This is a genomic window from Streptomyces sp. NPDC104202, assembly GCF_055584185.1.
Window position 1 is genome coordinate 1 of the sequence record NZ_JBVJMN010000041.1, and the last position, 55534, is coordinate 55534.

A 55534-nucleotide genomic window follows, 5' to 3' on the forward strand; every position below is an offset into this window, starting at 1 on the left:
TGTGGGGCGTCTATCTTTTGTTTTTCTTTTCTCCTCCTTCCTCGTGGCTCGGCCCCTCCCCCCCCCCCCCCCCCCCCCCCCCCCCCCCGCTCCGCATCGTGTCAGCCCGCGAGGGTCCCCGGGGCCGGATTGTCACGCTCGGTCAGTTCGGTCCCTTCGGTCCCTCATGGATCTTCGCGACGGCCCGCACGACCGGGTTCGCGCCGGACACGATCCGGTCGATGGACAGCTTCACCAGGTCGCTGGCGGCGTCCGCCTTCGACGGCATCGCGTGCGTGTGGTGGACGGCGGTCACCAGGCCGGACAGCTCGGCGATCAAAGCACCGGCCAGGAGGTTCCCGACCTGCTGCTGCGTGGCCAGGGCCTCGGCCTTGGTCGGCTCGTCGGACGGCCGGGCGGGCGGCTCCCACATCGCGTACGGCATCGCCTCGATGTGCTCGGCCATCATCCGCAGGAGGCCGGCGGCCGTCTCCTTGCGCTGCACGCCGGGGGACGCCTTGGCCTCGCCGGGCAGCAGGCGCAGCGGCGGCCGCGGTTCGTTCTTCTCGTGCACGGGCTCGGGCTCCTTCTCGGTGGGGGTGTTCATGGCGATGCCCTGGCCACTGACGGGCAGGATGATGTGGTCGGCGAGCCAGACCTGCTGCATCCAGCTGGACGCCTCGGGGACGGTGAAGCCCTCGTGCTCCCACTCGGCGTGCAGGCCGCCGCCCGAGCCCGGGTAGATCTTCTTCCCCGGCCCCGGCGCGTTCGCCTCGGTCCAGATCTTGTTGACCTCTTCGCGGATCGGCGTGCTCAGGTCTCGCTCGCAGCTGATGCCGCCGTACCGCAGCGCCCGGTCGCCATACGGCTTGGCGAAGGTGTCGACCTCGTCGCGGGTGGGGCCGTCGACCCACCTGATGGTGACGCCGCCGTAGTCGGTGCCCGCGTTGACGCTCGTCACCCGGAAGATGACGTTCTGGTACCGGTTGCGCAGCGCGCGGCGTAGCTGACTGGCCCGTTCCTTGGGCTTCTGGTTGTCGTCCATGGTCCTCTCGCTGGGTTGACCGGGGGGGTGTCCTTGTACCTTCATTCTAGTCCACAGACACCCCCCGAGCTAGTTTGGCAGGGTGGATTGGTCAGCCGGTGCAGCGCCCGCAGACACGCTTGAGGAGCCGCCCGTGCACGGCCATGTCGTGCTGCACGTCCCCCCGTTCACCGCACAGCATGCAGGGCACGCCCGGCCACCTGCGCAGCAGCCTCCTCGGGATGACCGGCTCCTCCAGCTTCATCAGCATGGGGATCTCCTCCGGCTCCACGAAGGTGACGAGCACCCACCCGATCACCTTCGCGTACGGCTCGTAGCTCGCGAACTGCAGCGTCAGCCCGTTCGCCCCGGGGACCTCGAACACGTCGCCCTTCATCAGCTCGTCGACCCGCACCATGTCCGGCAGCCCGACGGTGAGCAGCGTCTCGCCCGTCTTCTCGACGGGCACCTCCCGCTGCGTCTCGGTCGTCGTCTCGCTCAACTCCTGTCCCTTCCTTCCCTGTTCGAAGACAAGTTGTCTTCCGTCACTTCTCGATCTTCCCGAGGACCTGGTCGATGGTGTCGGGGTGCACGAGGACGGACTGCCGGCCGCCCGCGCCCCGCGCCCGGTGCCCGCCCTGGCGGGTCAGCTCGTACTGCTCGCCGACGTACACCTCCTGCTCGGCGACCACGTCGTCGTACAGGTCGCGGCCGCGCTTGAGCTCCACCACCCGCCCGTTCGTCACGTCGAACCCCGCCTTGTACAGGTAGCCCGCGGTGACCATCCACTGCAGCAGGATCGTCGTCTCGCCGTCGGTGATGTCGTAGTGGTGGAGCAGGTGGTCACGCGCCGAGAACCACGGGTAGGCGTAGCCGAGGTAGCTGCCGCCGAGGCAGCGGGCGGCGACGTCCGGCGTCGGCAGGCCGGCCGGGGTCGGCTCGCCGGGGACGTCGGCCAGGTCAACGACCATCCCGAGGGCCTTGATCCCGTACTCGCGGGTGATCGAGGTGGCGCGCTCGGCGCCGCCGTCGGTGTTCCACGGGGTGCCCAGGTACGGGAAGCTGTCCGTGCGGTACGCGTCGCGCAGCTGCCGGGCCGCGCTGACCATCGAGTCGACCGACTGCGGGTCGTACTCGAACTTCGTCTCCGCGATGCGCTGCAGGGTGGCGTCGTTCAAGGGGTGTCCTTCCGTCGGGGCCCGTTCGGGCCTCCTACCGCCTCAAGACCCGCCACGTGGGCGGGCCTCGGGGCGGCTGCTACTCGGCCGTCTGCGGGACGCTCTCGAACGCCTCGCGGGCGAGGATCATGGACTTGCGGACGCGGCGCTGCGCCTCGCGCTCCTGGAAGGCGTTGGCGTTCTTGTGCTGGCTCGTCGACGACGTCTCGCCGTACTCCAGGAAGTCTTCTTCGATCCGCTGGATCCGCGAGGAGAGCGCGCCGAGCCACACGTCGCGCTCGGTCATCTCGGGCGTCTTCTTGCGGCGCTGGTCGACCACGATCGCGACCTTCTCCCACTGGCCGTGGAGCTCCTGGAGGAACGCGATGCGCTCCTGCATCTCGGGCTCCAGGCGCCGGCGCTCGACCATCGCCTTGACGATGGCCTCAGCGGCGGCCTCGAACTCGGTGCGGGCCTGCGTGGCCTGGCGCTGGACGAGGCTGATCGCGATCTCGGCGGTCATGGTGCTCATCTCGGTCTCCCTGGTGGGTTGTTGGCGTGTTGTTCTACTTTAAGTCTAACTTTGAACGGCCTTGAAAGCTAGTTTGAAGGGGTGAATGGGCTGTGGAGCAGGTCACACAGACCCGCTCCACAGCCCCAGGTCACGCGCCCATCAGCTCCCGCATCGCCCGCAGGCGCTCGCTCGGGGCGGCGATGCCGACGCCCATCAGCGGCTCGTACGCCTCGCGCGCGAGCGGCAGGTGGAAGACCTGCGTCCCGGTCTCCCACGTCGCCATCCGTACGATGCCGTCCGCGACGGCCGCGAGCACGCGCGCCGCGCCGATGACGGCCTCGCCGTCCGAACCGTCACGCTCGCCCCACGACTTCATGCCGCTCTCGAAGCCGATCAGGTCGCACGGGACTCCCTGCCCGTCGACATAGACGATGACCTCGCGCATCCCGCTCGCACGGTCGATGTACAGGTCGGCCCGCGTCCACGGCCGGGGGCCGGCGACGTCGCCCAGCAGTTCCATCAGCTCCGCGTACGCCTCGATCGGCTCGCGCCGCATCTTCGCTCGCTTCACTGTCCCTCCAAGGGTCGGTGGTGGCTTGTCCTTGCCATTTCAGTCTAGCAGTCATAACCCTTACCGTCTAATTTGAACGGGTGAATCTCTCGAGAACGCTCACGCCCAACGACGAGGGGCCGGGAGACAAGTTGTCTCCCGGCCCCTCACCAACTGCCGCGCCTACGCGTGGACCGCGTCCCAGTGCCGCTCGATGGCCCGCTCCCACGCGGCCACGGTCCGGTCGTACCCGGCCCGCAGCCCCTCGGGCTGCCGTGCCTGCTCGGCCCGGACGCCGGCGAGCCGGTCCCGCATCTGCGCGCACTCCTCGCACCTGCCCGCACTCACCCGGCCGCCCGCTTCGGCAGGACCACCGTGGCCCGCTCGCCGTGCGACAGCCCCATATGCAGAGCCAGCACGTTCTTCCAGGAGTCGACGGACTCCTCGTCCTGCCCCTCGGCCTCGATCTGCTCGGATAAGGCTCCGCAGGTCTCGCACTCGCTCATCGCACCCTCCCCGTGCCCGCGCCCGCTATCCGGCGGCGGGGAACGGCCGCTCGAAGTCGACGTCCGCCGCACGGCCGGAGCCGAGGACGAGGCCGTCGGTGAACGTCTCGACCTCGCCGCCGCGCAGCTCGATCTCCTTGCCGCCGACCTCGATGACGAACTTCGGGCCGTTGATCCCGTCGGACGGCTCCGAGCGCACGAACGTCAGGATGCCCGCCTGGTCGAGCGCGTGCAGCCGGTCGAGCCGGGCCCTCGTCGCGATCTTCCCTTTGGCCTTGGCCACGATTCTCCTCCTCTTTCACACCCGCTTTCCAGCCTAGTTCAAACGGGTACGGCGGGGGAGACCCGGGGCGTGTGTCCCGGGTCTCCCCCCTTCATCCGCAGGTCAGGACCGGCGGTGCGTGACGACCCTGCGCCGCTTGCCCGCGTCCGTCATCGCCGGGAGGCACGCCCGGATCGACGCCATCGCCGACGCCATGTGGTCGTTGCCGTTCGACGCCTCCCCGGGGTCGACGGACTCCATCTCACGCCGGGTCAGCTCGAAGGCAGGCGCGCCCGGGTTGGACTTCTCCCACCACACCGACCTCGGACGGTCCCACGGCGCGTACTCCGGGCCCGGGTCGCTCTCCCCGGTCCAGGACTGGGCCGCCGCGTCGATCTGGGCGCCCACAGGCGGCGTCGCGGGCCGGGCGGGGTCGTCTACCGGCAGGCCGCCGGGAACGTCCGGCACAGCGGCACTCAGGCGCTTCTCGACCACGGCCCACACGTTGCGGGCGCTGTCCAGGCCGGCGGCGAGAAGGGTGTGCAGCCGGTCACCGGACCAGCCGGACTCGATCAGGGCCCACACCTTCGGCGCGAACCAGAACGGGTACTCCAGCTCGCCGAGGAGCCTCAGGCCCGCGTCCACGACGTCCTGGTCCTGCAGCCGCGCGAGCGCGAGGCAGCCGCGGTTGGACACCCACAGCGGACCGGCGTTCGCCGGGCGCTCCCGCTCGGGCAGCGCCGCCAGGCGCTCCAGAGCTTCCATCGAGCCCACGACTGACGCCGGTTGCCGCTTCTTCTTCGCCGGTTCGACCGCAACCGGTTCAACCGGTCCCGCCTCGCCCGCCCGCGCGTCGTAGCCGACGGCGCGGGCAGGCGGGACTACCCCCGGCGTGGCCGCTTCGCGTCCACGCGGGGAACAGGCACCGGTTGCGCGTCGATCTTCAACGTCCCCACTTGTCCGGACATCCTGATCGTTTCCGCAGGTCACAACGGACGTCGATCCTCGACGGCCGTCTCCCTGGCCAGGCAGGCGCCCGTCGATCTCCGACGTCCCGGACTGCCCCGCCTCGTCCTGCTCTGCCCGCTGCGTCCCGGTGTTGACGATCGACGTCCCGGGATGTCCCATCGTGACCGGCTGGTCGGTCTCGTCCGAAATTCCCTCGCGGACACGGCGTGCCGCGTCCATGAGGACGTCCAGCGCCGGTAGCGTTCCTGCCATGTCGGTCACGGCGTAGAGGTGCTGCCAACCTCCTGCGACCGGAGCCGAGTGGTGCAGGAGGTAGCCGCTACCCGCCAGAGAGCGGCGCAGCTTCCTGAACCGGTAGTCGGTCAGCCCAAGACCATCACGGATCGCGTGCGAGCTCGTGGTGCCAGAAGGCATCCGCAGCAGCTCCGCGAATCCAGCCCGCACATCGAGCGGCAGCGCTCGTGCACTGATCGCCGCACTGTCGGGGTTCGCGGTCCGGGCAATCACCAGGAGCACCGTGCCGGGCATCTCGCCGGCCGGGGGGCACCCCACGCCCATCGCACCCTCGGGGGTCCGGCCGTCGTTCCTCAGGCCGTCCGCTTTGCTCATCTTCCGTTCTCTTTCTCCCGGCAGCGGGAGCGGAGGACGCGAATGTCGACAAAGTCACTTACGGGGCAATACGGACATCGCAGCCCGCACTGTCGGAGCAATCCGCTACGCTGTGCGCAGCGCTCAATGGCAAGGGATACGGCCTGCCAGCCACACACCTAACACCACCGAGCAGCCCATAAGTGAAGATTGTCGACAAAGCTCCATCCTCGGCTGCCAAGCCGGTTGTTGTGCGAGGGCCCCGGTGCCAACCGGAACCCTCGCGGGTTGGAAGCCGCTCGCGTCTCTCAGGCGCTCGCGGCATTGCTGTCCGGCTCGCTCCATGAGCTCGCCGGTTTCTCTCAACTCCACAGGTCAAAGCGCGGTGCGACAGGGCAAATTGCCCAAATGCTCCTGCCGCGCCAGCGGTCGTCAGACTGCACGTGGATCGCACGTCTCAGCGGTCCGCAAATCGCGAAGCTCCCAGGGCGCTGCCAACGCCATAACGGGAGCTTCTCGCTTTTCCCCAGGCATGATCCACAGCTTGTGCATGAATTCACGCCGTCATGATCCTAGCGTCAAGTAGCACCTGTGCCGGGCATCTTTCGACCGAACTCACGTACCAGTAACGGCAGTATGATCGTCGTTCCCGGGGACCGGCCCACCCACCCCAACGGCAGACGGCCGGCCCCGGTGACGCACTACTTCACCCGCCGCACATACACGCGACCTGCCTGTTCCTTCTGAGGCGGGACCTCGCCCCGATTGGCGTAGTCCTCTCGGACGGCATTCTGATCGAGGCCGTAACTCGATTTCGCCCGGGAGAACCGCCACTTTCCGTAACGCCCTGGCTTTCGATTACCGCCGGTCGCGACCTGCAGCCAGAACGCTTTCCATTTCTTGTGCCGGGATTCCTCATCCCTATGGGCTACGTACTGCTCCAGAGCGTGTTCAACTTCCCGGACCCGCCGGGCTATCCGGGCCTGCGCGCCGGGCTCGCCCGTCCGCGCGTCCCGGCCCCAGCACCGCCGCAGCCACGGGCAGTCGTCGCACGCGTACGACAGCCCCGGCCCCATCTCGTCCCGAGGGGCGTGGTCCGGCTGCTCGGCGAGCCGCTGGATCTCCCACACCCGCTGCAGGACCTCCGCGCGGAAGCCGGCGTCGAACTCCTCGACGATCCGCCCCGACGCCCCGGTGGCCCGGTCGACGTACAGCCACACCACCCAACGGGCGCCGTGCGCAAGCGCGTACCCGCCGACCTGCATCCGGTCCTCGAACGTCTCGCCCCGGCCGAGAACCCGGTCGAGCTTGTGCTCCCCGACCGTCTTCAAGTCCACGATGACGTCGCGCCACAGCAGGTCCAACGTCCCCGGGATGCCCGACGTCGAGCCGTCCGCCAGGAGCACCGGCACCTCATGGCGGCCGCCGCCGGGCAGCACCCGGGCCAGCGCCGGGAGCAGCACCTTGTGGATCGCGGTGCCGTGGTTCGCCGCCCGGTTCTCGCCCTGGACCAAGTCCGGGTCCGACGGCCGGACACCGGCCGCCCGGTACGCCGACTGCTTGCGGCAGCCGCCGAGCCCGGACATCGACAGCCCGAACAGGTCCGTGCGGGCCGCCTGCGCCTCGGCGGTGATCAGCCGGTAGGCGTCGATCACCCCTTGGTCGATGGCGGCCCCGACCGCGTCCACGTCGTCGTACGTCTCGGCGCTCACGTCAGCCTCCCAGGATGCAGCCGGGCCGGTGCTGGCCCGTGCTGGTGAACGCCTCCAGGCTGCAGCCGCACGGCATGGTGCCGCCCGCCGACACGAGCGGCACCGGCTCCGGCGCAGGCCGCGGTTCGGCCGCCTTCGCCACGATCCGGCGCCCCGTCATCAGCGCGGCCTCCTCCGGCCCCCACATGCCCTCGCCGCCGGTCGGTTCTCCGGCCTCGGGGGCGGCGGCCGCCGCCGGGGCGCCCGGCTGCTTCTCCTCCTGGCCGTGCTTCTCCTCGGACTTCACCACGGCTTCGCCCTTCACGATCCGCGGTGCGTCCTCGACCGCCTTGCGGACCGCGTCGCCGGCGTGCTGCTTGCCCTCCTCCGGCAAGCCCTTCGCGGCCTCGTTGGTGAGCATCTTCATGAGGACCTGCCGGACCGTCTCGCCCTCACCGGCCCACGCGTCCAGGAGCACGAGGTTCGACTCCCACACGTGGCGGATGCCCTCGACGCCGTGGCCCTTCTGCACGGCGAGGCCGGCCTCTTCGAGGACACGCAGCACCTCGGGCCCGATCTCGTTGCCGGTGGTCCAGCCCGAGTCGTCGGCCTCGCCGGACGTCTCGTCCAGGGACATGCCGAGGACCATGTTCGGCGTCCACATCGACGCCATCATCGTCGTCCAGCGGGCCCGCAGCATCGGCTTCGGCTGCTTCTCCCACTCGGCGTTCCGCTCGATCAGGCCGAGGCGCTGGGCGTCCATGATCGTGTACTCGCCGCTGATCTGCTTGCCGTCCCACGGCCGCTTGATCCAGCCGGTGCACTCGGTGTCGGTGGCGTCGAACTCGTAGTCGACGCCCTCCCGCAGCCAGATGCCCCGGATCAGGATGGCCTTCTTCCCGACCTGGCCCTTGAACGTGTAGAGCTCGTGCAGGGCCGTCCACAGCGGGATGTCCAGGGCGCGGGCCGCGAGCATGGTCGCCACCACACCGTCGGGGTTGTGGAAATACTCCCCGGGGATGGCGCCGCCCCGGGAGCGGCCGAGGATGGCCGCGAGCTGGACCATCTCCGTCAGAGCCGTCGGGCCGTCGTACCGGCCGAGCTGCCGGGCCCGGAACTGCCTCTTCTCGTCGCGCGAGGAGGCCATGGCGAGATCGCCTTGTGTCATGCGCTGTACGCTCCTGTAAGCCTCGAACTCCCCGTGAGGGGGGTTCTGGGTGCAAGGGGTCCTGTGGCGTCGGTTACCAGGCCGTTGTGCGCCGCAGGGCCCCGCTTGTGGTTCGCCGGGAGACAAGTTGTCTCCCGGACGTCATGCGGACCGGGTGGCCGCCTCCTGCTGGGCGAACCGGTCCATGCGGAGGGAGTCCCAGCCGTGGACGACGCCACGGCGGCTCTGCGTCGTGGGGACCTCCTTGCCGTCGACGGTCTTCGTCGGCGCCTTGCCGATGACGACGTCGGGCTGAGGGAACTTCCCGGCCACCCGCCGGTCGTGGAAGTACGCGTTGGAGATCGCGAGCTTCTGCATGATCTGCCGCCCGCCCAGGTACCGCTTCGGCACCGACGTCCACTTGGCCATGAACTCGGTCTCCTTGGCCTGCTGCTCTGGGGTCAGCGCCCCGGGCTTGTGGCCGACGACGGGGCGGCCGTTCTCGTCGAGACGTCCGGTCTCCTGGAAGAACTTCACCGCCCGGTCCCGGTCCCATCCGGCGGACACCTTGCCAGCGGAGTCCTCGTCCCCGACGATGACGTCAGGGCTGAGCAGCCGCCCGGCGTTCTCCATCTGCCGGACGGACTTGGAGTCGGCCAGGCCGGCGAGCTCGGCGAGCTGCGTGCGGTCGAGGTAGTACCTCGTGATCGTCGGTGGCATCGGGGGTCTCTCCTCGGTACAGGTCACGGTCCTTACCTCCCATTCTAGCCCGTATCGGGCCAACAAGCTAATTTGAGCGGGTGATTCCCGCCGTGGTGTTGATCACTCACCCCACTCGGCCACCAGGCAGGGGCCGCAGTAGTCCTCGCCGAGCTGGACGTGGTTGCCGCACCCGGTGGCCGCGAGCCCGTCGCACTCCTTGGGTCGCGGGGCCTGGCACGGCGTCCAGCCCTCCTCGCGCTCGTCCTCGACGCGCTCCTCGTCGTCCGCCCAGTGGGCGAAGTCCATGAACTCGGTCTGCAGGTAGCCGCCACCGATGCCGGCGACCGTCACCTGCAGCCGGATCGGACGGGGCAGCTCGACGAGCCCGTACCCGCAGTTCTCGCAGACGGCGTCCGCGTCCTCGGCGTGCACGGGGGTCGCGAGGATGTCCCAGGACTGCCGCGCGATCTCCTCGGGCGTCAGCTTCTTCTCGGTGGTGACGGTCATCTCTCGCTCCTCGCGGGGTGGTTGGCGGGTAACTTTCTGTATCCAGTCTAGCGTTCAACACTCCTCGTGACTAGTTTGAAAGGGTGAATGAACTGTGAGGCGGGCCACACAACGGGCCCGCCTCACAGTCGCTCACCGGATCAGCCGGCCTTCGGGACGAACACCACCGAGGCGAACTCGGCCACCTGCCCCTCCCGCTCCGTCCGACCGGTCAGCGTGATCACCCCCGCGTCGTTGTACCCGGCGCCGTCGTACGGCCCGTACCGGAAGCAGTCCCGGATCTCCGCCCGCACCTGCGCGCCCGGCACCATCCGCACCGCCCGGCCCGTCTCGACCGCCGAGCCCTCCGGCCACTGCGTGACCGTCACCTCGTACTCCACCGCCTCGTCGACCTTGAAGCCGTACCGCTCGACCAGCACCCAGGCCCGCGCCTCATCCCAGTCCGCGGTGGCGTGCAGCGGCTCGAAGAACTCCCGCTCCATCTCCATCCGGGACGCACCCGCGTACCCGTCCGACCGCCGCCTCCACACGTAGTACAACCTCTGGTCGCCGGCCGGGACGCTGCCCGCCACCTGCCCGTTGTCGATGACCGTGCTCACCCTCAACTCCTCTCGGCGGAAGACAGTTTGTCTTCCCACGCCCTCAAGGCCCGGACCCTCACGGGCCGGGCCGGGGCTTTCGCTCAGACGGCGGGCAGCGCAGGCACCGCCGTGTACGTCCAGATGACCGTCAGCCCGTTGTGACCCTCGAAGGCCAGGAAGACCGTCAGCCCCATCTGTGCGGGCTCCATGAACCCGGGCCGCCCCGAGACCCGCGCGAGGCGGTCCCGGATGTCCTGGCCGGTCACGATCGACTCACTGCAGACCACCGTGTCCTGCGGCGTCATCACCGTCACCGTGGCGGCGAACAGCTGGTCGGCGTCGATCTCCAGGACGGGCATGGCGTACGTGCTCAACTCGTGCTCCTCGGCTGGTGGGTGGTGGCTTGTCCTTGTACATCCAGTCTATTCCACATACCCGCTGTGGACTAGTTTGAACGGGTGAATTAGCCGTGGAGCGGATCACACAGACCCGCTCCACGGCCGGGCCTCACTCGGCGGGCGCCGCGTCGATCGCGATGATGTCCGTCCACGGCCCCGCGTGGACGTCGCCCGGACCCTCGATCGTCTCCATCCGGTACGTCTCCGCCTCGCCGTCCACCTCGGCCACCGTGCCGTAGTGCGACTCCTGGCACTCCTCGCACCAGGCCGTCACCCGCTCGCCGACCAGCGGCCGCAGCAGCCGCGCCACGAACGTGATCGTCTCCGGCCCGGCCACCACCCGGATGATGCCGCGGTTGACCTGCTCGACCTCCACGCCCGGCTGGCCGGCCGCGATGCCCTTGAGCTCGGCGAGCACGTGCCGCCCGTGGATCTCCTTCTCGCGGTAGTCCTCCGAGCCCCGTCCGCCCGTGCGCTCGTACTCCATCTTGTAGTCCATCTCGCGGTCGATCATCAGGCTCATCAGGGCGTCCATCGCAGGCTCCTCGCTCGAAGGGGGGTGGTCGAACTTTCTGTATTCAGTCTAGCTTTCAGCCCTACCCCTAGCTAGTTTAACGGGGTGAATGGGCTATGTTGCGCATCACATGGACGACAGCGCCCTCTTGATCATCGGCGCCATCGCCGCCGGCGCCTCCTGCAGCATCCGCGCGAACTGCGCGCTCGCCTGCGCCGCCCAGGGGTCACGCGACAGGCCGACCAGCTCGCGCATGTCACCGCGCACGCGCCTCACCAGGGACGCACGCTCGCGCGGCATCCAGCCCTCCGGGATCTCGCGCGTCGCGCCGGCCACCAGCTCGTACGCCGCGCACTCGCCCAGCTCATCCGTCAGCGCGTCCGCCAGCTCGTACAGCGCCTCCTCCACGCGGCCCGAGTTCTTCACGAGGAAGACGCCCAGCTTCTTGCCGTCGCGCGCGGTGTCGATGTTCAGGCCGATCGTCATCTTCTTGCTCCTTGTGGAGGGGGGTGGTTGAACTTTCTGTATTCAGTCTAGCTTTCAGGCGCACCCCTAGCTAGTTTAACGGGGTGAATAGCCGTGATGTACACCACACGGTGAATGGGCCCGTGGGGCCGCCTGTGACGGCCCGTGAGCCCGCGCGGGGGGTAGGGGAGTCGGACGCGCCGAACGCCCCGGAGGCGGCCGCGTGGCCGCCGGGGCCCGGCCGGTAGCCGGCCGGGCCCGGGGGCCGCCTACTCGGCCGCCTTCGCGAACCGGTCCGCCGCCTTCTCGACCGCCTTCCGGGAGCAGCCGACCTCGGCCGCCGTGAAGATGCCGTCCCCCATCGAGATCGCCAGGCCGTCGAGGTAGCACGCGATGTAGTGCAGCACCTCCGGCCATGCCTGGATCCACGCCGAGCTGCCGCCCTTCCACACCTGCATCTTGGCGCCCTCCAGGGCGACCCGGGCCGCCTTGTCGGCCTCCGCCGGGGACACCATCGCGTCCCGCTCCATCAGGTGGTCGAACAGCCTCCCCGACATGTACGTCTTCGGCATCTCCGCGCCCTCGGCGGGGGCGGCGAGCTCGTCGGTGGCGGGGGTGGCGGTCTCGGCGGTCATCGCAGGCTCCTCGGTGGTGGGTGGCTGAACTTTCTACATTCAGTCTAACTTTCAACCCACCCCCTAGCTAGTTTGAGAGGGTGAATAGACCGTGGGGCGGGTCACACGACCCGCCCCACGGCCACCGGCTCACGCCTGGGCCGTCGCGAAGCGGATCGCCGCCTTCTCGATCACCTTCGCGTTGCCACCGGCGGCGGCCGCGGTGACCACGCCCGTCGAGACCAGCTCGGCCAGCTCGTACAGGTGACGGGCGACCTCCACCAGGACCGCCTTCGGCCCGGACACCCACACCGACCGGCCGCCCGTCCAGACCTGCTCCTCGCCGCCCTGGACCGCCGCGCGGGCCGCCACCTGCAGCTCGCCGTCCCCGGTCGGCAGCCCGTTCTTCACGAAGTAGTCGTGCACCTTGCCGGCCATGTACGCCTTCACCGTCTCCTGCGCCTCGGCCTCGGCGGCCGCCACGGTCACCTTCTCGTCGGCGTCGGCCGCAGCGGCTTCCTCGGCGGTCGCCGGGCCCTCGACGACGACCACGGGGGCCTCGTCCCGCACGCGCGAGCCGTAGTTGCGCACCGACGGGTACGGCCGGGTCGGGTCGCTCGGGAACATGCCGTACGAGATGCTCACGCGGAAGGAGAAGCCCTCGGCCGCGCTGGCCTCCTCGATGGCGTCCGCGTGCTCGACGACGACCGCCTCGGCCTCCCGGCTGAGGAGCAGCACGTACGTGCCGATCCGCTCCTTGTTCTTGCCCTTGCCCCTGTACTCGCCCTCGACCTTGAAGTCCTTGCCGGAGCCCTGCTTGAGGCCGAGCGCCTTGAGCGCGCGGGCGATGGCGATGGTGGGGGTCTTGGCGCTGGCCATGTCGAACTCCTCGGTTCAGGGTGGGTGGTTGGTGCGTGATCTTGTGCTTTCAGTCTAGCCAACATCGCGCTACCCATCTAGTTTGAACGGGTGAATTGACCGTGGAGCGGATCACACAGATCCGCTCCCAGTCGACCCACCCGCTCTACCACTCGGGCTCGTGCGCGGGCGCGGCCGCCACCGGCCGCCGGTCACCGCCCAGGCAGTAGCAGAGCACCACCTCGGTCGTCTCCGCCAGGTTCGCCGCCTCCCGCCGCACCCGCTCCAGCTCCTCCGTCCACGGCTGCAGCGTCACCTTCCAGCCGCCGTCCGGCTGCGCGGCGCCGAGGTCCGCGCACTCCTGCTCCGCGTGGAACTCCCACCAGTCCTTCCGGTCACCGAAGACCTGGCCGTACAACGTCCGCTTCATGCCGCCGCCCTCTTCCCTGCCCGGCCCGTGATGGGCTGGATCTTGAACTCCCTCAGCACGTGGTCCATCGACCCGTTGTCCGGGAACCACCGCCAGTCGTCGTCCTTCTGGGTTCCCGGGTTCGCCGTCCAGACCACCATCCATCCGGGTCCACTCGTCCGGGAGTCCGAGCACAGCCGCATCGCCTCCTCCCGGGTCACCTTCCACAGCACCCGCTTCCACCGGGGCCCGCCCCGCTGGCTGACGAGGTAGCAGTACACCGGCTCGTCCAGCCACGCCCGGTTCACCTGGCGCCAGATCCGCTCCTCTTCCTCCTCAGTGAGGACGAGGGCCGGCCCCGACCAGTCGACGGGTATCTCGCCTACAACCTGCACGCGCACTCCTCTCCGGCCAGGGGCCGGAAGACAAGTTGTCTTCCGGCCCCCGGCCTGCTCCGTCAGATCAGGTTCGAGCTCGGCTGGTACGTGCGGTGCTCGGCCAGGGCCCGGCACAGGAGCGTGTCCCGCAGGAGCGCGGTCACCATCATCGACTTGGCCTCTTCCGCCGAGTCGTGGCACCACAGGTCGAGGAACACCGACGCCATCAGGTCCGCGGTGCCCTCGTCCAGGTGCGGGTACCAGTCGTGCTGGCACAGGTACGCCCCCGCCCTGGCCATCAGCTCCGGCGTGTGGACCCGCTGGTCGGACGCGACCGCGCACTCGGTCTCGGGCCGGCGCATGATCACACCGTCCGTGGTGACGACCGTGACCCGGTCCTCCGAGCGCCAGATCTCCTCGACGGTGTACTTCCTGATGACGCGCGCCAGCTTGCGTTCGCCCTCGTGCATGACGACGACCATGCTGCCGATCGGTTTGACGTTCACGTGCTCGCTCCCTCTGTTCTGCGGTGGGGTGGCTGTCCTTGTGGGGCCGGCGGGCCCCCGGTGGGGCCCGCCGGGTCGATCAGATGTCCTGCAGCGTCATCCGCACGTACCGGACGCCGCCGTCCTCGGTCTCCAGGGCGAACACGCGCTGGATGCCGGCCGCGACGTCCTCGCAGAGCGGGGCCTCGGGGAACTCGGTGCGGTCGGGCTCGGCGAACTGGCCGCCCGGGAAGTGCCCGCCCTCCATCGCGGTGTCCAGGGCGCGCATCACCAGGTGATCGGCGATGACGAACGCGGGGATCTTCTCGGTCATCTCGGGCTCTCTCCTTGGGGGTTGCCGTGTCGTGTTGACTCTTTAACTCTAACTTTCAACACCCTTGAAAGCTAGTTTGAACGGGTGAATGGATCGTGGAGCGGATCACACAACCCGGCGCATCTCGATCAGCCCGCCCACGACCTTCTTCACGTCCGCGCCTCGCATCTCCAGCTTCGACGCCGACCCGTCCTCTTCCACCTGCAGCCAGTCGGCGAACTCCGACCGGTGCGACGCCTCCGCCATGTGCTCGCCCTCCGGCGCGTTCTGCCACTGCGACACCCCGCCCGGCCACGACTCCTGGAACCAGAGCCGGTCGGCCGCCACCTGCAAGAACCGCCCCCACAGCGGGCCCGGCAGGTCGGCCGCCTCGATGTTCACCCGCGTCCCGTCGTCGCACATCCACAGATACCAGCTCCCCAGCGCCCGGCTCTTGAAGCTGAGGCCGCCGAACTCCCCGAGCCGCAGCTCGGGCATCGCCGCCATCAGCCACTCCCGCCCGGCCTGCTGCGCCGCCACCCGGTGCGCCGTGTGCGCCTCGAACGCCGCCACAATCGCCTTGCGCCTCTTCGCCTTCATCCCTGCTGCTCCTTCACGATCATCCGCTCGTTGCTGTCCTTCTCGGCCTTCCGCGACGCCGCCACGGCCGCCACCAGGTCGGCCGCCAGCTCCTCCGCCTGGCCGTGCGCCACCTTCGCGACGTGCGGCCGGCCATCCGCCCCGACGAACGTCACCTCCACGAAGAAGGCGAACTCGCCCGGCTGCTCGGTCACGATCCGCGGGTGCTGCTGGGCGAACAGGGTCCGCCCGCCCGTCAGGTCCCGCAGCCACGCACCCGACCGGCGCACCGCGCCGTGCTCGGGCAGGAACATGGGCCAGGCCCTCTTCCTCCGGTTGATCCTCAACGCCTGCTCCTTCCTCGTTCGTTGGGGCGTCTCAACGCCCGAAGGCCCGCCCCCTTCCGGGACGGGCTCGGGCCCTGCTCCTACAGGCCGGCCTTCTTCGCCAGCCGCGCGTTCGCCTCCGCGAGGACCTTCGCCATCGCCTCGTCCTTGAGCCCGATGGGCGTCCAGGCGTCCTGGCCGACCAGCTCGACCACCTCCGCCTGGGAGATGACCGCCGAGTCCTGGCCCGGGATCCACAGGTCGTCGATCAGCCCGGTCGGCCGGTCCTCGCCGTCGACGATCTCGACGGCCGAGGGAGACCCGACGAACCCGATCTCGAACCGGCCGTTCGGGTTGACCAGCAACGTCGTCGCCGGGTTGAAGTCGTCCAGGAGGGCCTTCACCCAGAACGGGGTGACGCCGCCGTTGCCTTCGGCTCGCACGAATCGCTCCATGTCGCTGCGCTCTCTTCACTTGAGGGGTGGTGCTTGTTGACATCTTCACTCTAGCCAACAAGCCCACCCCTAGCTAGTTTGAACGGGTGAATGAACTGTGGGGCGGATCACACGGCCGCGACCTCGAACAACCCCTGCTGCGCCTCCGCGTTGTCCACGAACGCCGCCACCGCCCGCGCGAACGCCGCCTTCGGCAGGTAGTCACACACCACCGTCCGCCCGTCCCGCGCCGCCCACATCGCCCCGTCCCGCACCACCCGGAACCGCCGGCCCCGGTACGACACCGTCTTGTTGTCCCGCGCCAGCTCCACCCCGCCCCCGATCGGCGCCGGAGCGGCCGCCGCCGCCTTCTTCTTCTCCGCGAGCTCCACTGCCCGCTTCTTGTCCCGCGAGTCCCGCAGGAACGCCATCCACCGCGTCTGCAGATCGACGTGGCTGCGCTGCTCCTGCTTCGCCACCGCCGCCTGCCACGTCCACTCCTCCAGACGCTCCTTCCACGCCAGGTGCGACCCCGGCACCACCTGGTACGCCAGGTGCTCCAGACGCCACGGCAGCAGGTACCCCTTCAAGTGCCCCATGCACAGCGTCTCCGAGAACCGCGACTCCCACCCGGCCACCGACACCCGGGCCTTCTTCTGCTTGTGCTTGCCCCACGCCGACCCCGGCTCGCACAGCGCGCAGTCCGTGTCCTCGGGCATCGTCCCCAGAAGACGAATTGTCTTCCGGCTCAGCATCGCCGCGAACGCGTGACCGCGCTGCAGCCAGTTCGAGTAGTCCCACCCCGAGTTGCAGTGCAGCTGCCCCCACGGCGCCTCGTCCGGCTCGTTGCGCTCCGCGCCCGCCGGGTACTCCAGGCCCTTCATCTGCCGGTCCGGGTTCCAGCGCCGCCACCGACGGCCGAACGCACTCAGCTCCCAGTACCCGGGCTCCAGCTCCCGCACCTCGATCTCCGGCGAGAACGGCACCGGCCCGATCGTCGCCGGGTGCCGCTGCCACGCCTCCGCCGCCTTCCTGCGGCGCAGCGCTTCCTTCCGCGCCAGGACCTTCGCCTTCGCCTTCGTCGCCACGCTCTCGCCGTCGTTGACGTGGTCGGCGCCCCGGCTCACTTCGCGCACGAAGAAGTGGCTGCGCGGCAGCCGGTACGGCGCCCAGTACCCGTCCGTCGCCTTCTCGCCGCCCGCGACGATCCGCGTCGAGTCGAAGCCCTGCACGTCGTACAGGAAGCCCTCGACCTCGTACAGCTCGCCGCGCACCGTCCACGCGGCCGCCTTGTCCGCCTCCGTCCACTCGTTGGGCCCGGCCTGCGTCCAGCACACCTTCCCGAACGTGTTCCACCGCTCCTCGCCGACGTCCTCGGCCGTGAGGGTCCGCGGTTCGCTGCGCTCGCTCATCGTGCTCCTTCTGGTGAGTAAGGGGAGGGCCCCGGCCTGGTGGCCGGGGCCCGGGTGGGTCAGAACTGGAGGTACTCGGGGATCGGCTCGCCGGCCGGTTCGATGTGGAGGAACACGGTGGAGGTCCTGCCCTGCCACCGCTCGCCGCCCAGGGTGATCTTCATGAGGGGGCCGCAGTCCCCGCCCTCGTGCCGGAAGACCTCCTCGATCCCGAGGACCTTGATGCCGAGGCCGCCGTCCTTGGGGAGGCCCCCCAGGAGGAGTTCCGTGAGAACGGAGGAGGGGTTGAGGTAGTTGGTGGGGGTGACGAACTGGAGGTCGATGTCGTTGTTCATGGTTTCAGTCTAACTTTCAGACACCCTGAGAACTAGTTTGGAAGGGTGAATGGACCGTGGAGCGCGTCACACAAACGGCGGACGCGCCCGGCCCGCCACCGGTGATCCACTGGACTGGAGGGGTTCTCACCAGGGAGAACCGGCGGAGCAGGCACAACCAGCCCGGGGGCGCACACCCGGCAGGCCGGCCAGCATCCGCCGCTCCGGGGGTGTCAGCCTCCCGCACTCGGCTCCGGGGCGGGAGGCAGACCCATCTCCATCCGCAGCCGCGCACCCTCGATCTTCCGGAACTCCGCCTTGTCGGACGCGTCCACGCTCCGCAGCGCCATCAGGTACCCGAAGAAGCTGTTCAGCCGGTCGTCACCCTCGGCGCCCAGCACGTCCCGCAGGGCCTCCGCCGTCAGCTCGTCGTGCTCACACCCCGCACCGACGTGCATCCAGTTCTTCGCCATCTCCTGCGCCCCGGCGATCGACACGCTGCCCGTCATCGAGCCGCGCTTGAGCATCACCACGCCGACCTTCCGCGCCGACGAGGCCGCGGGGATGCACCCGATCGTCGTCTCCTTGCCGAGCATCCCGCCCATCACCGGCTGCCTGCCCTTGAACGCCGAGTACAGCATCTGCTCAAGCATCTGCGTCACCATGTGCCCGTCCAGGCCGACCCGCATCAGCTCTTGGATCACGCCGGCGTACGCCGCGCACGTCTGCAGGTCCCCGGCGGTCGTCATCACGTCGTCGCCCGGCGCGTACCACTCCAGGCCGCCCCACGTCAGAAGACAAGTTGTCTTCTCGTCGTCATCGCCCTGCCGCATCCGCGTCGACACGATCCACAGATCCGGATTCCCCTCCGCGACCTCCGTGTCATCAGCCCAAGTCCCAGACTCCGACTTCGGCTTGTGCGGCTTTCCTCGCTTCTCACGTCCCATACCCACGGAGCGTAGCCGCCCCGGACAGCAGAGCGGGCCCGGTCCTGCACGCCCCCGTGCGCTCGGGGGAACGTGCGGACCAGGCCCGCTGCAGCACACGTGCGGTCGGCGGCGGCCTGCCAACCCGGACCGTCCCGCTCGCGTGCCCTCACAAGGTGGACAGGGCATCGACCGATCGTAGGGGGGCGCGCGCTGGCCTGCACGCGCCCCTCAGCCGGCATCGGCCGAACCCTGCCCACCAAGCCGGAGAGGCAGACCGCCAGCGCCGCGCCAACTCATCGCCGCGCGACGACGTCCACCCGAACGGCTAGCCCATGGGTAACCCGCGCCGCTCGGCCGCCCGCTCCCCGCGCAGCCGATGCCGGCTGGCCTCCGCGATCTCCGCCGCCGCGTGCTGCGCCAGCTGCCGCAGATACGGCCCGAGCTCGACGAAGTCACCCTGCTCGACGGACTGCAGCAGCAGCGCGCACGCGACGAGGATCGCCGCCTGCCCGGCCTCGTGGTCCAGGAACGCCGACAGCTCCCGCCGCACGGTGGCCGCGGTGGCCGGCGCCGTCTGCGCGTACGCGTAGAACAGGGCGGCATCCCACCCGTACGGCGCCATGCCCCAGCTCTCCCAGTCCAGGACCGTCCCGCCCGTAGTCACGTTCGCCGGGTGGAAATCGCCGTGCGCGCACGCCCAGTGCGTCACGTGCGGCGCCGGATACCCGGTCACCTCCGGCACGATCCGATCGATCCACGACTTCGGCACCGAGACCCGGTCGGTGTGCTCCTGGCTGATGTAGTACAGGTTCGTCCGCGCCTGCACCCACCACTGCGACGGCAGGTACAGATCCTCGGTGAGCTGCGGCGTCGTCGACAGCACCGGCTCGTCGACGAACGTCGTCAGCTCCGCCCGGTACGCCCACGGCTCGCGCCGGATGTCGTGGATCGCGACCACGCCCGGCCTGCGCACGTTCCGGAAGCGGCGCACGGTCAGCTCCGTGCCGAACCAGTGCCGCGTCGTCCCGGCCCGCTCCGGCGTCTCCTCGATGACGCGCAGCCAGCACGCACCGCGCTCGGGGTGCTCGACCCGCATCGACAGCGTCCGCCCATGCCAGCCCCACCGGCGGGCGCCGGACGGCACCACACCGAGCGCGAGCCCGACCTCCTTGTGCACGTCCACCAGGCGGTCGCGCTTCGATGCGTCAGCGGGGGGCGAGTACATGGAGCGCCTTCCTGATCGAGTCCACGTCGATGGGCGGCAGGTCGAGGTACGCCCGCGCCTCCTGCCAGCGCACCCCGTTCGCGGTGGCCAGCAGCACCCTGGTGATGCCCGGCGTCGAGGCGACCGCCCGCAGGCACGCCTCGGTCACGTTCCCGCCCGGCACGAGCAGGTCCGCGACCTCCGGCCGCATCGTGCGCAGCAGCTCGGCCGGGTACAGCGGCTTCGAGGCGTGCACCTCCCACCCCAGCGCCATCGCCTCGGCGACCGGCCCACGCCCCTCCAGGGCCTCGCTCATCGTGCCGCCGGCCTCCACGCTGACCGGGATCTGCAGTGCCCGAAGGTGGTGCGCCGGGCCTCCGGCCTTCGTTGCGAGCTCGTCGAGGAGCCGCACCGTGAACCGGTTGTCGGTGAAGCCCAGGCGCGTCACGACGCCGTACGCGGCGATCCGCCCGGCCCGTACCTGCTGCTCCAGCACCTTGAACGCGTCGAGCAGCCGCTCCTCCAGGCCCTCGCGGCCGCTGCGGTCCGGCTCGTGCAGGAACAGCATGTCGATCCGTTCGCGGCGCAGGCCCCGGCAGGCCCGCTCGACCTGCCAGCGCAGGAACCGCGGGTTCATCGCGTGCCCGAACGCGGCCTCCTGCTGGTCGATCACCCCGCACGTCAGCGCGGCGCGGCAGGCCCGCTCGGAGAAGAACCCGGCCTTCGTCGCCACCTGCAGGTGCCCGTGGGCGTGCAGCACCGGGGCGATCAGCTGGTGCGCGCGGCCTGCGCAGTGCGCCGGGGCGGTGTCGACCCATGGGTCGGCGGTCTGCGCGGCCCGGTAGGCGGCGGCCGTCACGCGCTGGTTCGAGACGCGGTGCGTGCTCAGCGCCAGGACGCCCGTCACCGCCTGGTCCTCTCGTTGATCCCCATCGGCTGATCTCCCTCAACTCCGGCGTACTCACCGTGATTTCGCCGCTACGCTCACCGCATGAGCGACGGCCCCTTTATCTCCGACTACGACCCGAACCGCCCGGTCTGCGGTATCTGCCCGTCCAAGCGCCTCCCGCGCGACCAGTTCGTCATCTACGACCGGCCTACGCGGGAGGCGCCTTTCAACCAGGAGGACGGCAACCGCTACACGGCGGACGGGACTCCGGCCTGCGTGCACCCGGACAAGATCCGCGAGGAACCTGACCGGATCGCGCCGCCGCCGGAGCCCCTGCAGCTTGAGCCGGAGCCGGCCGCGCCTAGAAGGAGATGGTGGTGGCCATCCCGCGCCTCGTGACGCCGATCGACTCGTACTTGGCGTCGAGGATCTTGCGGCGCCGCTCGGTCTCGTCACCGTCGAACCAGTACCGCTCGTTCACCGGGCCGAACGCGGCCCGGTAGACCTGGTGCGTGAAGTCGCCGTGCCGCCACGGCAGGTTGTTGGTGTTCTCCTGCACGGTCGAGTGGATGAACAGCCGGCCGGTGCGCTTCTGGACCCGCGACAGGGCCGTGAACTGCGCGCACAGCGCGTGCGTGACGACGTCGACGGGCACGGGCACCGGGATCTCGGCCAGGGCCTCGCTGCCGGTCTTCTCGTGCACGGCCGACTTGATCGCCATGACCTTGAGCGCGTCGCCCAGGAGCGGCTTCGCGTCGCGGTCCACGTTGTACTCGGGGATGAGCGGGCCGCCGTAGAAGTCCGTCCAGTCGTCGGAGTACATGCCGCAGCCCTTGAGGACGGCAATCATCTCCGGGTCGGCCATCCACGCGCCGTGGATGTCCAGGACGGTCCCGACGAGGGTCTCGGGCGCGGGCAGAGCTACGTTCATGAGCAAGCTGCCTTCCAGTGGTGGTTTTCCTCTGTGCCCCCCGGCCGGGCGCGGCTGCCGTGCCGCGCAGAGTAGGGGGACCACATCGATCGGATTCGAGTGGAAGCGCGGCTGCTTGACCGCGCCCGGCCGGGAAGTTTGGGGCCCGCCCCCGGGCCGCGCCTCCGTGGAGGGCGGTGGGGTTGCCCCGGCACGGCCGGGGGGCGGGGTGGGGGGAGCTCCCGATACGGCCGCCAGAACCGTGACGAGCGGCGGCCGTACCGGGGCGGGGCCGCGCTCAACGCCCGCGTAGTGCGGGTCTGCGGGCGGTCGCGGCGATCGGAGGGGAAGACAGATTGTCTTCCCGCCCCCGGCCCGGTGCTCCGTCTCGGGCATCGGGCCCAGCACGAGGCCGGGGGCGCGTCATGGGGCCGGCTACGTGACCGGCTCGTCCGGGATGGTCTCGACCGCGTCACGGACGAGCCGCAGCCTAGTGGCCGAGAACGGGTCGTCCACGCCGGAGCCGGCGAAGGCGTCGAAGTCGGACTGCGCCGGAGCACGCTCCGCGATGTCCTTCCAGGTCTTCATCGGTTCGCGGCGGGGCAGGGCGGTCATCGGGGTGTCCTCACGAGTCCGGGGCGGAGTAGAGCAGAAGGGATACGACGGCTATCGCGGTCGAGGCGACGAGGAGGACCTGAGCTGCGATCTGCCGCCATCCGATCCGGCGGTCGGCCAGCCAGGCCGCAGGGCGCCTTCAAGGCGCGGCCTCGGGGATGAGCAGGACGGTGAAGCACTGCCGCTGGCTCACGTACTGCAGTTCGGCGACGTACTCGGTGTCGTCCGCGCTGATGTGGTTCCGGTCGTGGACGATGACGCCGTCCGCGAAGCCCTCGTGGCACAGCTTCCGCACCCGCAGCCACGAGATCGACTGCTGCGGCGCTTGCGGGCCAGCGTCGTCGTAGAGCTCCTGGCCGACCTGCCATCCGCGCCGCGTCGCCTCGGCGCGCAGCCGGACGAACAGCGGCTCGGGGTCCTGCCCCGGCAGGACCCGCACGTACAGGGCCGTTCGGCGCACCGGCCGGATGCGAGACACGTGCTCGAACACCGGCTCGTTCATCGTCGCCCGAAGGCGCTGCAGCCGTAAGTTCGTCGACACCGGGGCCCGTAAGGCGCCGGACGCGCTGAACATGGCCGGCAGCTTCTCGTCGTCCAACCATGTCGGCCGCGTTGAGCTCGTGCCTTGCATCGTCGTCTCCGTCGCACGTCGTGCACGGTGCTCGTCCCGTACTCCGGACGGGACCGGGGACGAGCACCGTGCGCAGTCGGGGCCGGCCACCGACCGTCCTGTTTGTCGGGACGGCCGGCCCCTCCTTCGGGGGCGCAGCACCCTGCCGGTCCTTCAAACGGCAGGAGCACCACGGAAGCGGGCGTGACGGAGCGTTACGGAGCCGCTGTAACTGATGCTCAGTCACTCGCTCGCTTCGAGAACAGCTTGCTCCTTTTGACGGTGAGAGCGCAAGATGAACGCGAGAATTGTCAAAAGGATCGAACACATGCCCCAGGCAAGCGAGTTGACCCCATGCCGGATGCGTCCACGACGTCTGAATCTGCGCCCACGACGTATCGAAACGCGTCTTCGACGTGCCAGACTGCGCCCATGACGCAGACACGATCGAGGAAGGCGCCAGGGCAGCGGAAGGCGCCGACCACCAGGGCCACGCCGACGATCACGCGACGTCGAGTCGGCGGCCAACTCCGACGGTGGCGCGGCGACATGCCGTCCGCCGTCGCCGCCAAGCTGATGGGCTGGGACAGCGTCAAGCTCGGACGCCTGGAGCGCGGTCTCTACAAGATCAGCGCCGACGAGGTCGCCGAGTACGCCGGCCACCTCAGCGTCGATGACCCGATCGGCATCAAGGCTGTCGGGGAAGCCGCGGAGCTTCCGCCTGGCGGCGGGTGGTGGGCTCCGTACTCCCAGCAGCTATCGCAGTCCTACCTCGACTTCATCGAGCTCGAAGCCACGGCGAACGTGATCCGGGTGCATCACCCGGTCCTCATCACCGGCCTCCTGCAGGCTCCCGGTTACGTGCGGAACCTGATGTCCCGCGACCCCTCACCGGGCGCCGCGCAACACGTCGAGGCGCTGGTGTCCGCGCGTCTGGCCCGGCAGCAGCTCCTCACGCGCACCGACGAGCCGGTACGGCTGCACGCGATCGTTCCGGAGTCCGCGCTGCACGCCCAGTTCGACTCGCCGCTCGTCATGCGCGAGCAGATGCGGAAGCTCATCGACGCCGCCAACAGCCCCGGCGTCACGCTGCAGCTCATCCCGCTCACGACCGTGCCCGGGTCCGTCTCCAACGGCCCCTTTACCATCATGGATTACAGGCACCCCTGGGCATCCGTAGTCAGCGTCGACAACATCGCGGGCGGCACTCACTCTGACGAGGCCGATCAACTCGACGTGTTCTCGGCCCTGTTCGACAGGATCGCCCACACCGCACTTCCCGCAGATGAAACGCGGGATCGCCTCACCGAACACCTCGAAAGGATCTCCCAGTGACCCCACACCTCACGGCCGCTGACCTGCCCTCCGGCTGGTTCAAGTCGTCCTACAGTGCCGACGGCAACGGCCAGTGCATCGAGGCCAACGACGTCCGCGCGTCGCACGACGGCATCGCGATCCGCGACTCGAAGGTGCCGGCCGGCCCGGCGCTGCTCCTGCCCGCCGGGGCGTTCTCGGCGTTCGTCGCGGCGGCGGCGTCCGGCGCGCTCTGATCCACAGGACTGAGGCCCGCTTCCCCCACCTCCAGTGAGGGGGACGCGGGCCTCCGTCGTACAGCAGTGCGCACTACGCGGACCAGCGTAGCGACCCGGTCCGACAACGAACACGCTCGTGCACCTCCGACCTGGGAAGACAGATTGTCTTCCCGCACACGGGGCCCTAGACCACTACGTACTCGTACGAGCGCATCTCGGTCGTCAGCGTGTCCGCTGCGGCCGCCTTGGTCTGCGTGACCCAGATGTAGTCGCCGCGTACTGGCGCCGTGTCGGGCGGCGTTGACGTCGCGGACAGGTCCGTCGAGTAGATCTGGCCGCCGATCGTCGTGCTGAAAACGAGGCTGTCCGCCGTGAGGAGCGCTTCGAAGGAGACCCACGTGCCTGCCGCCACCACCGGGACGGTCAGCGCCGTCATCGTCGGCCCGGCGGGCGCTCCCGCGTTCAGCTTCGTGATCTGGATCTGCGGGGTCGTTCCGGACACCTTCCACCGCAGCAGGTAGCCCGAGGTCAGCCCGTTCCCGACCACTGGCCCGACCGTGACCGTCGCCGGTGCCGTATCCGTCGGGGCGGCGACGATCAGCCCGAGCTCGTTGCCCGTCCCGGTCTGCGCGGTGACCCGCCACTCCCAGCTGATGCGGTAGTCGACCTTCTGCAGCAGCGGCGCCGCCCAGCCCAGGAGCATCGCTGACACCGTGTCCGTGGACAGGCCGCGGGGCAGCTGCCAGCCGCAGCCCGTCGCCGTCTTCTGGCCGCGCCCCTCGTCGCCGCTGTACGCGTTGGTCAGGAACCGGAGCGACACCTGGCCGCTCGGGGCGGCGTCGTAACACCACGGGTCCTTCATCAGGCCGCAGCCGGTCCGGCACACGTACCCGGGCGCGGGCGAGATCTGGCCCTTCGCGCCGATCAGCGCCGCCCTCTGGCCCTCCGTGCGGGTGGCCGCGCCCCACAGCAGGGTCTTGAGCCCGGCCTGCGCCGCGTACGCCTGCGCCGTCGCCGTCGCCACGGACTTGTTGACGTACACCCACTTCGCGCCGGAGGCGGCGACCTGCGCCGGGGTGTTCACGGCCGCGTTCGCGTCCGACCCGATGCGGACCGCCGTGGTGTACCCGGCGTCCGACACCTTCTTGAGCTCGGCCCGCAGCGCATCCGCCGTCGCCTGCGTGGACGTGTTGTAGTCGAGGTGCACGATCACCTTGTCCTGCGCGCACTCGCGCTTGAGGTAGGCGATCATCTGCTCGGCCGACCCCGGGTGGTCGACCGTGTTCGGCAGCTCGATCGACAGCACCAGGTGCGGGCGGGCGGCGCGCACCAGGTCGGCCAGGTAGTCCGGGCCGCACTGGTCCTTGCGCCAGCCGTACGACTTCGGCGGCCGCACGGTGAGCCCCTGCAGCTCGCCGGCCGTCCACTCCCGCGCGTAGCCCGTGTATCCGAGGTCCGGGTACCAGACCCGGTTGAGCAGGAACTCGTCCGGCGGGCACACGAACACCCCGTCCAGGGTCCGCGCGACCGACACCGCGAGCAGGTCCATGCCGAGGGCGCCGGCGATCTCCACCGAGCGGACCGTGTTCGGCGGGCTGAGGGCGTCTCCGTCGTTCCAGGCCCCCATGCCGCACACCGGGTCCGGGAGGCTCCCCACGGTCGCCTCACAGGCCCCGGAGCCCGATCCCTGGCAGTCGCCCCACAGGCCGCCGTCCTGGCCCAGCGTGACCCGGTTGTTCTGGTCTCGGGAGATCTTGAGCCCGAGGCACCCGTCGCGGAACTCCAGGCCCCGGCACACCTTCGACGTGGTGCACTGCTGCACGATCGAGCAGAAGTGCGCGTCGCCGATCAGGTCGATCCGGCGCGGGTCCTGCGGCGTCCCCTTCCCGGTGATGGACAGGCCACCGCCTGAGCGCATCACGTCGGACGCTTCGTCTCCCGAGCAGCCACAGCGTGCCATGTCAGGTCCTCTTCCAGTCGCGGTATGCCGTCGCCATGCGCGGCTCGCTGAATCCGGCGCCCCGGCCCTGCTGCTTGTACGCCCAGATGTACGGGCCGCGGTGCAGCGGCGCCGGGTCCGCGGTGCCGCCCGCGCCCAAGATGACCTGGTACTCCAAGGAGCCGTCGGACTTGAGCCGCTGGAACGTGATCGCCGTCGCCGTCACGATCGCCTTGAACCGGATCCACGCGCCCGCGTTCATCGGCAGCCGGGTGCCGGTGGCCTGCGCCGTCGGCCCCGGCGCCGCGCCCTTGGTGAACTTCGCGATCCGCATGGACGTGTTGGCCGGCGTCGCGTTCCCGAGGTCGTGCACCAGGAGGTAGCCGGACGCCGGGCCGACGGACTGCAGCGGCCCGTTCTGGAAGTCCGGCGAGCACGGCAGGTCCTCGTTCGGGCAGCCGATGATCAGGCCGAAGTTGTTGTTCAGCCGGGTCCCGCCGTCGAGCTGGCCCCACCACTGCTGCCACTCGATGGTGTACGCGGCGGGCATCGGCGACGCCCAGCCCAGCAGGCACACGCCCATCTGCGGTGCCGGGATCGAGGTGTCCCCGGGGTCGCCGTCGGGCATCCGCCAGCCGCAGCCCAACGCCGGCGTCGTTGAGCTGATCGACGGCGAGCCCATCTGGCCCCGGAACGCGTCCTGCGTGATCTGGATGCCCTGCACCTGCCCGGTCGGCACCCGCTGGGCGCACCACGGCGCCGTCGCGCGCGCCGGGGTCCGGTCGCACACGTACGACGGGTCATCGGCCATGACGCCGCGCAGCCCGAGGTCGAGGGCGATCTGCCGGTCCGCCTTCGTCACCGCGCGCGCGAGGATGACCTGCAGCCCGGCGTTCTTGTACTCCAGGACCTTCGACTGCGACGCCTGCGCGATCCGGCGGTGCATGTACACCCACTTGATGCCCTCGGCCGCGAGCTTCGCCGCCGTGTGGACGTTCGTCGACTCGATGTGCGTCAGGTACATCCCGGTCTCGATGCCGGCGGCGCGCGCGACCGCCAGGCGCGCCCGGTCGGGGTCGTTCGCCGACCCCGGCATGTGGATGATCACGTTGCGGGTGGCGCACGCCCGGGTCACCGCGTCCACGAGGCGCTGCACGACGCCGGCCGGGCCGTCGGTGAGCTCGCGCTCGGCCTCCAGGGACACCACGTGCCGTCCCCGGCACAGGTCGAGCACTTCGTCGAGGGTCGGGATCCGCTCGCCTTCGGCCGCCAGGCAGGCGCCCCACGCCGGGTCGACGCCGACCTTGATCGTACGGACCTGCCGCGACGTGATCAGCTGCCAGATCGCGAAGGTCTGCGGCGTCAGCGACGCGTCGTTCAGGGAGTCGACCGGCGACACGTAGAACGCGTGGTCGCGGACCATATAGGTCTTGGCCATCGACATCGGCAGGCCCATGGCGATGGCCAGCCGGTACGACGCCACGGTGTTCGCCAGGCCGTTGTTCCACCCGGCGCCCCACGTCCCGGCGCAGAACGTGGCCGCGGGGAGGTTCTGCACCGTCACGCCGCAGTCGACGGTCGTCGCGCACGTCCCGAACAGGCCGTCGCTCTCCACGCCGATGACGTTCCCGGCCTGGCCGGAGATGCCGACGCCGATGCACTCGTTGTCCTGCATGACCAGGCCCCGGCACAGCTGGCCGGCGATGCAGCCCATCGTCACGTCGCACACGTGCTGCGACTTCACGATGTTGATGCGGCGCGGGTTCGCCGCCGTGCCCTCGCCGGTGACCGTGACCCCGGGGCCCGGGACGATGACGCCTCCAGATCCGCCCTTGGAGCATCCACATCGCGACACGTCACGCCTCCGGGTTGTAGTCGCGGACCACGACCGACTGGAACGCGACGTCCATCTGCGACCAGGACGCGGCGCCGTCGAACCGGTTGACCTTGTAGAGGTGGATGTAGCCGCCCCGGAAGGTGGAGTCCTGCACGTCGATCGCCGTGTCCGGGATGATCAGACCCTCGTCGTTGAGCTCGGCGAACAGGATGTTCGTCGGCGTGATCCGCACCATGAACCGGTACCACTTCGTCGTCGACGGCCTGGTGGTGCCCGCGCCGCGCTGTGTCTGCGCGAGCGGCGGCCCGGACTCCGACGGCATCCGCCGCAGCTGCAGGCCCTGCGAGGCGTGCAGCATGAGGCACGAGTAGCCGGTGAGGCCCGGGTCGGTCGCCGTGCCATCACCGAGGGTCGGGCAGCGGTCGTCGAGGGAGGCGACGATCACGCCGGTGCCGCCGGTCGGGCCCGGGGCGCTGGTGAACTTCTGGAACCAGATCACCTCGGCGCCGCGCTCCCACTTGTCGAAGCCGGGGTACGGGCAGAACTGGCCCAGCGTGATCGCCTGCCGGTACTTAGCCCGGTTCGAGGGGACCTTGGAGAACTCCCATCCGCACTTCGTGGAGTACGAGATGCCGGTGGCCGAGTCGTCGTACCGGCCGCCCTGGTAGCCGGCGTAGCCGCCGTTGCGCTCCTCGTCGGTGATCTGCCCGGCCGGCGGCGTGTCGTAGCACCATTCCATGATCGTCGTCCGCCAGTCCGCCGCCTGGCACTGGTAGGTCAGGTCGTCCGGGGAGAACCCCGCCGCGCCGGCCGCCTTCGCCCGGTCGAAGTGGTAGCGGCGCGAGCTGTTCCACAGGACCGTCTTGAGGCCCCGCTCAACGAACGCGGCGATCATCTCGTCGCTCATCGAGTACGCGTTGGCCCACGCCCACTTGCAGCCCGCCGCGACCAGCTGCTCGGCCGATGACGTCGACGAGGCGGCGAACGCTCCCGTGTCGATGCCTGCGGCCTGGTAGGCGGCGAGCCTCGGGAGGTTCGTCGTCCCCGACACGAGGATGATGACCTGCCGCTGCGCGCACCGCTGCTGGATCCGCTTGATCACCTCGGCGTCGTACGTGGCGGTGACCGCGGTGACGTTGAGGACGGCGACGGCCCGGCCCAGGAGCAGGTTGAAGAACTGCTCCAGGCTGTAGTTCAGCGGCCACGCGTCCAGCTGCGGCATCTGCACCGGTGTGTAGTGGCCGCGCACGGACTGGGGCTGCGCGGCGGTGAAGTCCGTCCACGGCCGGGCAATCGACGGGTCGTTCGGGTAGCTCGCCGGCGACTGGTTCACGTTGACGTAGATCGCGCCGTCACACGTCGCCACGGCGTTCATGTAGATGCCGTCGGCGCCCCCGTTCATGCCCTCTGTGAGGTCCCGCCAGTCGCCCCCGTACGGGCTGTTCCGGCCCTGCCCGTTCAGCGGCAGACACGCGAACTCGGGCAGCGTGTCGACGTTCCGGCCGCACTTGCCGTCGACGGGGTTCGTCGGCGGCCCGATCCACAGTCCGCCGTCCGAGCCGAACCTGAGGGCGTTGCCCGCCTTCGTCGACAGCTTCACGCCGAGGCAGCCGTCGTCGTCGTCGTACGACAGCCCGGCCCCGGCGCACAGGCCCTCCCCGGCGCAGTCCTGGATGAGCTCGCACACGCCGACGTCGCCGACGACGGTCACCACCCACGGGTTGGACTGCGTGCCCGCGCCGGACACCGTCGTGCCGAGGCCGTTGACGATGAGGCCCTGGCCGCCTCCGCATCCGCACCCGGCCATCAGTCCTCGCCTCCCGAAGACAATTTGTCTTCCCGCGTCGTCATGTCAGGTCGCTCCTCGGGACGAGTTCCATCCGGACGCGGGCGCCGTCGTCGGCGGCCGAGTCCGCGTACACCTCGACGCACATCGAGCCGCCGCACTCCAGCACCGGCCACGAGAACGCGCCGCCGGCCCGGCCGAAGACGTTCGGCGACGACGTGGCCGACCCGAACATGGACGGGCAGTCCACCCACGCCCGGTTCACCCGCCCGTCGAGCGTGAAAGTCGAGTTCGGCGGCAGGTAGGCGACCACGAGGTGCCCGCACGACTGGCAGTTCGACAGCTGATCGCACGGCACGTCGTTCGGGTTCGGCACGAACCTCACCGACAGGCGGCGCAGCGCCTTCTCGCCGGTCTCCACGAACAGCACCGGCACCAGCTCCAGCCACTCGGTGACCTCCAGCGGCCGGTACGAGAACCGCTTGCGCCACGCGTTGTAGGAGCCGCGGGGGTAGCACGGGTCGACGGGCACCGGCACCGTCGGCAGCGCGGGCAGCGGCGGACACGTCGGGTCCTGCAGACAGTCGGGGATCGTCGGGCAGTCGTCGCGGTCCGGGTCGTACACGATCAGGTCGCCGGTGGTGATGTAGCTCCACTCCTGCCCGGCCTCGCTCGGCACCGGCGTGTGGAAGAACCACGGGCGGCCGGCCGCGAGCGTCACCGACACTTCGGAGACGATCGGGTCGCCGCACGGCACGGTGCCGTCGTCTTCCGTGCAGCCGTCCGACGCGATCGTCCACCGGTCGTTCTCGTCCGGGCCTCCCACGAGGCCGACGTCGAGCAGGTGCCGGATCTCCCGGTCGCCGATGTTCGGGTACGGGCCCGGGTCGGCGCACGGGCAGCACGTGAAGAAGCACAGCTCGTCGCCGGAGCACGCCGACCCGGCGCACGGGGTGCCGCGCAGTACCGCCGCCAGCCACGCCATGCCCCACGTCAGCGCGCACTCGTCGGCCGCGACCATCATGAGCGTCAGGTTGATCTCGCGGTGCGTGCGCCGCAGGTTGCCGATGAACGACCCGTCGCCGACGCGCGGGATGACCGTGCGCTCGACCGGATTGTTCGACAGGCCCTCGAACCGGAGCCCGATGATCCCGAGGAACCGGCCGGACTCCGGGACCGCCGGGTCGTACCAGGGAGCGTCGTCCTCGGCCGGGGTCGTGTACTGCGTCGGCGGATCGGGAGCCCAGATCGCCTCGTCGAGCTCCCCGCACGGCGCGCAGTCGATCGGCAGCCCGTACCGGGAGGCGTACGCCCGCGTCCGGGACGTGTTCACGATCTCCGTGCCGCCGAACGCCAGCCAGTCCGTGGACGCCATCTCACGCCCCCCACGGCTGCTCGCTGGTGGAGTTGTCGTCCGCGTCGAGGACGACCTGCGTGTACGAGCCGTCCGCCTCGACCATCAGCAGCAGGTCGGTGCCGGCGGACACGTCCGTACGCGTCGTCGCCAGCCTCGCCAGGATCGCCGCGAGCTCGTCGGTCGGGCCTCCGGCGGCCGCCGCCCCGGGCACCGCTACAGCCATGTCAGACCTCCGCAATCAGTTCGGTCAGCGGCGTCAGGCTGATCCCGATCGACTCGCCGTTCTGGTTCCACTCGCCGTGCACCCGCGCGAGCTTCATCGCCTGCGTCACCTCGCGGCAGAACCCGATCGCGGCGACGTCGATCCGCTCGCCGCACACCAGGTCCTCGACGCGCAGAGGCGCGTCCGGGGACAGTCGGGCGCCCTGCTGCACGCTGATCGCCACCGGGACCGGCCAGCGGCCGCCCAGGGCCTTCTTGGCGAGCTTCGTCAGCGACTCCACGGTCAGCTGCCGCACCCGCCCGGCGATTACCGCGTTCGAGAACGCGACCTCGGCGTCGTACACCTTCCGCGCGTTCTGGACCGCCTTGTCGCGCGTCGCGTCGCACGCCCGGATCGTCGCGTCCCGCGTCCGCTGCAGCGCCTTGAGCGAGTTGTCCCGCGTCTTGCGGTACCCCTGGATGTCGTCGTCGCGGTCGTCGCGCTCGTCGTCGGACGTGTCGTCCTTGCACTTGCGGTTACACGTCGAGTCCGGCAGCGCCGCGATCCGCTTGAGCTCCGTGTTCGCGGCCGTCCGCCGCGCCTTCTGGTCCTTGTCGAACTTGTCCCGCACGGCGTCGGCCGCGTCGTCGTACTTGTCCCGGGCGGCCTTCGCGCACGTCTCGTACGCCTTCGTCGCCGCGTCCTCCGCCTGTTCCCGCTTCTTCTTGATCGCGTCGAGCCGCGCCTGCTTCTGTGCGTCGGTCTCGACCTCGATCCGCGGGTTGTTCCGCACGAGCATGTCCAGCCGTCCGCACGCCCGGTTCCGCTCCGCGAGCGGCAGCGCCACCGACACGGTGATCCCGGGCTCGCTGTCGGTCTGGCTGGTGGCGAACACCACCGTGGCGGCGTCCTCGCCGTCCTTGATGACGCTGATGCCGCCCGGCAGATGCTCCGGCACCAGTCGGGCGCGCGCCCGGTCCTTCTTCTCGACCTTCTCGGGCCGCATCACCATGCGCCGGCCGACCGTCGTCCACTCGAAGCCCCGGTCGGCGAGGTCCTGCAGGATCGTCATCACCGTGTCGGTCCAGATCGACCCGGCCCGGTTCAGCTTGTACGAGATCCCCGAGTTCACCCGCCACACGTACGGCAGCAGGTTCGGCCAGTCCTTCTTCGGCTGCGCGTACGTCGCCCAGTTCAGGTTGCCCGTGATGACGTCCTGCGCGATCAGCGCCAGGTCCCGCCCGGCCGGATAGTTCGTCGCCTGCGTGTTCACCAGCTTGCTCAGCCACGCCGTGATGTCGCGTGCGTCGATCGTGATGACCGTCTGCTCCTCGGTCACCTTGAGGACCGGGCCCTGCCACACCAGCTCTTCGTCTCGGTAGATCGACAGCTCGTGACACCACGGCTCGATCGTCCCGAGCAGCGCGCAGCACGCCGGGACAAGGTTCTGCTTCGCGAGCTGCACCCGCGCGGTCGACGTCTCGTTCAGGCGCCGCTCCCACTCCACGCCGGTCAGGTTGTCGGCGAGGACAGCCGCGGGGATGTAGACGCTCTCCCCGCCCCGGTAGTGGATCGCCGCCGAGTACGCCGACGCGCAGCCGAGCTGGTTCTCCGGCGCGGCCGGCGTCGGCAGCGGCACAGGCGGGTCGGCGGGGAACAGCGGCAGCGCGTACAGCGCCATCCGGCGGGTTCCCTCGCGGGTCGCGAACCCGAACACCAGCTTCGGCCCGTCCGGGTCCAGGTGGACCGACATCGACTCGGACTCGCGGTAGATCAGGCCCGGCGCGTTGGTGTTGAGCACGCGGTCCAGGACCCGGCCGTTGGACGCCGACACGATCGTGAAGTAGCTGTTGCCCGGGGGCGGGTTGCCCGTGGAGTACGGGCCGCCCTCGAACTGGTAGATGTACTGCCCGAAGGCGACGAAGCTCGACGGCCCGGCCGTCGCCGACGCCGTGCCCAGCTGCGGGAACGTCGCCTTCACCTGGAACTGCCGCTGCCGGAAGTCCTCCAGGTCGTACACCACGTACTGGAACGTGTCGTCCGGCGCCGCCCGCCGGTACAGCACGAACACCCGCTCGGTGATCCAGTCGATCGACGCGCACACGCGGCGCGCCCCCGGCAGCGGGTCGTACACCTCGATCTCCGGGTCCCCGGAGTCGTAGATCGCATCCTTCACCCAGCGGACGCGGCCGACCTTCGTGCCCCAGCCGAACGTGCCGTCGCGGCTCGCGTCCGTCTCCATCCACAGCATCGTCGAGTCGCCGTCCGGCTCGGCCGACAGCGACCAGCCGTGCCCGACACCCCGCACATACATCGAGCCCAGGACGGTGCCGGTCATCGACAGACGGGAGACGCACAGGTCGCCGCGCTGGTCGCGGAGCGTCCCGGACACCGGGGCCGGTTCGTCGGCCAACTGCCGGTTGTCGCTGATGACCTGCGTGACGTAGATCCAGCCGTGCGCCTCGTCGTACGCGACCTGCTGGTGGACCTTGCCCTGAGGCAGGACCGTCTCGGGCAGGAACACCTCCGCCTCGGCCCGCACGTCGAACCGGCGCGCGGTCGGCACCGCCGCCATCGCCATCAGGGAAGACAGATTGTCTTCGACGCTCGTCACCCGGGCCCCCGTCAGAAGCTCGTGCCGAGGCGGCGCACGATGCCGGCGGCGAACCGGTTCGCGACGGCCCCCGGGTCGGACGCGCTGCTGTGCTGGTGGATCGTCATCGGGGCGTTCACGGTGGTCCCTCTCGTGCGGGCGATGATGTCGAGGAGGCCGGACTGCTCGGCGAGCTGCGCCGCCCGGTACGGCCTCGTCAGGGGGATGACGACCTCGCGGCCGGCCTCGCCGATCAGTGCGTTCGTCGGCCGGGAGACCACGCCGCCGTGCGCGAAGGGCAGCGCGCCCTGGAGTGCGTCGGGGAGCCCGGACTTGATCTTCGAGACGATCTGGCTGCCGATGTTCCCGAGCGCGGCCACGATCCGGGAGCCGAGGCCGCTGAACAGGCCCACGATCCGGTCGATCAGCGTGTTCACCGCCGAGACAGCCGACGCGTACGCCCGCGAGAAGACGCCGGCGATCTGGCCAGGCAGCGCCGACAGGGCGGCGCCGATCCGTCCTGGGAGGCCCTGGAAGAACGTCACCGCCCGGCTGATGAACCCCGTGATGTTCTGCGTCGTCGTGTTGAACGCCGACGTGAACCGGGACTGGATCTGCGAGCCGAGGTTCGACAGCGCCGTCCCGATGCGGCCGGGGAGCGCCTGGAAGAACGCCACCGTCTGCTGGAACTGGCCGGACAGCCATGTCGTCAACGACGTCCACGCCCGGGAGAACACGCCTTGGATCGAGCTCCCCAGGTTCGACAGGCCCGTGGCCAGCCGGCCGGGAAGCGCCTGGAAGAAGGAGACCATGTTCGTGAACTGGGTGGACAGCCATGTCGTGACCCCGGTCCACGCCGTCGAGAACGCGTTGGAGATCGAGGTCCCCAGGTTCGACAGGGCCGTGCTGATCCTGTTCGGGAGCTCCTGGAAGAACGTGACGATGTTGACGCCGACGGCGATCAGCGTGAGCACGGTGTTCGCCACGGCCGACGTGAACAGGTCGATGAGCATCCCGGGCAGCGCGCTGAGGAACGCCATGATCCGGCCGGGCAGTTCGGAGAAGAACGTGACGATGTTGTCGATGCCGGTCGACACCGATTCCGACAGCGACGTCCACAGGTCGGAGAAGAACTGCAGCACCGATTCGATGCCGCCCGACACCGTCTCGGTGATCGACGTCCACAGGTCGGAGAAGAACTTGCCGATGTCCTCACCGACCCCGGACAGGAACTCGGGGATCTCCCCGAGCCGGTCGAAGTTCTCGACGATCCACTGAATGCCGGTCGACACGCCGTCGACGACCGTGGTGATGACATCGACGAGGAACCCGAGGACGTCGATGATGCCCTGCAGGATCGGGACGACGACCTCGGCCGACACCCAGCCGAGGAGCGCGGTCCCGAGCTGGATGATCGGCCCGAGGACCGGCAGGACCGTCGCGAGCAGGTTCGCGATCGAGCCGACGAGCTGGCCGAACTGTTCCACCAGCGGCGGCAGCAGCGGAAGCAGCGGCTGGACGACGGCGACGATCAGCTGCAGGAACAGCGGGATCAGCGGCGTCAGCGCCTCCACGATCTGCACGAACGCGGGCACCAGGCCGCTGATGAGCTGCGGCACCAGCTCCAGGATCGGCGGCAGGAGCGTCGAGATGGCCTGCGCGAGGGCCTGGCCCAGCGCCTCGTACAGCGGCCTCGCGGCCTCGGCGATCTGCCGGAAGGCGTCCGCCAGCGGCGGTAGGATCGGCATCAGGGCGTCGCTGATGGCCTGGATGATCGGCCCGAACAGCGCCGCCAGGTTCGACAGGACCGGCGCGAGGATCGTCGCCACGGATGCGGCGAGCTGCCCGATCAGCGGCAGGATCGGCGCGAGCGCGGTGATCACCTCGCCGATCGCGGCGCCGAGCGGTTCGAGGGCGGGGCCGAGGATCGCGAACGCGTCGGCGAGGGCCTGGCCGACGACCTGGAGCGCCGGGGCGATCTGCGCAATCGCGGGGCCGAGGGCGTTGATCAGGCCCGTGATGGCCGGGCCGAGAACCTCGAAGATCGGCGCCAGCGACGGCGCGATGGCGCCGATCTGGACGACGAGGGCCTGCAGGATCGGGCCGAGCTGGGCGGCGATGGCCCGCACCGTCTCGAAGATCTGCCCGATGGCCTCCTGGCCCCGGGTCGAGTTCACGAAGTCGGACCACGCCTTCGTGATGGTCTGCAGCGTCGACAGCAGGCCGCCGCCGGACGCCCCGGCCGCACCGAAGACGCCCGAGATGGCGGAGCCGACGTTGCCCAGGACGTCGCCGAGCTGCGCGAGCGTGTTGAGGGCCTGGTCGACCCAGCGGAACGCGTCGCCGGAGTCGGCGGCGTTCGACAGGAACGTCCCCAGGCGCTCCCCGAGGCCGGCGATCCCGGAGCCCAGCTCGTTGCCGAAGCCCTCGGCGATGGCGGCCGCGATGTCGAGGAGGCCCTGCACCACCGGGCCGGTCGCGGCCGAGACGCCCCGCATCGCCTCCTCGGTGCCGCTGAGGATCGAGGTGACGTTGGCGACGCCGTCCGCGCTGCGGATGTACTCCAGGGCCGAGTTCGCCGCCCGGCCCCACTGCACGGCGATGCCCGTCAGGCCGCGCTTGAGGGGCCCGTCGATCGCGTTGGCGACCGCGGTGATCTCGCCGGCGATCTGCGCGAAGAAGCCGTCCTGGACGCTGTTGCGCAGGTCCTCGAACGCCGGCTTGAGCGCGCGGACCTCGCGGGCGGCGGCCTGCGCCTTCGGCGACAGGTTTTCCAGCGACTTCTCGAACTCCTTCGCGTCGCCGGTCAGGCCCGCGCTGAACGCGTCGGAGACGCCCTGGAGCGCGAGCTTGAGCGCGCCCATGGCGACCTGGACGCCGATGATCGCGGCCGGGTAGGCGGCGATCAGCCCGGCCAGCGGCGCCAGCGCGGCCCCGAGCGCGATGACGCCGGTCGTCGCGGAGGCGGCCGCGATGCCGATCGCGCCGAACAGCAGCAGCCCGCGCAGCGCGCCGGTGATCGAGGACGCGACGCCCCCGAGGCCGGACAGGGCGCCGGTCAGGCGGCGAACGAACCCGTCGCGGTCGATGTCCGCGTTGACCCGGACGTCGACCTCGGGATTGCGGGCCGCGAGCTCGGACTCGAACCGCGTCCAGTCCGGGTTCAGGACGGCGGTGACGTCGACCTGGAACGTCTCCCCGGCGAGGGCCGCGGTGATCGAGCGGCGCAGCGCGCCGCCGTCGACCTCCAGGTCGAGGCCGAGCTGCCCGACGCGGCGGAGCGCGGCCCGCAGCTCGTTGCGCAGCCCGGACGCTTCGACGGTGACCGGGATCTGCACCGGCCGCAGGCCGCGTACGGCGTTGCGGATCTGCCGGTTGAACTGGGTGAGGTCGGCGTCGACCGGGATCGTCGCGTCGAGGCCGGAGGTCGCGTCTGCGATGCCCTGGCGCGTCGACTGCCGAAACCGCGACGTATCGGCGAGAATCTGGATGTCGGTGGAGGCGATCGTCACCGGCTGCGCTCCTGGCTGTGGGCATGGCGCTGTCGCGCCTCGGCCCACCAGCCAGCAGACGAGTCCAGATTATCCCTGCTTGTTCGCCATCAGGCGTGCAACCATGGCTCGTCCGCGCGCCAAACGAGCCTCATGGCCGAGCTTGCCCTCGGGGGCCTCCCACAGTTCGTCGTGGAGCTCCTGGCCCTCTTCGGCGTCGAGGCCGGCCGACAGGAACGCCCAGCAGGCGCCGATGATGCGCGTCGCGTGGACGCCGGACGCCCGCGCGTCGAAGCCCACGGTCACGGTCCACGCCTCGTACTGCCACCAGTTCGCCGCGCACCTGGCGGTGAGCCGGTGCGCGGCCCACCAGGGGATGCCGAAGACCAGGTGCCCGAGCCGGTAGGCGATGGGCTGCATCGCGCGGATCGTGAGCGGGTCGGCCGGGTCACGCATCCTCTCGTGCCAGTACGCCTTCTGATCGTCCGGCAGTGCTCCGGGGAACAGGGCGAGGAAGTCGTCCCGGGCCACCCAGGTGCAGGCGTCGAGTCCGCGGGGCTGCGGCAGCTCGATCCGCAGCGGCTCGCCGTCGAGGTCGATGTCGAGGCCGAGGACGTCGGGCGGGCCGAAGCCGAACAGCTCGGGGTCGAGCAGCGGATCGTCGTCGCTCACTTCGCGGACCGGCGAGCCGGCTGCTTCTTCGCGGCCGTCTTCTTCGCGGCGGCCGTCTTCGCGGCGGGCGCCGCCTTCTTGGCCATGCGGCGGGCGGCGCGGTTCTTGCCCTGGCCGGCCTGCAGGTTCTCGAAGTGCTTCTGGGCCTCGGGGCCCCACTTCTCGACGAGGAAGCCGATGACCCCGCCGAGGCTGGTGAAGCTGACCTCGTGGTTGCCGGCGTCGTCGAGCATCTTGCGGATCTCGGCGCCGTTCTCGGCGCCGAAGATCGCGTCGCTCATGTACATGAGCATGGACTCGTCGCCGTCGATCTCGCCGCTTTCGTTGCGCTTGGCGAGCTCGTTCCAGACGACGTCCTTGGGGCACTTGGCCATCATGGCCATGCCGCCGATCAGGGCGGGGATGTCGGGGGCGATCTTCTGGGCGTAGTCGGCGGTGCTCACCGCTGTGGCAGTCATGCGGGCATGATCCCGCCACGCGCCCTATTTACGCAGCTATGACACGCTATCGCCCATCCTTCACCGGATAGGGAGCCACGCCGATCTGCAGCGCCCTCTTCATGAACGGCTGCGGCCTCATGCCCTTGATCGACGCCGCGAAGAACTCCTGCCCCGCGTCGTTCCAGTGCAGCACCCGCGCCCGCCTCGGGTAGATCCGCTGCCGCCGGGGCCCGTAGATGCCGGTGCCCTCCTCCAGCCACTTCACGACCGGATCGTCCGACCAGACCCGGCCGACGACCATGCCGTCCACGACCTCCACCTCGGACTGGAACGAGCGCGAGGTGCGCCCCGAGCGCTTCGGGCACAGCGCCTCACACGCCTGCTTCGACTGCTCCGTCAGGCGCTCGACGAAGCGGACGACGGGGCCCTCCGTGCCGTAGAGCACGAGCTTGAGCCCCGTCTCGTTCCACGTGAATCCGGCCATGCCACCATCATCCCGTCGCGCCGGGGGGCGTCGGCACCGGCGGCCGCCCCGTGTTCACCTTGCTCGGTCGGTAGTCCACCCACAGGGCCACCACCGACCCCGCGCAGCCGCCCATCGGCCCCACCGGATCCACGCGGATGAACACCGGCCGCCGGTTCACGATCGCCGGGCAGCACTGCGCCGCCTGCATCAGCAGCAGATCGTCCCAGTGCCCGTCTGCGGCCGCGTTCGTCCGCTCCTGGCACGACGGCCCGTTCTCGTCGTCGCCGGTCGGCACGCACCGGTACACGCCCAGCTCGACCGTGATCCGCCAGCGCGGCGCCGGGATCGCACAGTCCGCCCGGAAGCCGGAGATCCGCGGGTTCGTGCCGGTCATGGCCGCGTTCTCCATGTTCAGCATCCGCACCCACGCCACGCCCTGACCCTTGCCGTCCTCGCAGTCGCAGTGGCAGTAGTCCATCGGCGGACGGCCCGAGCCGCGGTACCACATGCAGCAGCACGCCGGCCGTCCCGCGCGCGCCAGCGTCGTGCACAGGCACGTCGCCAGCCCGCCCAGGATCTCTTCCATGACCGGGTCGCCGTTCGGCGCCGGAGCGAGCGCGCCCATGAACGGCGGCTCCTCCGGCGGCAGCAGACCCTCATGCTCGTCCTCGACCTGCCCGGAGACAATCTGTCTCCCGGCCAGCTCCTCGCGCCGCCCTCCGAACGCCATCAGCAGTCCACCCCGCCGCCACCCGCGCCCCAGAACCGGTGCTGCGGCAGGTCCGGCGAATACACGGCCGGCCGCGACATCGAGCCCGTCGGGTTCACCAGCGACAGCCAGTCGTCGACCTCCTCCAGGCCCGTGCCGCGCCGGGGCCAGTCCACCGCCAGGTCGTAGCTGATGCCCTCCCGGTTGATCGACCGGACCCGCCCGGAGATGCGGCACTTCTGCCCGCACATCGACTTGTACAGCTCGCACGTCAGCACGCTCACGGCGCGGATCGCGTCCGGGTCGTCGGCCGGGTCCTTCCCGCGCAGGTACCGCACGGAGAACGTCCCCGGCTGCGAGTCGTCCCGGTCCATCGCCTGGCAGTCCGGCCAGCACGGGCCGCCGTCCACGCGCACGAGCCACCAGTCCGGGCCCTCGGTGAGCCGGTACGCCTCCGGCGGCAGCTTGAGCCCGTCGACCTTCACCGCCAGGATCTCAGCGACCGGTCCGGGGATAGACGTGCGGCACACCGGCCCGCACGAGCAGTCCTCGACGCACGTCCCGCACTTCGAGTTCGCGATCCCGCCCCGCCACGCGTACGGGTCCAGGATCCCGCCGCCGCCGTTGCCGTAGACCCCACGGCCCTCCCACGGCACGTACTGCTCGTACGGGTTGCACGGCGCCTTGCACGGACGGATCAGCTCCTCACACATGCCGTAGCGGCCCACGGTGAGCTTCCGCAGCCGCTCCGACGCGATGGCCAACGCCTTCCCGAACCGGTCCTTCTGGCCCGGCGTCGCGGTAGCCGGATCGAACGCGTCACAACACTCCAGGTCCACCGGCCACGGGCAGCAGCACATGTGGGCCTGCGCCCAGTTGCACGGGTCATCGGTCGCCATGGCTCAATCCTTACTGGCCGGAGGGAGATTCCAGGGCCGCCACACGTGCTTCCAGGGCGGTCAGGCGCGCCGCCAGGGCGTCGTCGGTGGCGGACCGCGCAGGCACGTACAGGCCGGTGGCGTCCGCCCGGAGCGCGTTCGTGGGGCACACCGTCAGCGGCGGGAAGTGCGTGGAGCTCGCCTGGCACAGCTCGTTCACGACCAGGTCGACGGTGACCTGAGTATCCGGCTGGTCCTTCAACCGGGCGAAGGCCGGCTGGGTCTTCGCGCACGGCGCCAGCCAGGCCCCGACGACAACGGTCCCGCCGCCCTGGGGGACGTCGAACCATGCCCCGCCTTCCAGGCGGACTTCGATCGCCTCGTGGGGCTGGGGGATCTCGTCCCAGTTGTCGACGCCGGCGCGGACCTCCGTCCCGCCGCCTCCGCCTCCGGGCGGGCCGGCTTCGACCAGGGCGACGATCTCGTACGTACCGGCGCACGGCGCGACCAGGTCGGAGGCCGGGGGCGCCTGGCCCTTCGACGCGACCAGCTTCCAGTACCGGTCCCAGTCCCGGCCGGTGCCGGGACGGTCGTCGCTCCGCGAGGTGTGCGCGGCGATGCAGACGTACGACGAGCCGTCGGCCTCGACGACGTCCAGCAGCTCGTACTGGTGGTTCACCTCCCAGGGCCCCTGAGGCGTCCACGGGTTCCCGGCATCGCCCTTGTCGCCCTTGTCGCCCTTCGGGCCGACGAGCGGTACCGGGTTCGGCGGCCACTCGCCGGCGACCGGGGTGCCCTTCGGCCCGTACAGCATCGGGTGATCGGCGGGCTCGGTCCGGATGTAGAAGTCGCCGTCCTGGCCGGAGGCCCGTGGCGGCGCGTCCGTGCCGTTGAGGATCGTCAGGCCGTCCTTGCCCGCCGCACCGTCCTGGCCGGGCGCGCCCGGGGCACCGTCCTGGCCCGGGGAACCCGGGGCACCTGGCGCACCGTCCTGGCCCGGCGCACCGGGGGTGCCCGGGGCGCCGTCCTCGCCCTTGGGGCCGACGCCGCCGCGCTCGGCGATCAGTTCCCACGGCACGGTCGGCGGGGCGATGTCCGGGGGCGTCGTCTCGTTCGTCACGTACGAGGAGCCGCCGTGCTGCACGGCGCTCCCGGCCGGGTACTCGGTGCCGGGCTTCCACTGGCCCACCCACGTCCAGGCGTCGCCGCCTCCGCCGCCCGAGCCGGGGACGAGCGCCCACTCGGGGCTGGTCGTCGCCGGGGTTCCCACGGGCCGGTCGACGCGGGCGACCCACGCCTTGCCGTCGTGGGTGACGGTCACGCCGCGCTTGTAGGCGTCGCCCTGGATCCAGGCCCCGGCCCACAGCATGAACGTGTCCGTGCCGTCGTACGGCTGGTTGTCGGCGGCGACGCGGCCGCCGCCGGGCCCGGCGGGCTCGTGGCCGAACGGCGGCAGCGGCGAGGGGCCGAGCGCGGCGCGCGCGGCGGGCACGGGCGACAGCGGCGGCGGCGACAGGTCTTCGAGGAGACGCACGAGGACCAGGTCGCCGGTCATCTTCACGGAGGTGTCCGCGCCCCGGCCGAAGGTCTGCACGATCAGCTGCACCGGGTGGTTCGCGAGGAGCCGGGCACCGATGTTGATGCCCATGGAGAAGCCGCGCCCGCCGCCGAGCCGTCCGGAGCCTTCGGACAGGCGGGACGCGACCGGGGTGTCGCCCTCGTACCAGATCAGCCACGTGTCGACGTCGAGCGTGTACGTCTCGGCCCAGGTCGAGGTGAACACGAGGGTGCCGCCGAGCTCCCACAGGCCGGTGGTCTGCGGGATGAACTCGCCGTCGGAGACGGTGACGCCGGTGAGCGGCGACCCGGCGGTGACGGGGACCTTCACCGGCGAGGTGGGGGCGTCGCGCTCCTCGATGAGCAGGGAGCCGCCGACGCCACCGGGCGCGCAGTCGGCGACGGCCTCGCACAGCTTGGCCTCGTCCACGCCGAGCTTGAACGTCCCGTCGCCTCCGTCGACGACGGTCAGCGGCGCCGTGGCCTCGATCGCGCACGTGCAGCCCGTACGGCTGCGTCCACAGCATCCCATTCCGGTCCTCCCTTACTGGCGGCGGCGCCCTCACATCGAGCGGGCCGGAAGACAAGTTGTCTTCCGGCCCGGTCTCCTCGTCGTCCTACGCGTCGGTCTCGTCGGCGGGCTCGTCCGTCTTCGAGGCCGGCGCCGAGGCCAGGGCGAACCCGGGCGTGGTCGGCAGCGGGACCGTGATGGTCTGCTCCGCGTAGTGCTGGTCGTTGTCCGTCCGGTACGCCCGCACCCGGTAGGTCCGCGGGTACTTGTAGTTGTGCGTCACCGACGCGTACGTGCCGTCCTCGTTCGCGGTGACGGTCTGCTTCTGCCCGTCGCCCCAGTCGATGAGGATCGGCACGCCCTTGACCTGCGCGGGGGCGGTGACCTGCGCGGCGACCATGTTCGGCGGGATGTCCGTGCCGGTCGGCTTGGAGATGACCAGCGTCGGCTTGTCGTCGGGCAGCGGGACCGTGATCGTGACCTCCTTGCAGATCGTCGGGGTCTGCTTGTCGCAGACCTTGATGACCTTCGACCCGGCCGTGTCGTACTTGTGCGACACGCGCTGCAGGTCGCCGACCTCGACCGCAGTCCCGCCGGCCTCCCACGTGACCATGACCGGCCCGAGACCGTGGTTGTCGGCGCGCAGCCGGATCGTGTTGCGGGTGCCGTCGGCCGGGTCGGCGTCGATCGACAGATCGGCCGGTGTCGGGATGGGCCGCGGGACTTCCTGGCAGTCGCAGTCCATCTCCGGCGGCGGGAACGTCGTGACGACGAACCCGTACGGCTTGTCGCCGTCCATCGGCTTCGGCAGCGGCGCGGGCTGGCCGTCCTTGAGCATGACGTCGTACGGGCCGACGCCCCACCGGTGCCCGTTGCGGGACCGGCCGGTCGTCGTGAACGTGACGGAGTCCTCGCCGCCGATCGAGATCTCGCCCGGGGTGCCGCCCGCGACCCACGGCACGGGGATGTACGCCCACTGGCCTTCGGCCTCTTCGCCGGTGCACGCGTCCGAGGCGCCGTCGACCTGCGCCCAGATCTCGACGGCGTAGCCCTTGCGGCAGTCGACCTGGTTCGAGGCGTAGAAGCCGATGACGTTGCCCTCGTCGTCCTCGACCGTCTCGTACGTCGGGTTGATGAACCGGAACGCGGCGAAGTTGACGTTGCACCAGACGATCTCGACGGACCACCACTTGACGGTGTCGCAGCCGGCGCGCGCGAGGCACTGGCGCCCCGCGAAGTTCTTGACGTTCTTCTCCTCGGCCTCTTCGACCTCGGGCGTCAGCTTGATCGACACGAGGCCGTCGGTGACCACGGACCGGCACGGCCCGTACACGGGCCGGCCGCAGCCGTCGATCTCGGTGATGCGGATCCGGTCGCCTTCGACGATCGTGGGGCAGATCGCAGCCATCCGCCTACTCCTCTCCCTCGGCGGCCAGGCCGCTTGCTGGTGTCGTGGTGGTGGGGCACGCACAGGGCACGGCCTGGATCGCGAGGGCGAGGCAGTCCGCGGTGATGGTGTAGGTCCGCTCGGCGATGGCTCCGCGCCGGTTGGTCGAGTAGTCGAACGCTTCGTGGGCGAAGACCTCGCTGCGCCGCATGACCGGCTGGCCGGTGGCGAGGATCCAGAACCCGCCGGCCGGTGGGTCGGCGGCGGCCGGGCCCTTCCCGCCGACGAACCCGGCGCCGGGGACGACGACCGAGTCCAGGGCGGTGCGCCACAGCGGGCCGTCGCGCTCGATGACCTGGCGCTCCTTGAGGAAGGTGAACCCGCCGGGGGACACGAAGATCCAGGGCAGGCCGCTGTACCGCTGGGACGCTTCGTCCTCGATGGCGGCGACGGCCGCGACCAGGTCGACGGCCTTCGTGGGGTCGGTGGCCGGGAGCTTGATGAGGTCGGGCCGGGCCATCTGCTGCGCCCAGAAGCGGCGCTCGACCTGCAGGTCCTCTCCCCGGGCGAGGGAGGCGCGGGCCTTCTCGTCGGAGGGGAAGACGGGGCTGCGGCAGTCGACGCCGGAGATGATCGTGAACGGCGGGGCTGCGACCCGTGTCGGCTCGAACGGGGTGATCTCCTTGTCCCAGGGGATCTCGTTGCCCTCGTCGTCGGTCGGGGGGCACCACCCGTCGATGTAGCCCGTCTTGAGGTTGCAGGCTTCCGAGTGGTACTCGACGCCCCGCTGCCACACGCCGTCGGCGTCGCCCGGCACCTCCGGGATGGAGCCGATCAGGGTGTAGCGGCGAGGCGCGATGACGGGTGCCGCGACCTGGTGTCGCGGCACGTACGTGGTGACGGGTGTGGTCATGGGTGCGGCCTCCAGGCAGCCAGGTAGCGGCGGAGCCCGCCCCCGGGACTCGGGGACCCCGGGGGCGGGCTGCCGGGAGGTGGACTACTTCGAGGCCGTCTTGCCGGCGGTCAGGCCGGCGGGCGGGGCCGCCGCAGCGGTCTTCGCCGAGACGGACGTGGACGGGCCGGTGCCGGAGGCGTTGACGCCGGAGACCTCGAACTCGTACTGCGTGTCCGCAGTGAGGCCGGTGACCTCCTGCGTGTACGGGCTCGTGCCCTTGGCGACGGTCGGGCCGTCGGTCCACTGGCCGCCCGGGGTGGTGCGGTAGCGGATCTTGAAGCTGTCCGCGTCACCGGCATCCGCGCCCTTGGTGAACGCGAACTTGAGCGTCACCTTGTCCGCGGTGGGGGCCGGGTTGTCGGCCGTCAGCGCGGTGACGGCGTTCGGCACGGGCGTCTCGGGGGTGTCGGCGCACGTGATGACCTCGTGGCCGCCGCTGACGCCGTTGGGGCAGAGCGGGAAGTCGTACAGGTACTTGAGGCCGCAGCGCGAGATCAGGCACCACATGTCCTCCAGGAACATGCGCACGCGCTTGTTCTGCTGCAGGTTCTCGCGGTCGTACACCGCGTCGAGCTGCACCGAGGGGCCCTGGATCGCCGTGAACGCGCCGGCCTGGTACAGGAGGATCTGGACCCGGGACGGCCACCGCTTGGGGACGACGGCGCCGCCGATCGGGTTGTCGGGGTCGACAGCGGCGTCCTGCCACTCCCACACGTACTGCAGGCGGATGCCCCGGCTCGCGAGCCAGCGGTCGACGTCGGCGTCCGTGATGGACCACCGGTCCTGGATGCCGAGCTTCTTGCTCAAATCGCTGCGCAGGACGGCCCGCAGCCACACCGGCGCCAGGCCCTCGAACGTCGTCGTCCGCGACAGACGCTTGCGGGCGCGCAGGTGCTCGACCTGCAGCTCCAGGAAGCTGAGGATGGACTCGAACAGGCCGGGGCCGTGGGCCTTGAGGTCGTCCTCGGAGACCGTGACGAAGGCGCCGGACACGGCCTTGGTCAGGTCCAGCATCTTCTTGATCCGCTTCGCGTTCAGCGACCGGCGGTAGATGTTGAGGCCCTGGGCGATGGCTCGCTGGATCTGCGAGTCGTCGACCCGCGACAGCAGGATGTTGTCGATGACACAGACCGAGCAGGCGTCGAGGACGCACTGCTCCCAGCCGTCGGCGCACGGGATCTCGACGCAGGGCTTCTCGAAGCCCGGGTTGTTCATGTCGTCCGCCGAGAAGCAGAACGGGGTGTCCTTGAAGACGTCGGCGTAGTCGGTGGTCGCCGGCCACATCACGCCACCCTTGGTGGTCGTGATGGTCGGCAGGTCGACCATGCCGTCGAGGGTCGCCTCCAGGGGGCAGAGCTGGTTGATGATCTCCATCGGAGAACACCACGCGTAGCCGAAGCTGGCCGCGGTGAGCGAGGCGGTGGCGCCCATGCCGGCGGCGGAGCCGGCCGCGACGAGCGAGGTCTGCCGCTGCTCCAGGGCCGCGATGAGCGACCCGCCGGGCAGCAGGCGCTCGTTGGATGCGTCCTCCAGCCTCTGGAAGTCGCGCATCTGCTCCTCGACGAGGAGGCTCGGGTCGACGTGCCGGTTGAACGTGGCGATGCCGGAGCGGCCGGTGGCGTTGCCGAGGCGGGCGAGGGACTGGACCTTGTTCGCGGCGACGGAGGCGAGGACCGGCATGGACGGGATGTCCTGGCCGGAGAAGACGCCGGGGCCGTCGGAGGAGGCGACCATGCTGTAGCGCTCGTTGGCGCGGTCGACGCGGGTCGGCTGCAGCGGCTCGGTGGTCGTCCGCGTGTGGTTGCGGCGCATCCCGCCGAGCGGGGTCGCGCGGCGGCCGGACGCGGTGACGGCCTGGCCGCCGTCGCCGGTGGGTACGGTCTCGCCGCCGTCGCCGCCCTGGGCGGGGACGACTGCGGGTGCGGCGGCCTCGGGGGCGACGATCTTCGTCGCGCCGATCTTCGCGGCCAGGGCCTCGGCGGTGGCCTTGCGGGCCTCGGCGGCGCGCTCGGCCTCGATGGCCTGGACCTCGGTGTTGATGCCCTCGGATACCTCGGCGAGGTCGCTCAGGTAGGCGACCTGCTCGTCACTGATGTCGCCTTCCTCGAAGTTCACGGCGCTGGACTTCTCGCGGACGTGCTCGGCGAGCTGGGCGAGGTCGACGTCTTCGGCGGTGACGGCGGCGGCGATGAGTGCCTGACGCTGCGTGGGGGCGTCGTCTCCGGTGACCTCACGGAGACGGGACAGAAGTTCGTCCAGGTTCACGGCTCTGATGCCTTTCGGGCAGGAGTGACCAAGGCTCCAGGCCCACCAGCCATCAGAGGTGCATAAGAAGCGTATACCAGGCAATTCGGACACAACGCGCAGCGACGCGCCCAGAATGCTCCGCGCGAATGACCAGCGCGACAAGACAGCGGCCGAGCCGCCGGAAGGGCCGGGCACCCGAGGCCCGACGAGAAAGACGCTACCGCCCGCCCGGCCCGAACCCGCGCACCCGCCGCAGCGTGTCGCACTTCGCGTCCGGCCACCTGTAACGGAAGGCCCACGAGCGACGTCGACAAGGCGACGGGGCCGACCAGCGGCCCCCGGCCCGAACGGACACCACCATGAACGAGGACTGGAAGACCCTGCTGGCCGCCGCCGGCCTGGAGCCCACCGAGGACAACCGCCGCTCCCTCATCGAGGCCCTGTTCCCCGAGCACGCCGACATCGCCGAAGTCGACTACACGCCCGAGCAGATCGACGCCGCGTGGGCCGACGTCGAGCGGCGCCTGGCCGCCGGCGAGTAGCCCAGAGCACCGGCCCGGCCGAATCCACCCCGCCCGTAAGACCCGGCCCATAGGGTCGTCCCCATGACGACGACACTGTGGAACACCCTGGTCATCACCCTCAGCGGAGCCGCCGGCTTCGGCTCGCCCACCTACGGAACCGGCGGCTGGACCCGCGAACAGGCCCTCGCCGAGCAGCAGACGATCCTCGACCAGGCCGCCGCCGAGTTCCCGGCCGTCTACTCGTCCGCCGCCGCGAAGTGGCGCATCGGCGTCAAGGACGACACCGTGCACGTCCGCCCGCACCCCGGCTACATGGCCGTGCACGCCGTCTACGAGTACCCCGAGGGCGAGGACCCCGTCTTCAAGTGCATGGAGTGGCTGGACGACTTCTCCAAGCTGGCCACCGGCAAGCCGTTCCAGATGATCGTGCCGCCGACCGTGCCGCCGACCGCGCCCGGCGGCACGTTCAGCCGGTGACACGACGAGGGCCCCCGCCGAAGCGGGGGCCCGGGAGACAGATTGTCTTCCCGTCAGTCGATCGCACGCCCGGAGCGGGTGTCCATCTTCACGTATCCGCCGCCGTCGATGTTCACCGCGACCTGCGCCTCCTCAGGCGTGTTGTACGGCGTCGTCGACCCGCCCGGGGACGTGTGCACCCAGCGCACGTCGTTCTCCCCGGTCGAGTACGCCGTGCCTCCGGCCGTTACCTGCACCTGCCGGCCGCGCCCGCCGCCCCCGTTGCACCCACACCCACCGGACATCTCAGACCTCCACCTTCTGCGGCTCCTCGGCGGCCTCGGGCTCGCCGTCCTCCTGGTCCTGCTCCTCGCCTTCGGGCTGCTCACCCTCGGGCGCCTCCGGCTCCTCCGCCTCGGCCTTGGCCTCGGCGGCGGCGCCGGACTCCTCAGCGGCGTGCGCGCTCGCCTGGATCGACAGGCTGCCGATCGTCGCGACCGCCTGGCACGCCTGCGCGCGGGAGGCGGCGTTCACGTTCTGCTTTCCCGGCAGCGTCGAGTCCCCGCTGCTGCAGATCCGCTTCACCGCGTTCCACGCGGCCGCGATCGAGTGCGACTTGTCGAACCCGGTGCGCTCCTGGATGTGCTTCGCGGTGCGCTCCACGTAGTCCGGCAGGCCGCCGCCCTTCCCGGAGGCGATCAGCGCGACGAGCTGCGCGGCCGCGGTGACCTCCTTCTCCTCCGGGTCGCCGGCCTCCTCGACGATCGCCATCACGACGGCGGCCGCTTCGTCGTCGAGCGGCGGGAGATCACGCCACTCGTCGCCGTCGGCCGCCGCCGTGGTGGCCGCGGTTGCCTCGTCGCCGTCCCGGGCCTGGACGTCCGCCTCGACGGGCTCACCGCACCCGCAGCCGCCCTCGGGGGAGGCGGCTGCGGGAGTCTCTTCTACGACCGCCTCGACGTCGGCGGCGGCCGCGACGCTGCCGCCCATCGCCGTGGCGACCACGGCCGCGATCTCGGCGGCGTGCGCCGGGTGCAGGGCGACCTCGCGGACCTCCATGGCCGGCAGGCCGAGGAGCTGCACGATCCGGTCGACGTCGCCGCCGGGCACGATGACCGGGGCGGGGCCGTCGGCGGCCGCCGACGCCGCGAGCCGGTACCCGGTGCGGGACGGGTTCTGGTAGCCCGGCACGTTCACGCCGGTCGCCGCGATGAGCTCCAGGTTCCCTTCCACGGGCTCCCAGTGCCCGGAGAACCGGGACAGTCGCAGCGCCGTCATCTTGTCGGGGTCCTTGCGCACGCGGGGGATGACCTCGCCCGCGACCCAGATGCCGGTGGCGTCCTCTCCGGCGATGACGGCGGCCGCCATCGCGTTCGGGTTGTCGTAGTGCGCCACCCGCGCTTCCTGGTTGACGTACTGCGGGCCGTGGCCGATGTCCATCGTCAGCAGGCCGGGGTGGATCTGCGTGCCGTCGTCCAGGGTCAGGACCGTGGAGTCCTGGTGGAAGTTCGGGTACAGGCCCGAGGCGTTGCGCGGCGGCGGCGTGCACGTCTGCTTGATGCCGACGTGGCAGTTCGCGCCGATCATGCCGTCCCACGTGGCGAGGTAGCCGGCCACGCGGCCCTGCTGGCTGATGCGGATGCCGTGCTTGTCGCCGTTGTGCGGCGTGAACCAGGCCGAGCGGGGGCGCCACTCGTCCTCGTCGCCGATGGCGGCCGCGACCATCGAGCGGGTTCGCTGCATCACCTCGGCCGTGCTCGGCGCCTGCGTGGCCGGGGCGCCGCAGGTGCCGGGGCATCCTGCGGGCCGGGCGACGGGGACGAGGGGAAGGCCGGCGGCCGGGGCGGTCTCCGGGGCGGCGGCGCAGGCACAGGCCCCGCCGCACCCCTGTGCGCTTGCGGTAGTCGTCTTCTTCTCCTTCTCGAATGGAGCCTTGATCGAGGCGTCGTGGAACGCCTTCGCCGCGCCCCGGTAGAGCGTGGCGATGCGGGCCTTGACCTGGTTCTCCTGCTCGGGCGTGAGTCCGGTGACTCCGCCCCGGCTGCCGTTCATGGCGGCGGCCGCGCTGCTGACGCCGTTCCATACGGCGCGTAGCTCGCCGCCGATGACCGTGGCGAACGGCAGCTTGTACGAGGACGGCGGCGCGTCCGGGTCGTGCCACAGGAAGGCGCGCCCGAACTTCTTCGCGTCGAGGTTCCCGTCCTTGTCCGTCGCCCACTTCCGCACGGCGGCGCGGGCGGCGTCGCCGTCCCACGGCGTCTCGCGCGGGGCGAACGGCAAGTTGGTCGCGGCGCTGACGGCCGCCGTGGTGCTGCTCATCGAGCTCTCCTTCGCGGCTGCCGCCACCGTGATCACGGGGACGACTCTGACACTGCATCGGCAGTTGATGACGTTCCCGGCTGCTCCGTTCGGGTCGCCGGGGTACCGCAGGGCCTCGCCGCCGACCTGGAACGGCTCGTCGAGCGCGACCTCCTGGCCGTCCGCCAGGCGGTGCGCCTCGCGGACGCGGTCGTCGAGCTCGCCGGTCGCCGGGTCCCGTGTGGCCACCCACTGCTTGCGGGCGTCCGCGCGGCCGCTGGTCTGCTCCGAGGTCTGGCCGGCGTCGTAGGCGCCCGAGCTCTCGGTGTTCGTGGTCTCGGTGACCGCCGTGGTGGCGGCCTCCGACCGCCACGGCCGTCCCTGCTCCTCGGCGCTCTGCGCGCGGGCGCGGGCGAGCGCGTCGAGGGCACGGCGGACGTCGTCGGGGAGCTCCGGGCCGGGCCGGGTCGGCGGGCGGCCGCGCACCGGGCGGCCCTCGGCACGGTCGAGTTCGCCCATCGCGGCGCGGCGGGCGGCGTCGGACAGGTCCGCGGTGGCCACGATCCGCCGGTACTCGGCCATCGCGTCGCGGGTGCCCCGGCCGGGGGCGTCGATGGTGAGGACGTCCTCCAGGCGGCGGCGGGCCAGGTCCTCGGGCTCCTGCCGGGTCTGGGACTCCGTCAGCGTCTGCTGGGCGGCGGCCCACACGCGGCGCAGCCAGCCGCCGCCGCCGATGCGCTGCGAGGCGGCGTCCCCGGCGCGCTGCACGTCGGCCGGGGCCGGGTCGTGCCCGGCGGTGTCCCGGTAGGAGCGCCGGTAGACGCGCTCGACGACCGGCCGGATCAGCCGATCGACGGTGGCGCGCCACAGGCCCTCGCCGGGCCAGTTCCGCATGTCGGGGGCGCCTGCGGCGACGAGGACGCCGTCGGCCGGCGGGGCCTTGCCGTCCAGGACGGCGCGGCGCGCGGCGTCGAGGTAGAGCGTCATCGCCTCGACGATGGCGCTCTCCAGCTCCCGTTCGTCCTGCTCACGCGGCATACGTGTCCGCCTCCGCCTCCGCTGTCTGCTCCAGCGCCATCACGAGGTAGTCGCGGTGGTGCGGCACGCCCTCGGACAACAGGGCGCGCACGTACCGGTCGACGGTGTCGACCATCCACAGCTGATCGGGCACGAGGGCGGTCAGCTCGCGGTGCGCGCCCTGCAGCATCGCCGGGTGCCAGTTCGCCTGCGCCTTGAGGTGCGTGTGGATCTGCGACAGCGGCACGTTCTGCAGCGCGCCCCGGTAGGACCGGCCGTAGGAGTTGAGGAGCCACTGCCCGGAGCGTTCCAGGGCGCGCATGACACCGAACTCCATGAACCGCATCTGCCACTCGTCGCTGGACGCGGCGATGGCGGCCGCGGTGATCGGCGACACCGTGTCGTCGACGAGCTCACCCTCGACCTCGTCCTCGATCTCGTCGTCTTCCTGCGCGCCGTCCTCGGCCGGGAGACAATCTGTCTCCGGGCCTTCGGCTGCCGGAAGGTCGTGGTCGTCGTCGTCTTCGTCCTCGGCGGCCGGAGGCTCGGCAGCGCTCGTGAGGCCGGGGCGCTGGCCCGGCACGGACGGCTCGGCCGGGATGACAGGCTTCGCGGTGGCGGGGTCCTGCTGCTCGTCGGCGTCGGCGGCCGGCTCGGTGCCCGGCGGCAGCGCCTTCGTGTCGCCGTCCTGCTCCTCGTCGTCGACGCGCTCCAGTTCGGCGGACTGCGCGGGGACCTGCACGACGGCGGGCGCCGGGTCGTCGACCTCGATGCCGAGCCTGCGGAGGAGCTGCGGGGCGAGCTGCGCGTTCGTCAGGATGACCCGCTCGATCAGGCGCCGGTCGCGCTCGTCGGGCTCGGCCATGTCCTCCTTGTCGAAGCCGAGCTCGCGTACGTACGCCTCGTCCGACAGCAGGTCCTTGGCCTTCTCGGCCTCGGCCGACCGGTCGGGGCGCTGCGCGAGGGCGCTGACGTCGTATCCGATGCCGAACCGCTCGGGGTTCGGGTAGCCGAGCTGCTTGAGCATCGGCTGGTAGAAGTGGGCGGTCAGCGCCTCGCAGATCAGCTCGACCCGGGGCGACACGGCGACCTGGATCGCCTCGTCCTTGATCAAAAAGCTGTTCCAGTACGTGCCGTTCCCGAGGCCGAGGAGGATCTCGGCCGGGATCGACAGGCCGGTCGCGAGCCGCTTGATCGACCGCTCCAGCAGCTCGCCGACTCGCTCGTCGAACGGTGTCGCGAAAGTGAAATGCTTCATCGCGTTGATCGACTCGGCCGGGCCCGTCAGCACGAGCGGCGCGAGCGCGGACGCGAGGCCCCGGTCCTTGAGCGGCGCGATCATCGACTGCATCAGCGCGGCCACGACCGGGCTGGAGTTCAGCGGGTTCGGCCCGTCGGACGTGTCGGCGCCGGCGGGGGCCAGGTCGTCGGGGATGCCGAGGAGACCAGCGCCGGCGAGGCGCGAGTCTGCGGAGGCGTTGATGTGCGCGGACAGGCCGAGGATCTGCCGGAGCACGCCGCGCAGGGCGATGATCGCCGAGTCCGGGTCGATGGCCCGCCGGGCGTGGGGCTGCCACAGGCGGATCAGCGCCGAGGGGTCGCCCTTGTCGTCGCGGCCGCCGAGGTTGAGCGGCACCCACTCGATCGTGTCGGGCAGCTGCACCTCGGCGCGGCCGTCGATGCCAGTGCGGATCTCGTCGTTGCTCGCGGCCAGCCACCGGCGCTTGCGGGTCCGCGGGTCGGTGAACCCGGTCAGGAAGCTCTCGCCGGGGATCTCCAGGTGCGTCACCCAGCGGCGCATCATCTCCGCTTGGCCGACGCCGGAGCCGAACAGCTCCTCAAGCGGCTGCAGGAGCGTCGCCGCGTCCTTGTCGTCCTCGTCGACCGGGTCGGGCACGGTCGAGCCGTCGGGGTCGATCTCGCCGACGTAGAGGCGGACGCGGGAGCAGGCGTTGGCGAGCCAGTCCGTTCCGGAGCGCAGCTCGGGGACTTCGTCGTAGCGGTCCCACGCCTCGGGCTGCCACGGGGCGCGCCGGGAGGTGACGGCGTGGACCTGGTCCTGCGAGACGAGGGCGGCCGAGGCGAGGATGCGGGTCCGTCCGGTGTCGACGACCTCGCCGGTCTCCTCGGAGAGTTCCGGCTGCGACACCTCGTGCCGCTTCCACTTCGGCATGATGCCCATGTGCGACCTCAGCCCGTCGTCGTCTGGCCAGGTACGTCCGCGAGGGTCGAGACCACGCGCACCGACGCGGTGTCAGGCACGTGATGGACGAGGTGTCTCACCGGCGGCGGGGAGTCCAGCCACGAGGTGATGATGCCGGTGAGCCACGACAGGGCCAGCACGGCGGCGGGGACCTTGAACCAGGCGGTATCGCCGAGGGTGTAGGCGCCGGCGACGACGACGGCGGAGACCCACATGCTCGTACACCAGGTGCACGAGATGAGTTCGGAGACGAAGCCGCTGATCCGGCGGATCCCGCCGTCAGGTTTGCGCACGCGGGCGTGGATTCGGCTGCGGAGCGGCTTGGTGATCTCGTCGTCAACGACGAGTCGGGACAGGCGCAGGATGGCGCCGAGCGCGAGAGCATACGTCAACAGGAGTGCGGCCACCCTCAGAGCATATGACCCGTTGCGCGCATTATGCCCGATTCATGGCCGTGTGCCGGGATTTCTCACCCCGTGCGCGTGTCGCCACACACAGAGGGGCCGGACCACCCCCCGGTGGCCCGGCCCCCTCCGTACGCGCCTACGCCTTGGGCATCCCCGGCACGTGCTCCCGCAGCATCTCCAGCATGTGAACCGGATGAATCGCCGGCTGCGACGCCGGCAGCCGGAGGAAGTTCACGCCCTCGGTCAGCGGCTCAAAGTCCGCCAGGCCCTCGCGGACCAGCCCCCATTCCTCGTTGTACGACAGGGACCACGTGGCCTCATCGGTCCGCAGCGTCAGCACGCCCTCTCCCAGATCCGCGCGATCCCCCAGGCGCATCGCGATCTGACTCAGGGTCTCCTCCTCGTCGCGCGGCAGCGGCACCAGCCGCTCGGGCTCGCAGCCGAGCGCCCGGAACATCTCCCCGAGCGCTTCCCGGCCGTCGGCCGCCGGATTGTCGCGGACCTCCCCGAGCGCGGCGATCAGGTCGAGCGGGTTGACCGCGGTGATGTCACCGCGCACCGCCGCCCGGTCGATGGCCCACGCCAGCTTCGTGGCGATCTCCTGCACCTTCCCGAGGAGCACCGCGACGGCGGCGACCATCGTCCGCGCGTCCTGCGCCGCGTACACCGACCACTCGTCGTCCAGGACCTCCGTCGCGGCGCCCGCGACCTGCGCCGCCCCCACGAGCACGTCCAGCCCGTACGCGGGGTGCGCCGACCGCTCCTTGACGAGGAACTGCACGTGCGCCACCGCGTCGTGCGCCAGATCCGCGCCGGCCATGTCCACCTTCACGGCGCGCCGCACCTCGATGGCCATGTCCGTCATCGCGTCGCCCTCGGGGGCGTTGTCCATCTTGCTCATCAGCTCTGTCTCTCTGTCAGAAGGGAGTGGAGGTCCAGCACCTCGTGATCCTTCCGGTCGCTTGCCGTGGCGGCGGCACGACCCTTCTACCAGCGCGCGACAGAGCCGGGAGCACGTTCCGGCCAGCTGCCCTCGATCGAGAACCGGGGCGTCAGCCTCTACGCCGGTGCGGTGCCGAACAGGGCGGCTTGCTCGAAGGCCATCCCCGGCAGCGGCTCCTGGACGATCGCGGCCGACGCCAGCGTCACGTGCTGCATCGAGCCCGAGCAGAGCACGAGGTCCCGGCGGCGCCGCTTGTGGTCGACGATCGACACGATGCCGGCGTGCCGGGTGTCGT

General features: G+C 70.7%; 61 protein-coding genes (1 of these 61 cut by a window edge). 5 read left to right on the forward strand and 56 right to left on the reverse strand.

The window, feature by feature from the left end:
* Positions 1 to 142: 142 nt before the first annotated feature.
* From ACZ60W_RS24265 to ACZ60W_RS24415, 31 genes are all read right to left on the reverse strand, one after another.
* Entirely contained in the window at positions 143 to 1024 is an 882-nt protein-coding gene (locus ACZ60W_RS24265; protein ID WP_469757458.1) for an LPD29 domain-containing protein, read from the reverse strand.
* A gap of 91 nt (positions 1025 to 1115) precedes the next feature.
* Positions 1116 to 1505, reverse strand: coding sequence for a hypothetical protein (locus ACZ60W_RS24270; RefSeq protein ID WP_469757459.1), 390 nt, complete (start codon positions 1503 to 1505; stop codon positions 1116 to 1118).
* 43 nt (positions 1506 to 1548) lie between these two features.
* Positions 1549 to 2181, reverse strand: a complete 633-nt coding sequence (locus ACZ60W_RS24275; protein ID WP_469757460.1) for a hypothetical protein — start codon at positions 2179 to 2181, stop codon at positions 1549 to 1551.
* Between the two features lie 79 nt (positions 2182 to 2260).
* Positions 2261 to 2692, reverse strand: a complete 432-nt coding sequence (locus ACZ60W_RS24280; RefSeq protein ID WP_469757461.1) for a hypothetical protein — start codon at positions 2690 to 2692, stop codon at positions 2261 to 2263.
* 130 nt (positions 2693 to 2822) lie between these two features.
* A complete protein-coding gene (locus ACZ60W_RS24285) occupies positions 2823 to 3245 on the reverse strand; it encodes a hypothetical protein (RefSeq protein WP_469757462.1) in 423 nt (140 codons plus the stop codon).
* Positions 3246 to 3407: 162 nt separating this feature from the next.
* On the reverse strand, positions 3408 to 3539 hold the full coding sequence (locus tag ACZ60W_RS24290) for a hypothetical protein (protein WP_469757463.1): 132 nt from the start codon (positions 3537 to 3539) through the stop codon (positions 3408 to 3410).
* A gap of 29 nt (positions 3540 to 3568) precedes the next feature.
* The gene (locus tag ACZ60W_RS24295) at positions 3569 to 3730 is read right to left on the reverse strand and encodes a hypothetical protein (protein WP_469757464.1); all 162 of its coding nucleotides are present in this window, start codon (positions 3728 to 3730) and stop codon (positions 3569 to 3571) included.
* Positions 3731 to 3755: 25 nt separating this feature from the next.
* Positions 3756 to 4013: a hypothetical protein gene (locus tag ACZ60W_RS24300; protein ID WP_469757465.1), complete on the reverse strand. Its 258-nt coding sequence runs from the start codon at positions 4011 to 4013 to the stop codon at positions 3756 to 3758.
* 102 nt (positions 4014 to 4115) lie between these two features.
* Positions 4116 to 5570 carry a hypothetical protein gene (locus ACZ60W_RS24305; protein ID WP_469757466.1) on the reverse strand — a complete coding sequence of 485 codons (1455 nt, stop codon included), beginning with the start codon at positions 5568 to 5570 and terminating at the stop codon, positions 4116 to 4118.
* A gap of 680 nt (positions 5571 to 6250) precedes the next feature.
* On the reverse strand, positions 6251 to 7261 hold the full coding sequence (locus tag ACZ60W_RS24310; RefSeq protein WP_469757467.1) for a hypothetical protein: 1011 nt from the start codon (positions 7259 to 7261) through the stop codon (positions 6251 to 6253).
* Between the two features lies 1 nt (position 7262).
* On the reverse strand, positions 7263 to 8408 hold the full coding sequence (locus ACZ60W_RS24315) for a hypothetical protein (RefSeq protein WP_469757468.1): 1146 nt from the start codon (positions 8406 to 8408) through the stop codon (positions 7263 to 7265).
* A gap of 141 nt (positions 8409 to 8549) precedes the next feature.
* Positions 8550 to 9107 carry a hypothetical protein gene (locus ACZ60W_RS24320; RefSeq protein WP_469757469.1) on the reverse strand — a complete coding sequence of 186 codons (558 nt, stop codon included), beginning with the start codon at positions 9105 to 9107 and terminating at the stop codon, positions 8550 to 8552.
* 102 nt (positions 9108 to 9209) lie between these two features.
* The gene (locus tag ACZ60W_RS24325; protein ID WP_469757470.1) at positions 9210 to 9596 is read right to left on the reverse strand and encodes a hypothetical protein; all 387 of its coding nucleotides are present in this window, start codon (positions 9594 to 9596) and stop codon (positions 9210 to 9212) included.
* 140 nt (positions 9597 to 9736) lie between these two features.
* Complete coding sequence (locus tag ACZ60W_RS24330) at positions 9737 to 10195, reverse strand: hypothetical protein (protein WP_469757471.1); 459 nt, start codon at positions 10193 to 10195, stop codon at positions 9737 to 9739.
* Positions 10196 to 10278: 83 nt separating this feature from the next.
* Positions 10279 to 10551 (reverse strand): hypothetical protein, encoded by a 273-nt coding sequence (locus ACZ60W_RS24335; protein WP_469757472.1) that lies wholly within the window; start codon positions 10549 to 10551, stop codon positions 10279 to 10281.
* A gap of 133 nt (positions 10552 to 10684) precedes the next feature.
* Positions 10685 to 11110, reverse strand: coding sequence for a hypothetical protein (locus ACZ60W_RS24340; RefSeq protein WP_469757473.1), 426 nt, complete (start codon positions 11108 to 11110; stop codon positions 10685 to 10687).
* Positions 11111 to 11215: 105 nt separating this feature from the next.
* Positions 11216 to 11575, reverse strand: a complete 360-nt coding sequence (locus tag ACZ60W_RS24345; protein ID WP_469757474.1) for a hypothetical protein — start codon at positions 11573 to 11575, stop codon at positions 11216 to 11218.
* A 248-nt stretch (positions 11576 to 11823) separates the two neighbouring features.
* Positions 11824 to 12189 (reverse strand): hypothetical protein, encoded by a 366-nt coding sequence (locus ACZ60W_RS24350; RefSeq protein ID WP_469757475.1) that lies wholly within the window; start codon positions 12187 to 12189, stop codon positions 11824 to 11826.
* Between the two features lie 129 nt (positions 12190 to 12318).
* On the reverse strand, positions 12319 to 13047 hold the full coding sequence (locus ACZ60W_RS24355; protein WP_469757476.1) for a hypothetical protein: 729 nt from the start codon (positions 13045 to 13047) through the stop codon (positions 12319 to 12321).
* Positions 13048 to 13192: 145 nt separating this feature from the next.
* On the reverse strand, positions 13193 to 13456 hold the full coding sequence (locus ACZ60W_RS24360; RefSeq protein WP_469757477.1) for a hypothetical protein: 264 nt from the start codon (positions 13454 to 13456) through the stop codon (positions 13193 to 13195).
* Positions 13453 to 13830 (reverse strand): hypothetical protein, encoded by a 378-nt coding sequence (locus tag ACZ60W_RS24365; protein WP_469757478.1) that lies wholly within the window; start codon positions 13828 to 13830, stop codon positions 13453 to 13455. Before ACZ60W_RS24365 ends, ACZ60W_RS24360 begins: the two co-directional genes overlap by 4 nt.
* Positions 13831 to 13892: 62 nt before the next feature.
* Positions 13893 to 14318, reverse strand: coding sequence for a hypothetical protein (locus ACZ60W_RS24370; protein WP_469757479.1), 426 nt, complete (start codon positions 14316 to 14318; stop codon positions 13893 to 13895).
* 79 nt (positions 14319 to 14397) lie between these two features.
* Positions 14398 to 14631 (reverse strand): hypothetical protein, encoded by a 234-nt coding sequence (locus tag ACZ60W_RS24375; RefSeq protein WP_469757480.1) that lies wholly within the window; start codon positions 14629 to 14631, stop codon positions 14398 to 14400.
* Between the two features lie 105 nt (positions 14632 to 14736).
* Positions 14737 to 15210 (reverse strand): hypothetical protein, encoded by a 474-nt coding sequence (locus ACZ60W_RS24380; RefSeq protein ID WP_469757481.1) that lies wholly within the window; start codon positions 15208 to 15210, stop codon positions 14737 to 14739.
* Positions 15207 to 15536, reverse strand: a complete 330-nt coding sequence (locus ACZ60W_RS24385) for a hypothetical protein (protein WP_469757482.1) — start codon at positions 15534 to 15536, stop codon at positions 15207 to 15209. The genes ACZ60W_RS24380 and ACZ60W_RS24385 overlap by 4 nt, the downstream gene beginning before the upstream one ends.
* Before the next feature lie 80 nt (positions 15537 to 15616).
* Entirely contained in the window at positions 15617 to 15958 is a 342-nt protein-coding gene (locus ACZ60W_RS24390) for a hypothetical protein (RefSeq protein ID WP_469757483.1), read from the reverse strand.
* Between the two features lie 119 nt (positions 15959 to 16077).
* Positions 16078 to 17361, reverse strand: a complete 1284-nt coding sequence (locus tag ACZ60W_RS24395; RefSeq protein WP_469757484.1) for a hypothetical protein — start codon at positions 17359 to 17361, stop codon at positions 16078 to 16080.
* A gap of 59 nt (positions 17362 to 17420) precedes the next feature.
* On the reverse strand, positions 17421 to 17696 hold the full coding sequence (locus tag ACZ60W_RS24400; RefSeq protein ID WP_469757485.1) for a hypothetical protein: 276 nt from the start codon (positions 17694 to 17696) through the stop codon (positions 17421 to 17423).
* Between the two features lie 212 nt (positions 17697 to 17908).
* Positions 17909 to 18508, reverse strand: a complete 600-nt coding sequence (locus ACZ60W_RS24405) for a hypothetical protein (RefSeq protein ID WP_469757486.1) — start codon at positions 18506 to 18508, stop codon at positions 17909 to 17911.
* Positions 18509 to 18929: 421 nt separating this feature from the next.
* Complete coding sequence (locus ACZ60W_RS24410; RefSeq protein ID WP_469757487.1) at positions 18930 to 19829, reverse strand: phosphotransferase; 900 nt, start codon at positions 19827 to 19829, stop codon at positions 18930 to 18932.
* Positions 19810 to 20715 carry an aldo/keto reductase gene (locus tag ACZ60W_RS24415; protein WP_469757488.1) on the reverse strand — a complete coding sequence of 302 codons (906 nt, stop codon included), beginning with the start codon at positions 20713 to 20715 and terminating at the stop codon, positions 19810 to 19812. The genes ACZ60W_RS24410 and ACZ60W_RS24415 overlap by 20 nt, the downstream gene beginning before the upstream one ends.
* Before the next feature lie 84 nt (positions 20716 to 20799).
* Between ACZ60W_RS24415 and ACZ60W_RS24420 the strand changes: the two genes are divergently transcribed.
* Positions 20800 to 21096 (forward strand): hypothetical protein, encoded by a 297-nt coding sequence (locus tag ACZ60W_RS24420; RefSeq protein ID WP_469757489.1) that lies wholly within the window; start codon positions 20800 to 20802, stop codon positions 21094 to 21096.
* Here the strand turns inward: ACZ60W_RS24420 and ACZ60W_RS24425 are convergent.
* From ACZ60W_RS24425 to ACZ60W_RS24435, 3 genes are all read right to left on the reverse strand, one after another.
* Positions 21059 to 21628 carry a hypothetical protein gene (locus tag ACZ60W_RS24425; protein ID WP_469757490.1) on the reverse strand — a complete coding sequence of 190 codons (570 nt, stop codon included), beginning with the start codon at positions 21626 to 21628 and terminating at the stop codon, positions 21059 to 21061. The genes ACZ60W_RS24420 and ACZ60W_RS24425 overlap by 38 nt on opposite strands.
* 414 nt (positions 21629 to 22042) lie before the next feature.
* Positions 22043 to 22222 (reverse strand): hypothetical protein, encoded by a 180-nt coding sequence (locus tag ACZ60W_RS24430; protein WP_469757491.1) that lies wholly within the window; start codon positions 22220 to 22222, stop codon positions 22043 to 22045.
* Positions 22223 to 22361: 139 nt separating this feature from the next.
* Positions 22362 to 22682 (reverse strand): hypothetical protein, encoded by a 321-nt coding sequence (locus ACZ60W_RS24435; protein WP_469757492.1) that lies wholly within the window; start codon positions 22680 to 22682, stop codon positions 22362 to 22364.
* A 699-nt stretch (positions 22683 to 23381) separates the two neighbouring features.
* On the opposite strand from ACZ60W_RS24435, the gene ACZ60W_RS24440 reads away from it, so the two are divergent.
* Positions 23382 to 24167, forward strand: a complete 786-nt coding sequence (locus ACZ60W_RS24440; protein WP_469757493.1) for a DUF5753 domain-containing protein — start codon at positions 23382 to 23384, stop codon at positions 24165 to 24167.
* A complete protein-coding gene (locus ACZ60W_RS24445) occupies positions 24164 to 24382 on the forward strand; it encodes a DUF397 domain-containing protein (RefSeq protein ID WP_469757494.1) in 219 nt (72 codons plus the stop codon). The genes ACZ60W_RS24440 and ACZ60W_RS24445 overlap by 4 nt, the downstream gene beginning before the upstream one ends.
* A gap of 166 nt (positions 24383 to 24548) precedes the next feature.
* On the opposite strand, the gene ACZ60W_RS24450 is transcribed toward ACZ60W_RS24445, so the two are convergent.
* The 16 genes from ACZ60W_RS24450 to ACZ60W_RS24525 form a co-directional block, all read right to left on the reverse strand.
* Positions 24549 to 26282 carry a hypothetical protein gene (locus ACZ60W_RS24450; protein WP_469757495.1) on the reverse strand — a complete coding sequence of 578 codons (1734 nt, stop codon included), beginning with the start codon at positions 26280 to 26282 and terminating at the stop codon, positions 24549 to 24551.
* Positions 26283 to 26325: 43 nt separating this feature from the next.
* Positions 26326 to 28158, reverse strand: a complete 1833-nt coding sequence (locus tag ACZ60W_RS24455) for a glycerophosphodiester phosphodiesterase (RefSeq protein ID WP_469757496.1) — start codon at positions 28156 to 28158, stop codon at positions 26326 to 26328.
* A gap of 1 nt (position 28159) precedes the next feature.
* Positions 28160 to 29947, reverse strand: coding sequence for a hypothetical protein (locus tag ACZ60W_RS24460; RefSeq protein WP_469757497.1), 1788 nt, complete (start codon positions 29945 to 29947; stop codon positions 28160 to 28162).
* A gap of 40 nt (positions 29948 to 29987) precedes the next feature.
* Positions 29988 to 31301, reverse strand: coding sequence for a hypothetical protein (locus ACZ60W_RS24465; RefSeq protein WP_469757498.1), 1314 nt, complete (start codon positions 31299 to 31301; stop codon positions 29988 to 29990).
* A 1-nt stretch (position 31302) separates the two neighbouring features.
* Positions 31303 to 31506, reverse strand: a complete 204-nt coding sequence (locus ACZ60W_RS24470) for a hypothetical protein (RefSeq protein ID WP_469757499.1) — start codon at positions 31504 to 31506, stop codon at positions 31303 to 31305.
* 1 nt (position 31507) lies between these two features.
* Positions 31508 to 34099, reverse strand: a complete 2592-nt coding sequence (locus ACZ60W_RS24475; protein WP_469757500.1) for a cell envelope integrity TolA family protein — start codon at positions 34097 to 34099, stop codon at positions 31508 to 31510.
* A gap of 11 nt (positions 34100 to 34110) precedes the next feature.
* Complete coding sequence (locus tag ACZ60W_RS24480) at positions 34111 to 37590, reverse strand: phage tail protein (RefSeq protein WP_469757501.1); 3480 nt, start codon at positions 37588 to 37590, stop codon at positions 34111 to 34113.
* Positions 37591 to 37659: 69 nt separating this feature from the next.
* Positions 37660 to 38241, reverse strand: a complete 582-nt coding sequence (locus tag ACZ60W_RS24485; protein ID WP_469757502.1) for a hypothetical protein — start codon at positions 38239 to 38241, stop codon at positions 37660 to 37662.
* Entirely contained in the window at positions 38238 to 38699 is a 462-nt protein-coding gene (locus tag ACZ60W_RS24490) for a hypothetical protein (protein WP_469757503.1), read from the reverse strand. Before ACZ60W_RS24490 ends, ACZ60W_RS24485 begins: the two co-directional genes overlap by 4 nt.
* A 46-nt stretch (positions 38700 to 38745) precedes the next feature.
* Entirely contained in the window at positions 38746 to 39165 is a 420-nt protein-coding gene (locus ACZ60W_RS24495) for an HK97 gp10 family phage protein (RefSeq protein WP_469757504.1), read from the reverse strand.
* 7 nt (positions 39166 to 39172) lie between these two features.
* Positions 39173 to 39877, reverse strand: a complete 705-nt coding sequence (locus ACZ60W_RS24500; RefSeq protein WP_469757505.1) for a hypothetical protein — start codon at positions 39875 to 39877, stop codon at positions 39173 to 39175.
* The gene (locus tag ACZ60W_RS24505) at positions 39877 to 40755 is read right to left on the reverse strand and encodes a hypothetical protein (protein ID WP_469757506.1); all 879 of its coding nucleotides are present in this window, start codon (positions 40753 to 40755) and stop codon (positions 39877 to 39879) included. Before ACZ60W_RS24505 ends, ACZ60W_RS24500 begins: the two co-directional genes overlap by 1 nt.
* A 10-nt stretch (positions 40756 to 40765) precedes the next feature.
* The gene (locus ACZ60W_RS24510) at positions 40766 to 42823 is read right to left on the reverse strand and encodes a hypothetical protein (protein WP_469757507.1); all 2058 of its coding nucleotides are present in this window, start codon (positions 42821 to 42823) and stop codon (positions 40766 to 40768) included.
* 85 nt (positions 42824 to 42908) lie between these two features.
* Positions 42909 to 44210 (reverse strand): hypothetical protein, encoded by a 1302-nt coding sequence (locus ACZ60W_RS24515; protein WP_469757508.1) that lies wholly within the window; start codon positions 44208 to 44210, stop codon positions 42909 to 42911.
* A gap of 4 nt (positions 44211 to 44214) precedes the next feature.
* Positions 44215 to 45102, reverse strand: a complete 888-nt coding sequence (locus ACZ60W_RS24520) for a hypothetical protein (RefSeq protein ID WP_469757509.1) — start codon at positions 45100 to 45102, stop codon at positions 44215 to 44217.
* Between the two features lie 84 nt (positions 45103 to 45186).
* Complete coding sequence (locus ACZ60W_RS24525; RefSeq protein WP_469757510.1) at positions 45187 to 47409, reverse strand: major capsid protein; 2223 nt, start codon at positions 47407 to 47409, stop codon at positions 45187 to 45189.
* A gap of 341 nt (positions 47410 to 47750) precedes the next feature.
* Here ACZ60W_RS24525 and ACZ60W_RS24530 point away from each other — a divergent pair, with 341 nt between their 5' ends.
* Both ACZ60W_RS24530 and ACZ60W_RS24535 read left to right on the forward strand, forming a co-directional pair.
* Positions 47751 to 47933 carry a hypothetical protein gene (locus ACZ60W_RS24530; RefSeq protein WP_469757511.1) on the forward strand — a complete coding sequence of 61 codons (183 nt, stop codon included), beginning with the start codon at positions 47751 to 47753 and terminating at the stop codon, positions 47931 to 47933.
* 63 nt (positions 47934 to 47996) lie between these two features.
* Positions 47997 to 48392, forward strand: coding sequence for a hypothetical protein (locus ACZ60W_RS24535; protein ID WP_469757512.1), 396 nt, complete (start codon positions 47997 to 47999; stop codon positions 48390 to 48392).
* Positions 48393 to 48445: 53 nt separating this feature from the next.
* Here ACZ60W_RS24535 and ACZ60W_RS24540 read toward each other — a convergent pair whose 3' ends face one another.
* The 6 genes from ACZ60W_RS24540 to ACZ60W_RS24565 form a co-directional block, all read right to left on the reverse strand.
* On the reverse strand, positions 48446 to 48580 hold the full coding sequence (locus ACZ60W_RS24540; protein WP_469757513.1) for a hypothetical protein: 135 nt from the start codon (positions 48578 to 48580) through the stop codon (positions 48446 to 48448).
* A 97-nt stretch (positions 48581 to 48677) separates the two neighbouring features.
* Positions 48678 to 51707 (reverse strand): phage minor head protein, encoded by a 3030-nt coding sequence (locus tag ACZ60W_RS24545; RefSeq protein ID WP_469757514.1) that lies wholly within the window; start codon positions 51705 to 51707, stop codon positions 48678 to 48680.
* Positions 51697 to 53868, reverse strand: coding sequence for a hypothetical protein (locus ACZ60W_RS24550; protein WP_469757515.1), 2172 nt, complete (start codon positions 53866 to 53868; stop codon positions 51697 to 51699). Before ACZ60W_RS24550 ends, ACZ60W_RS24545 begins: the two co-directional genes overlap by 11 nt.
* Positions 53869 to 53876: 8 nt before the next feature.
* Positions 53877 to 54296: a DUF1360 domain-containing protein gene (locus ACZ60W_RS24555; protein ID WP_469757516.1), complete on the reverse strand. Its 420-nt coding sequence runs from the start codon at positions 54294 to 54296 to the stop codon at positions 53877 to 53879.
* A 136-nt stretch (positions 54297 to 54432) separates the two neighbouring features.
* Positions 54433 to 55197 carry a hypothetical protein gene (locus ACZ60W_RS24560; protein WP_469757517.1) on the reverse strand — a complete coding sequence of 255 codons (765 nt, stop codon included), beginning with the start codon at positions 55195 to 55197 and terminating at the stop codon, positions 54433 to 54435.
* 158 nt (positions 55198 to 55355) lie between these two features.
* Positions 55356 to 55534, reverse strand: the 3' portion of a protein-coding gene (locus ACZ60W_RS24565) for a hypothetical protein (RefSeq protein ID WP_469757518.1). Its footprint extends 58 nt past the window's final position; 179 of the gene's 237 nt are visible here — the last part of the coding sequence; its start codon lies beyond the right edge, outside the window; its stop codon occupies positions 55356 to 55358.

What these genes read in the sequence shown, in the direction of transcription:
- ACZ60W_RS24320 (WP_469757469.1), bottom strand. Translation starts at nt 9,107, where the DNA reads ATGCCACCGACGATCACGAGGTACTACCTCGACCGCACGCAGCTCGCC.
- ACZ60W_RS24360 (WP_469757477.1), bottom strand. Translation starts at nt 13,456, where the DNA reads ATGAAGCGGACGTTGTACGGCCAGGTCTTCGGTGACCGGAAGGACTGG.
- ACZ60W_RS24290 (WP_469757463.1), bottom strand. Translation starts at nt 3,539, where the DNA reads ATGCGGGACCGGCTCGCCGGCGTCCGGGCCGAGCAGGCACGGCAGCCC.
- ACZ60W_RS24500 (WP_469757505.1), bottom strand. Translation starts at nt 39,877, where the DNA reads ATGGCGTTCGGAGGGCGGCGCGAGGAGCTGGCCGGGAGACAGATTGTC.
- ACZ60W_RS24405 (WP_469757486.1), bottom strand. Translation starts at nt 18,508, where the DNA reads ATGCGGCAGGGCGATGACGACGAGAAGACAACTTGTCTTCTGACGTGG.
- ACZ60W_RS24380 (WP_469757481.1), bottom strand. Translation starts at nt 15,210, where the DNA reads ATGAAGGCGAAGAGGCGCAAGGCGATTGTGGCGGCGTTCGAGGCGCAC.
- ACZ60W_RS24340 (WP_469757473.1), bottom strand. Translation starts at nt 11,110, where the DNA reads ATGGACGCCCTGATGAGCCTGATGATCGACCGCGAGATGGACTACAAG.
- ACZ60W_RS24410 (WP_469757487.1), bottom strand. Translation starts at nt 19,829, where the DNA reads ATGTACTCGCCCCCCGCTGACGCATCGAAGCGCGACCGCCTGGTGGAC.
- ACZ60W_RS24265 (WP_469757458.1), bottom strand. Translation starts at nt 1,024, where the DNA reads ATGGACGACAACCAGAAGCCCAAGGAACGGGCCAGTCAGCTACGCCGC.
- ACZ60W_RS24495 (WP_469757504.1), bottom strand. Translation starts at nt 39,165, where the DNA reads ATGGCCGGATTCACGTGGAACGAGACGGGGCTCAAGCTCGTGCTCTAC.
- ACZ60W_RS24450 (WP_469757495.1), bottom strand. Translation starts at nt 26,282, where the DNA reads ATGCGCTCAGGCGGTGGCCTGTCCATCACCGGGAAGGGGACGCCGCAG.
- ACZ60W_RS24470 (WP_469757499.1), bottom strand. Translation starts at nt 31,506, where the DNA reads ATGGCTGTAGCGGTGCCCGGGGCGGCGGCCGCCGGAGGCCCGACCGAC.
- ACZ60W_RS24430 (WP_469757491.1), bottom strand. Translation starts at nt 22,222, where the DNA reads ATGACCGCCCTGCCCCGCCGCGAACCGATGAAGACCTGGAAGGACATC.
- ACZ60W_RS24535 (WP_469757512.1), top strand. Translation starts at nt 47,997, where the DNA reads ATGACGACGACACTGTGGAACACCCTGGTCATCACCCTCAGCGGAGCC.
- ACZ60W_RS24560 (WP_469757517.1), bottom strand. Translation starts at nt 55,197, where the DNA reads ATGAGCAAGATGGACAACGCCCCCGAGGGCGACGCGATGACGGACATG.
- ACZ60W_RS24545 (WP_469757514.1), bottom strand. Translation starts at nt 51,707, where the DNA reads ATGCCGCGTGAGCAGGACGAACGGGAGCTGGAGAGCGCCATCGTCGAG.
- ACZ60W_RS24490 (WP_469757503.1), bottom strand. Translation starts at nt 38,699, where the DNA reads ATGACTGCCACAGCGGTGAGCACCGCCGACTACGCCCAGAAGATCGCC.
- ACZ60W_RS24460 (WP_469757497.1), bottom strand. Translation starts at nt 29,947, where the DNA reads ATGGCCGGGTGCGGATGCGGAGGCGGCCAGGGCCTCATCGTCAACGGC.
- ACZ60W_RS24350 (WP_469757475.1), bottom strand. Translation starts at nt 12,189, where the DNA reads ATGACCGCCGAGACCGCCACCCCCGCCACCGACGAGCTCGCCGCCCCC.
- ACZ60W_RS24440 (WP_469757493.1), top strand. Translation starts at nt 23,382, where the DNA reads ATGCCGTCCGCCGTCGCCGCCAAGCTGATGGGCTGGGACAGCGTCAAG.
- ACZ60W_RS24345 (WP_469757474.1), bottom strand. Translation starts at nt 11,575, where the DNA reads ATGACGATCGGCCTGAACATCGACACCGCGCGCGACGGCAAGAAGCTG.
- ACZ60W_RS24325 (WP_469757470.1), bottom strand. Translation starts at nt 9,596, where the DNA reads ATGACCGTCACCACCGAGAAGAAGCTGACGCCCGAGGAGATCGCGCGG.
- ACZ60W_RS24420 (WP_469757489.1), top strand. Translation starts at nt 20,800, where the DNA reads ATGAGCGACGGCCCCTTTATCTCCGACTACGACCCGAACCGCCCGGTC.
- ACZ60W_RS24510 (WP_469757507.1), bottom strand. Translation starts at nt 42,823, where the DNA reads ATGGGATGCTGTGGACGCAGCCGTACGGGCTGCACGTGCGCGATCGAG.
- ACZ60W_RS24395 (WP_469757484.1), bottom strand. Translation starts at nt 17,361, where the DNA reads ATGAGCGAGCGCAGCGAACCGCGGACCCTCACGGCCGAGGACGTCGGC.
- ACZ60W_RS24400 (WP_469757485.1), bottom strand. Translation starts at nt 17,696, where the DNA reads ATGAACAACGACATCGACCTCCAGTTCGTCACCCCCACCAACTACCTC.
- ACZ60W_RS24355 (WP_469757476.1), bottom strand. Translation starts at nt 13,047, where the DNA reads ATGGCCAGCGCCAAGACCCCCACCATCGCCATCGCCCGCGCGCTCAAG.
- ACZ60W_RS24305 (WP_469757466.1), bottom strand. Translation starts at nt 5,570, where the DNA reads ATGAGCAAAGCGGACGGCCTGAGGAACGACGGCCGGACCCCCGAGGGT.
- ACZ60W_RS24280 (WP_469757461.1), bottom strand. Translation starts at nt 2,692, where the DNA reads ATGAGCACCATGACCGCCGAGATCGCGATCAGCCTCGTCCAGCGCCAG.
- ACZ60W_RS24465 (WP_469757498.1), bottom strand. Translation starts at nt 31,301, where the DNA reads ATGGCGTCCACGGACTGGCTGGCGTTCGGCGGCACGGAGATCGTGAAC.
- ACZ60W_RS24530 (WP_469757511.1), top strand. Translation starts at nt 47,751, where the DNA reads ATGAACGAGGACTGGAAGACCCTGCTGGCCGCCGCCGGCCTGGAGCCC.
- ACZ60W_RS24515 (WP_469757508.1), bottom strand. Translation starts at nt 44,210, where the DNA reads ATGGCTGCGATCTGCCCCACGATCGTCGAAGGCGACCGGATCCGCATC.
- ACZ60W_RS24425 (WP_469757490.1), bottom strand. Translation starts at nt 21,628, where the DNA reads ATGAACGTAGCTCTGCCCGCGCCCGAGACCCTCGTCGGGACCGTCCTG.
- ACZ60W_RS24505 (WP_469757506.1), bottom strand. Translation starts at nt 40,755, where the DNA reads ATGGCGACCGATGACCCGTGCAACTGGGCGCAGGCCCACATGTGCTGC.
- ACZ60W_RS24375 (WP_469757480.1), bottom strand. Translation starts at nt 14,631, where the DNA reads ATGACCGAGAAGATCCCCGCGTTCGTCATCGCCGATCACCTGGTGATG.
- ACZ60W_RS24520 (WP_469757509.1), bottom strand. Translation starts at nt 45,102, where the DNA reads ATGACCACACCCGTCACCACGTACGTGCCGCGACACCAGGTCGCGGCA.
- ACZ60W_RS24295 (WP_469757464.1), bottom strand. Translation starts at nt 3,730, where the DNA reads ATGAGCGAGTGCGAGACCTGCGGAGCCTTATCCGAGCAGATCGAGGCC.
- ACZ60W_RS24550 (WP_469757515.1), bottom strand. Translation starts at nt 53,868, where the DNA reads ATGGGCATCATGCCGAAGTGGAAGCGGCACGAGGTGTCGCAGCCGGAA.
- ACZ60W_RS24315 (WP_469757468.1), bottom strand. Translation starts at nt 8,408, where the DNA reads ATGACACAAGGCGATCTCGCCATGGCCTCCTCGCGCGACGAGAAGAGG.